General features: G+C 48.3%; 53 protein-coding genes and 2 tRNA genes (1 of these 55 running past the window's edge). 6 read left to right on the plus strand and 49 right to left on the minus strand.

The window, feature by feature from the left end:
* Positions 1-178: 178 nt before the first annotated feature.
* The 15 genes from C8J48_RS16635 to C8J48_RS16705 all read right to left on the minus strand — a co-directional run bounded on the left by C8J48_RS16635 (position 179) and on the right by C8J48_RS16705 (position 12,652).
* Positions 179-370: a hypothetical protein gene (locus tag C8J48_RS16635; RefSeq protein ID WP_107728390.1), complete on the minus strand. Its 192-nt coding sequence runs from the start codon at positions 368-370 to the stop codon at positions 179-181.
* A gap of 239 nt (positions 371-609) precedes the next feature.
* A complete protein-coding gene (locus C8J48_RS16640) occupies positions 610-1,296 on the minus strand; it encodes a hypothetical protein (RefSeq protein ID WP_107728391.1) in 687 nt (228 codons plus the stop codon).
* 11 nt (positions 1,297-1,307) lie between these two features.
* Positions 1,308-2,096, minus strand: coding sequence for a hypothetical protein (locus C8J48_RS16645; protein ID WP_107728392.1), 789 nt, complete (start codon positions 2,094-2,096; stop codon positions 1,308-1,310).
* A gap of 150 nt (positions 2,097-2,246) precedes the next feature.
* On the minus strand, positions 2,247-3,269 hold the full coding sequence (locus tag C8J48_RS16650; protein ID WP_107728393.1) for a hypothetical protein: 1,023 nt from the start codon (positions 3,267-3,269) through the stop codon (positions 2,247-2,249).
* A gap of 120 nt (positions 3,270-3,389) precedes the next feature.
* Positions 3,390-4,196 carry a peptidoglycan DD-metalloendopeptidase family protein gene (locus C8J48_RS16655; RefSeq protein WP_170105652.1) on the minus strand — a complete coding sequence of 269 codons (807 nt, stop codon included), beginning with the start codon at positions 4,194-4,196 and terminating at the stop codon, positions 3,390-3,392.
* Positions 4,197-4,206: 10 nt separating this feature from the next.
* Complete coding sequence (locus C8J48_RS16660; RefSeq protein WP_107728395.1) at positions 4,207-4,587, minus strand: TadE/TadG family type IV pilus assembly protein; 381 nt, start codon at positions 4,585-4,587, stop codon at positions 4,207-4,209.
* Between the two features lie 24 nt (positions 4,588-4,611).
* The gene (locus C8J48_RS16665) at positions 4,612-5,223 is read right to left on the minus strand and encodes a hypothetical protein (RefSeq protein WP_107728396.1); all 612 of its coding nucleotides are present in this window, start codon (positions 5,221-5,223) and stop codon (positions 4,612-4,614) included.
* Positions 5,204-6,529, minus strand: coding sequence for a VWA domain-containing protein (locus C8J48_RS16670; protein ID WP_170105654.1), 1,326 nt, complete (start codon positions 6,527-6,529; stop codon positions 5,204-5,206). The genes C8J48_RS16665 and C8J48_RS16670 overlap by 20 nt, the downstream gene beginning before the upstream one ends.
* Positions 6,530-6,603: 74 nt before the next feature.
* A complete protein-coding gene (locus C8J48_RS16675) occupies positions 6,604-6,837 on the minus strand; it encodes a hypothetical protein (RefSeq protein ID WP_146160524.1) in 234 nt (77 codons plus the stop codon).
* An 87-nt stretch (positions 6,838-6,924) separates the two neighbouring features.
* Positions 6,925-7,833 carry a type II secretion system F family protein gene (locus tag C8J48_RS16680; RefSeq protein WP_107728399.1) on the minus strand — a complete coding sequence of 303 codons (909 nt, stop codon included), beginning with the start codon at positions 7,831-7,833 and terminating at the stop codon, positions 6,925-6,927.
* Positions 7,834-7,845: 12 nt separating this feature from the next.
* Entirely contained in the window at positions 7,846-8,769 is a 924-nt protein-coding gene (locus C8J48_RS16685) for a type II secretion system F family protein (RefSeq protein ID WP_107728400.1), read from the minus strand.
* Positions 8,766-10,133: a TadA family conjugal transfer-associated ATPase gene (locus C8J48_RS16690; protein WP_107728401.1), complete on the minus strand. Its 1,368-nt coding sequence runs from the start codon at positions 10,131-10,133 to the stop codon at positions 8,766-8,768. Before C8J48_RS16690 ends, C8J48_RS16685 begins: the two co-directional genes overlap by 4 nt.
* An 11-nt stretch (positions 10,134-10,144) precedes the next feature.
* Positions 10,145-11,317, minus strand: a complete 1,173-nt coding sequence (locus C8J48_RS16695; protein ID WP_107728402.1) for a CpaE/TadZ family protein — start codon at positions 11,315-11,317, stop codon at positions 10,145-10,147.
* A gap of 25 nt (positions 11,318-11,342) precedes the next feature.
* Positions 11,343-12,140 (minus strand): CpaB family protein, encoded by a 798-nt coding sequence (locus tag C8J48_RS16700; protein WP_107728403.1) that lies wholly within the window; start codon positions 12,138-12,140, stop codon positions 11,343-11,345.
* 65 nt (positions 12,141-12,205) lie between these two features.
* Complete coding sequence (locus tag C8J48_RS16705; protein ID WP_170105656.1) at positions 12,206-12,652, minus strand: prepilin peptidase; 447 nt, start codon at positions 12,650-12,652, stop codon at positions 12,206-12,208.
* Positions 12,653-13,267: 615 nt separating this feature from the next.
* Between C8J48_RS16705 and C8J48_RS16710 the strand changes: the two genes are divergently transcribed.
* Positions 13,268-13,867 (plus strand): CPCC family cysteine-rich protein, encoded by a 600-nt coding sequence (locus tag C8J48_RS16710; protein WP_245891270.1) that lies wholly within the window; start codon positions 13,268-13,270, stop codon positions 13,865-13,867.
* A 44-nt stretch (positions 13,868-13,911) separates the two neighbouring features.
* On the opposite strand, the gene C8J48_RS16715 is transcribed toward C8J48_RS16710, so the two are convergent.
* The 4 genes from C8J48_RS16715 to lepB are packed head-to-tail and all read right to left on the minus strand — an operon-like array spanning position 13,912 to position 17,375.
* A complete protein-coding gene (locus C8J48_RS16715) occupies positions 13,912-14,793 on the minus strand; it encodes a hypothetical protein (protein WP_107728405.1) in 882 nt (293 codons plus the stop codon).
* Entirely contained in the window at positions 14,762-16,258 is a 1,497-nt protein-coding gene (locus C8J48_RS16720; protein ID WP_107728406.1) for a DUF4244 domain-containing protein, read from the minus strand. The genes C8J48_RS16715 and C8J48_RS16720 overlap by 32 nt, the downstream gene beginning before the upstream one ends.
* Positions 16,259-16,271: 13 nt before the next feature.
* Entirely contained in the window at positions 16,272-16,880 is a 609-nt protein-coding gene (locus C8J48_RS16725; RefSeq protein WP_107728407.1) for a Yip1 family protein, read from the minus strand.
* A gap of 12 nt (positions 16,881-16,892) precedes the next feature.
* Positions 16,893-17,375 carry a signal peptidase I gene (lepB, locus tag C8J48_RS16730; RefSeq protein WP_107728408.1) on the minus strand — a complete coding sequence of 161 codons (483 nt, stop codon included), beginning with the start codon at positions 17,373-17,375 and terminating at the stop codon, positions 16,893-16,895.
* Between the two features lie 618 nt (positions 17,376-17,993).
* On the opposite strand from lepB, the gene C8J48_RS16735 reads away from it, so the two are divergent.
* Positions 17,994-18,509, plus strand: coding sequence for a hypothetical protein (locus C8J48_RS16735; RefSeq protein WP_107728409.1), 516 nt, complete (start codon positions 17,994-17,996; stop codon positions 18,507-18,509).
* Positions 18,510-18,780: 271 nt separating this feature from the next.
* Here C8J48_RS16735 and ggt read toward each other — a convergent pair whose 3' ends face one another.
* Positions 18,781-20,535 (minus strand): gamma-glutamyltransferase, encoded by a 1,755-nt coding sequence (ggt, locus tag C8J48_RS16740; protein ID WP_107728410.1) that lies wholly within the window; start codon positions 20,533-20,535, stop codon positions 18,781-18,783.
* Positions 20,536-20,789: 254 nt separating this feature from the next.
* Here ggt and C8J48_RS16745 point away from each other — a divergent pair, with 254 nt between their 5' ends.
* The gene (locus C8J48_RS16745; RefSeq protein ID WP_107728411.1) at positions 20,790-21,725 is read left to right on the plus strand and encodes a glycerophosphodiester phosphodiesterase; all 936 of its coding nucleotides are present in this window, start codon (positions 20,790-20,792) and stop codon (positions 21,723-21,725) included.
* Positions 21,726-22,033: 308 nt separating this feature from the next.
* The gene (pepF, locus tag C8J48_RS16750) at positions 22,034-23,848 is read left to right on the plus strand and encodes an oligoendopeptidase F (protein ID WP_107728412.1); all 1,815 of its coding nucleotides are present in this window, start codon (positions 22,034-22,036) and stop codon (positions 23,846-23,848) included.
* A gap of 77 nt (positions 23,849-23,925) precedes the next feature.
* Here pepF and C8J48_RS16755 read toward each other — a convergent pair whose 3' ends face one another.
* From C8J48_RS16755 to C8J48_RS16800, 10 genes are all read right to left on the minus strand, one after another.
* The gene (locus C8J48_RS16755) at positions 23,926-24,192 is read right to left on the minus strand and encodes a hypothetical protein (protein WP_107728413.1); all 267 of its coding nucleotides are present in this window, start codon (positions 24,190-24,192) and stop codon (positions 23,926-23,928) included.
* 106 nt (positions 24,193-24,298) lie between these two features.
* Positions 24,299-25,810, minus strand: a complete 1,512-nt coding sequence (gene lysS / locus C8J48_RS16760; RefSeq protein WP_107728414.1) for a lysine--tRNA ligase — start codon at positions 25,808-25,810, stop codon at positions 24,299-24,301.
* Between the two features lie 220 nt (positions 25,811-26,030).
* Complete coding sequence (gene dusB / locus C8J48_RS16765) at positions 26,031-27,041, minus strand: tRNA dihydrouridine synthase DusB (RefSeq protein ID WP_107728415.1); 1,011 nt, start codon at positions 27,039-27,041, stop codon at positions 26,031-26,033.
* Positions 27,038-27,580: a 2-amino-4-hydroxy-6-hydroxymethyldihydropteridine diphosphokinase gene (folK, locus tag C8J48_RS16770; RefSeq protein WP_425430487.1), complete on the minus strand. Its 543-nt coding sequence runs from the start codon at positions 27,578-27,580 to the stop codon at positions 27,038-27,040. Before folK ends, dusB begins: the two co-directional genes overlap by 4 nt.
* Complete coding sequence (gene folB / locus C8J48_RS16775) at positions 27,577-27,939, minus strand: dihydroneopterin aldolase (RefSeq protein ID WP_107728416.1); 363 nt, start codon at positions 27,937-27,939, stop codon at positions 27,577-27,579. Before folB ends, folK begins: the two co-directional genes overlap by 4 nt.
* 12 nt (positions 27,940-27,951) lie before the next feature.
* Entirely contained in the window at positions 27,952-28,800 is an 849-nt protein-coding gene (gene folP, locus C8J48_RS16780) for a dihydropteroate synthase (RefSeq protein WP_170105658.1), read from the minus strand.
* A 15-nt stretch (positions 28,801-28,815) separates the two neighbouring features.
* The gene (locus C8J48_RS16785) at positions 28,816-29,415 is read right to left on the minus strand and encodes an anthranilate synthase component II (RefSeq protein WP_107728418.1); all 600 of its coding nucleotides are present in this window, start codon (positions 29,413-29,415) and stop codon (positions 28,816-28,818) included.
* 282 nt (positions 29,416-29,697) lie between these two features.
* Positions 29,698-30,624 carry a cysteine synthase A gene (gene cysK, locus C8J48_RS16790; protein ID WP_211316682.1) on the minus strand — a complete coding sequence of 309 codons (927 nt, stop codon included), beginning with the start codon at positions 30,622-30,624 and terminating at the stop codon, positions 29,698-29,700.
* Between the two features lie 284 nt (positions 30,625-30,908).
* Positions 30,909-31,796, minus strand: coding sequence for an Hsp33 family molecular chaperone HslO (gene hslO / locus C8J48_RS16795; RefSeq protein WP_107728419.1), 888 nt, complete (start codon positions 31,794-31,796; stop codon positions 30,909-30,911).
* Positions 31,797-32,014: 218 nt separating this feature from the next.
* Complete coding sequence (locus C8J48_RS16800) at positions 32,015-32,779, minus strand: type III pantothenate kinase (protein ID WP_107728420.1); 765 nt, start codon at positions 32,777-32,779, stop codon at positions 32,015-32,017.
* Positions 32,780-33,307: 528 nt separating this feature from the next.
* Between C8J48_RS16800 and C8J48_RS16805 the strand changes: the two genes are divergently transcribed.
* A complete protein-coding gene (locus C8J48_RS16805; RefSeq protein ID WP_245891271.1) occupies positions 33,308-34,939 on the plus strand; it encodes a M14 family metallopeptidase in 1,632 nt (543 codons plus the stop codon).
* Between the two features lie 258 nt (positions 34,940-35,197).
* Here C8J48_RS16805 and ftsH read toward each other — a convergent pair whose 3' ends face one another.
* The 8 genes from ftsH to C8J48_RS16850 form a co-directional block, all read right to left on the minus strand.
* A complete protein-coding gene (gene ftsH, locus C8J48_RS16810) occupies positions 35,198-37,198 on the minus strand; it encodes an ATP-dependent zinc metalloprotease FtsH (RefSeq protein ID WP_107728422.1) in 2,001 nt (666 codons plus the stop codon).
* A gap of 68 nt (positions 37,199-37,266) precedes the next feature.
* A complete protein-coding gene (gene hpt / locus C8J48_RS16815) occupies positions 37,267-37,806 on the minus strand; it encodes a hypoxanthine phosphoribosyltransferase (protein WP_107728423.1) in 540 nt (179 codons plus the stop codon).
* Between the two features lie 51 nt (positions 37,807-37,857).
* Positions 37,858-39,264: a tRNA lysidine(34) synthetase TilS gene (tilS, locus tag C8J48_RS16820; RefSeq protein ID WP_107728424.1), complete on the minus strand. Its 1,407-nt coding sequence runs from the start codon at positions 39,262-39,264 to the stop codon at positions 37,858-37,860.
* 679 nt (positions 39,265-39,943) lie between these two features.
* Positions 39,944-42,409 (minus strand): stage II sporulation protein E, encoded by a 2,466-nt coding sequence (spoIIE, locus tag C8J48_RS16825; RefSeq protein WP_107728425.1) that lies wholly within the window; start codon positions 42,407-42,409, stop codon positions 39,944-39,946.
* Between the two features lie 355 nt (positions 42,410-42,764).
* Positions 42,765-43,253, minus strand: coding sequence for a ribonuclease FAU-1 family protein (locus C8J48_RS16835; RefSeq protein ID WP_170105660.1), 489 nt, complete (start codon positions 43,251-43,253; stop codon positions 42,765-42,767).
* Positions 43,254-43,395: 142 nt separating this feature from the next.
* Positions 43,396-43,472, minus strand: a tRNA-Met gene (locus C8J48_RS16840).
* Between the two features lie 47 nt (positions 43,473-43,519).
* Positions 43,520-43,595 (minus strand) — tRNA-Met (locus C8J48_RS16845).
* Positions 43,596-43,656: 61 nt separating this feature from the next.
* Entirely contained in the window at positions 43,657-44,925 is a 1,269-nt protein-coding gene (locus tag C8J48_RS16850) for an exo-beta-N-acetylmuramidase NamZ family protein (RefSeq protein WP_211316684.1), read from the minus strand.
* Between the two features lie 160 nt (positions 44,926-45,085).
* On the opposite strand from C8J48_RS16850, the gene C8J48_RS16855 reads away from it, so the two are divergent.
* Positions 45,086-46,429 carry a TrkH family potassium uptake protein gene (locus C8J48_RS16855; protein WP_107728428.1) on the plus strand — a complete coding sequence of 448 codons (1,344 nt, stop codon included), beginning with the start codon at positions 45,086-45,088 and terminating at the stop codon, positions 46,427-46,429.
* 112 nt (positions 46,430-46,541) lie between these two features.
* On the opposite strand, the gene C8J48_RS16860 is transcribed toward C8J48_RS16855, so the two are convergent.
* The 11 genes from C8J48_RS16860 to C8J48_RS16910 all read right to left on the minus strand — a co-directional run.
* Positions 46,542-46,916: an FtsB family cell division protein gene (locus C8J48_RS16860; RefSeq protein WP_170105662.1), complete on the minus strand. Its 375-nt coding sequence runs from the start codon at positions 46,914-46,916 to the stop codon at positions 46,542-46,544.
* Positions 46,917-46,941: 25 nt separating this feature from the next.
* Positions 46,942-47,529 carry a spore cortex biosynthesis protein YabQ gene (yabQ, locus tag C8J48_RS16865; protein ID WP_107728430.1) on the minus strand — a complete coding sequence of 196 codons (588 nt, stop codon included), beginning with the start codon at positions 47,527-47,529 and terminating at the stop codon, positions 46,942-46,944.
* Positions 47,526-47,819 (minus strand): sporulation protein YabP, encoded by a 294-nt coding sequence (yabP, locus tag C8J48_RS16870; RefSeq protein WP_107728431.1) that lies wholly within the window; start codon positions 47,817-47,819, stop codon positions 47,526-47,528. Before yabP ends, yabQ begins: the two co-directional genes overlap by 4 nt.
* A 329-nt stretch (positions 47,820-48,148) precedes the next feature.
* Positions 48,149-48,424 (minus strand): RNA-binding S4 domain-containing protein, encoded by a 276-nt coding sequence (locus tag C8J48_RS16875; protein ID WP_107728432.1) that lies wholly within the window; start codon positions 48,422-48,424, stop codon positions 48,149-48,151.
* Between the two features lie 2 nt (positions 48,425-48,426).
* Positions 48,427-48,699, minus strand: coding sequence for an HU family DNA-binding protein (locus tag C8J48_RS16880; protein ID WP_107728433.1), 273 nt, complete (start codon positions 48,697-48,699; stop codon positions 48,427-48,429).
* 117 nt (positions 48,700-48,816) lie between these two features.
* Positions 48,817-50,283 (minus strand): bifunctional methyltransferase/pyrophosphohydrolase YabN, encoded by a 1,467-nt coding sequence (yabN, locus tag C8J48_RS16885; RefSeq protein ID WP_107728434.1) that lies wholly within the window; start codon positions 50,281-50,283, stop codon positions 48,817-48,819.
* A complete protein-coding gene (locus C8J48_RS16890; RefSeq protein WP_107728435.1) occupies positions 50,273-51,931 on the minus strand; it encodes a putative polysaccharide biosynthesis protein in 1,659 nt (552 codons plus the stop codon). The genes yabN and C8J48_RS16890 overlap by 11 nt, the downstream gene beginning before the upstream one ends.
* A 189-nt stretch (positions 51,932-52,120) precedes the next feature.
* A complete protein-coding gene (spoVT, locus tag C8J48_RS16895; RefSeq protein ID WP_107728482.1) occupies positions 52,121-52,663 on the minus strand; it encodes a stage V sporulation protein T in 543 nt (180 codons plus the stop codon).
* 163 nt (positions 52,664-52,826) lie between these two features.
* Positions 52,827-53,870, minus strand: coding sequence for a peptidylprolyl isomerase (locus C8J48_RS16900; protein ID WP_170105664.1), 1,044 nt, complete (start codon positions 53,868-53,870; stop codon positions 52,827-52,829).
* Complete coding sequence (gene mfd / locus C8J48_RS16905; RefSeq protein WP_107728483.1) at positions 53,857-57,399, minus strand: transcription-repair coupling factor; 3,543 nt, start codon at positions 57,397-57,399, stop codon at positions 53,857-53,859. Before mfd ends, C8J48_RS16900 begins: the two co-directional genes overlap by 14 nt.
* A 192-nt stretch (positions 57,400-57,591) precedes the next feature.
* A protein-coding gene (locus C8J48_RS16910) for an anti-sigma-F factor Fin (protein WP_425430488.1) crosses the window boundary here: on the minus strand, positions 57,592-57,671 show its end. The gene runs 148 nt beyond the window's last position; 80 of the gene's 228 nt are visible here — the last part of the coding sequence; its start codon lies off the right edge, out of view; it ends in the stop codon at positions 57,592-57,594.

The raw sequence follows: 57,671 nt of genomic DNA on the forward strand, positions 1-57,671 counted from the left end.
ATCCTTTTCCTGTTCTTTTAAGTAATCGATCGCTGCCCGAATACTTTCTTTTTCTCTTTTTTGCTTTTCTATAGTATCTCTCGTTAGCTATTTAGTGGAAATCGCCTAAAAAAGATGTCGGCGTTTATACGAGTCTAATGTAATCATTCTAGTTAGAAATGTCATATTCACAAATAACCTAATCAACATTCTTCTTTTTAAAAACCTTCTCATCCCGTTGTTCCCCTCTACTAAGGGAAATCCCACCGATAACGAGTGCCACAGGTATAAAGAAGTTAAAAAACGCTCCCTGCTTCAATGTCAATAATTCCACCACGGTATAGATTATTGCCATTCCAATCATCATAAAGCCTAGGTGTTTTCGGGTCATTAAAGATACCTCCTTTACATTATTCATATGCATTACCAGGCTTTGGATTGTTTACTGGCAGCTCTTTGCTATTGTTCCTGGTCTTATTCCAATTTTAGTATCAAGTAATGCCATAAATTTCCCTCCATAGTAAATCCCCTTTAAGTATACAGTCAGGAGTTCCTTTTTACTGTCTTCTCAAAGGGGATCATATCAATTTCTCATCAAATTGGAAATGCTTTTGCTTTTGGTTTATTACATCAAACTGCCGATTTCCCCTCGCCAATCCAATCAAGGTATTTTACAGTAAGAAAAAAGTACATAATTGGAAAGTAAAAGACACTAGCCAAAAAGTTAACACTTAATATTATAAAATAGCTTTCCGTTAATAAATTGGTTACAAACATACTAACCATAGAGATAAACCACTCCATCAAAGTAAACAGAAATATAGTGAGAAAAAGGCTTAAAAAATGAGATTTACCAAAAGCAAGGGCTTTCTTTATACTTTCTTTCCATGTTGCTTCTTCGATAACAAATACGAAGGGAAAGGCAAAGAATAGAACAGAGATTATAATCCCCGGAATCACTAAAAATACCATCCCTATCGATACAGCGATAACATATCCGATGCTCACCATATAGACAGGAAACATCAGTCGCATAAAAGCATCGTAAGCTGATCTCAATGATGTGTCTTTTTCCGTCAAAGTATTTTTAGCCAATTGGATAAAGGGTATCGAGACTACAGATATGGAAATTAAGACACAAATACCATTAATCCAATCTGCCATAAACAACACATCTGCCATACCGTAGTAGAAGTATAAGTAATTGGATAACACTATCAGCACAACTTGAACCGGCAGTAGAATGGTAAAACCAAGTATTACAATTTTAAGTAAGTGTTCTCTATATATAGAAAGAGATTCCCTCAATGTAGACATCGTTCCGCTCCTCACCTGGGGTTTCTTGTATTAGCCAATATTTCTTTAAACGCCTCTTCCCCCGATTCATTTCGAGTTACATCACTCTGAACATCTAAAACAGCATCCAACTCGTCCTTATCAAACAACATACTGCGGTGTTGTGTTTTAATCTTTTGTAAATCCCATCTTCCTTTCAGATCCCATAGGGGAATCTCCTTAGAGAGAAAATCAATTACTTTCTCCCTGGATTCCTTAGTTTTAAGAAACAGCAAATGTTGATTATTCTTAGCGTGAAAAAGTTGATTCCAAGCTTTATCTAATTCTTTTTCCATCGATTGATCTGCATAATTCCCAATTACTTTCTGCTGAATTCGCTTTGCTACTCGATTAGCCTCCTGGATCTCTCGATATTCCTTTAAAATCCCTGTGGGTACCTCCATAAACTCCTGAAAGGATTGTTTAACTTCATCTGACATCTTCACTTCGTACTTTTGATACATCTGTTCTAACAGCTTAGATTGCTTATGCCAAACCTCATCAACAGTATGAGCCCAACCCTGACCATGGGTAATAAAAAAACGTAGAATTGTATTCACACTGACAGCTAATCGGATAATGGTCTTAGCTTCGGAGACAGGAGGAACCGTACTGTCTTCTTTTATAGCTATATGTCCAACAATCTTTTTTTCTTTCCAATAAATCGCGTAATTATAGAATTGATTCTCATACTTTACTCTCCAATTAAAGATCTCCTCTTTTTCCCCGGGCTTCTTGTATTGCAATACTTGATCAACGACTTTTCTTGGTAGAATACTCATAACAATCCTCTTTTCTAGCGGGATCAAACAACCCTACTTTTTTAGGGAAGGAATGGACTCTTTAATCTAATCAGAATCCATTCCCACTGTTCCATCAACGATCTAAGAACAACATTTTCCGATGAGCACTAGCTCTGTGTGATGTCTCACTTAGGAAAACCAGCCCTTTACCGTATTCCAACCAGAGCTCACTCTTTCGCTTACCGTATTCCAACCAGAGCTCACTCTCTCGCTTACCGCATTCCAAGCACGTCCAATCTGTTCCCGATTAGCATAAATAGTGCTTACTCCCCATGCTAGACCACCAACGATAGCCATTCCCGCTGCAAGCGGTGGGCAAGCTGCTGCTACCAAAGGTGCACCGGCCATCAGAGCCCCGCCAAATCCTCCTGCTGCTCCGAAGATAGCATCTGTTCGCTCCTGACCTGATGTAGTAAAGGCTCTATAAGTATGATAGATTCCTTCTCCCGTACCGATCGCCACTCCAGCCCAAGCAGCAAACTTCCCTAACCCAGTCATCGGTTTGGGTATACTGTCAGACATTCGAGCTAAAGCAGCAAAATCCCCGGCAGCTTCTAGTCTTTGCGCTTGCTGAAGTGCCATTGCACCCCTAACATTGCTGACTACATCAATTGTATTATCTACACCTTGCCAGGTATCTAAAGCCGTCTTCCAACCGGAATTCGCAGGAACGGCTAGTCCAAGACCACCCCTTATGATATTGCCTGCAAAGTAGTTGTACCCCATATGCCTTCCAGTAAAGCTATTAAGATTAGTGTTAGAGGGGTCATCTAACATGACTCTCGCAGCATCGACTAACCTAACTTGTCCGACAACAACATTATTAAAGACATATTTGAGCGAGTTATAAAGTTGCTGACCATTTGTGGTACCATTATTATTCCCGTTACCCTGGTTGCCATTGTACTCATCTGGATCTTGATTTTGATCCGAATTATTATACTCATCAGGAGCCCGGTATTGCTCCGGTTCTTGATATTGCTCCGGTGCCTGATATTGCTTTGGTGCTTGATATCTTTCCGGTGCTTGATATCTCTCCGGTGCTTGATAATTATCAGCGTAGGTGATAGGAATTGTAAAAGGGAGGATATTAGAGATAAGATAAAAACTTAATAATACAATCGCTATTTTCTTTTTTATTGATCGACTCACTGGACACACTTCCTTTATTATGAATCCCCGAACTAGTGCGGTCAACATCGAATAGGAGTGACCAATTTTTTGGACCGCACTTGTACTCGGGTTCTAATAAAATGAAATCAATCCACTACTTTAAAAAATATACGGTTTTGGATCCTGAGGGACGTTATTTACCCTTATTTCAAAGTGCAAATGTGGCCCAGTTGACCACCCTGTATTGCCAATTCCTCCTATGCGCTGCCCTCTTGTTACCTGTTCTCCTTGGGTAACCCTAATGTATTGTGATTCCTGATGGGCATACCGGGAAACAATGCCTCCGCCGTGGTTGATATCAACGGTATATCCATATCCGTTCATCCAACCCGCGTAAGTAACTACCCCGTCACCTATAGCATATATCGGGGTGTCATACGGCCCTCCAAAGTCAAGTCCTGAATGAAGCTTATACCCTCCATTAACTGGATGCCATCGCATACCGTAATCAGATGTAATAATGGGATTTGCAACCGGCATACCAAATTCTCCGTCTCCCATAGGCGGCATTTCTAAACCGGCATAAACATTAACTGGCTTCACAACTGGAGCTTGTGCCTCTGATGTATACGTATAGGGAGTCGATTTCATAAACAGAATGGGGATTTCGGTTTCAGCTTTCGCAACCGCTTCATTGTTATCTATTTCTACAGTGAAGTTTTTCATTTGGTAATTGCCCCAATCACCAAATGATTCTTCGCCTTGTTCTTTTCCTTTTTCTGCATCACCGGTTGTAGCAGCAACCCTCACTGCATCTCGCAGGGCGGCCTGAGTATCCATAATCCCTTTTCCCAATACAACCGCTTGCCAGAGTACCATTGTCATTAATATAAACAGGGGTAATATGATTACAAACTCTACAGTAGATGCCCCTTTTTTACCTAAACGAAAAAGTCTCGGGATCATTTCATCCTCCTCATTCATTCATAACGGGAGCGATCACTTCAGTTTGATATGGAAAAATAGGCAAACCTTTCACAACCGGATGAATTCCTATTTCTGCTTTTGCTGTTGCTTTTTCGTCCTCTAGTTCAAGGTGGATGTCATTTAATGTATAGTACGCGGCACTCTTAAAACGATCCCTTGCAAGTTGTTCTACATCTGCTTTTGGTTCTCCCATGGCCAAGTCCCTTGATGCTCTACTCAACCAATCCTGGGTTTCTAAAATTGCTATCCCTGCTACAACAAATTGCCACACAAAAAGAGTCATAAAAAGAAAAAGCGTTAGGATAATGATGGACTCGACTGTTACACTTCCCTTACGTTTTGAAATGTGCCTTTTAAATATGGATTTCATCTCATTGGGCACCTCTTGATTTCGTTAATATCGAACTTCCTCAGCGGACGAATCTGGAATCCATTCAAAAAAACTTCTTTTTGGTCCAACACTACTCCCTTTCACTCGATCATAAGGAATAGCATCTTTGAATAATTGAGGCTCATAAGGTGTTTCTGCAATTACTTCTACCCGCCCCCCTTTTGAAAAGCGAACCACTCCAGACTGTCCTCCACCATTTTTTTCAGCATACTCCCGCGCAGTTGACTGTATTTGATTTTCATATTTTTTAATTACCCTTCTCATAAATGTTTCTCGCTTCGCTTCCGTTCCTAAAAGATAGTTGTATGGATCAATATAACCGGGATCTCCAGGTTGCAAATCCCCATTTCTCCTTGCTAAATTTGTCATTTGAGCTATGCGTTCCCTCTGTACCCATTCATCCATTTTTTTTGTGATAGCCAAACTTATGGCATCGGCGGAACTCATGGAATACGAATGGCCAATCCATGCTGTTGCCATAGAAGCTAGGAATGATAGAAATACCATAAATACCGGAAGAGATACCACCCAAATAACGGTGGCATTCCCTTCTTTATTAGTAAATCTTCGGTGAAAAAACCTCAAAGTTAACAGATCAGTTATCTTTGTTTTCATCTCTTTTTTCCTCTATTTCAGATTTTGCCTTTTCACGTTCTTCACGCAGCCTTTTTGAGATGTCTCTTTGGAATTTAAGCGCACGGCTTGTTAATTCTCTATCTCTCTTGTTAATCAAAGATCTTAAATTAATTAGGTCATCCACCTTTCCCATCTCATTAAGTGTTTCAACCCCCTGTAACAAATGTTTTTTCTCTACTTTCACCAACCCCCTTAAACCATTATCATATACCAATTCATTCATTCTTTGATAATTCTCAGCCCAAATCTTGTCTGCCTCCAATCGATTTTTGGTTCTCCAAACATCCCATTCCCGTTCAATCCTTTTTTGTTCCGCTTTTAAATAACTATCCAGATCACTACCGGAAAGGACATTTTTATAGGTCCCATTAGAGGCTTTGGCCATATCCATCAATTGCTTTTGTCCTTTATTGTCTACATTAAACCCTAAGATGTTGATTACGGTTTGTGCTCCAGCATCATTCAATTCACGAGCCGCTTTGACGGGATCACCGCCACAAGTTTCTTCACCGTCACTTACCACATACACGATGTTTCTCGTTTTTCCGTCGGTTTTTTCTACTGCTTTCGTTGTTTCATCAATCGCACTCGTCAATGGGGTCCATCCCGTCGGTGAAAATCGATCCAACGCCTGATTAAAGCGCGATTGCTTATATGCGCCCAATTCATATACTTCTTCATTACTCTCACAGGAAACCTGTTTATCTTTTTCTTGATTGCTGCCTTTATGACCGTATACTCTCAAGGATACGTTAGCATCTTCAGGCAATTCCTTCGTAAAATCCTGGATCGCTTTCTTGGCCAGATCCATCATAACTCCCTCCCGCACTTTTCCAGCCATACTGCCGCTCGCGTCCAGTAACACAAACACATTGATCTGCTCAAGTTCTGGAAGCTGGATCTCTCCATCTGGAGTTTCTACATGAGGTTGATTGGAAGGATCAAATGCTTGCAATTCTTGATATGTACTTTGGTAATCCTGTGCTAGGTAATAAATTAAATGATCGTAAATCTCCTCTTCTGAAAGCCCTTCGGGTATATTTTCCAGGACTTCTTTTAATTCGTCTTCATTAAGTTCCCCATTTTCCATTAACCGACCTGGGTTCTGCATAAAAATCTCATCCGGATCGGTGGCGGCAGTGGGGATTTTTTCCTCACTTCGTTCCCTTGCTTCTTCCTGCGGTTCTTTATTGCCGGCATCTTGATTGGATACCGGATTTGAGGGATCTTTGCTACATCCCACGACCAACAGAAACGTCAACAAGAGAATTATTGAACGTTTCATTATCATCAAAGCCTCCCTTTTATTGAGATGGCCGTCAATTGACGGCCACCCTTATCACTATCATCCATGACTTATTAGTCGTCATCGCCACCACCGGTAATTGCGTTTGTCACCCGTTCTTGTAATTCAGAGAAGATTGTATTATCATCATCCGAAAATACCGCCACCAACAAAGCGGCGAATAAAGCTCCAGCAGCCAAAATCCCGACATATTCCAGTGTGGGCGAACCTTTTTTACTTGCCAGGGGTTTTCTGAAATTTGGCATATACTCTTTTGCTTCTTCCAACATCATTTTCACTTTACTCAACATAAGTCCTCCTTAAATTAAATATCCTTTCCAGCTCCTACAAAACAACATTATTCACTAATTCCTACGCATCACCTCCTGAAATCATTAAAAAATTTCTTTTGCAACAAAGAAGGAATAGATAAAGGCAGACAAGATCAACATCACAATGGAAGGAGCAATAACAAACGCACTAACCAATGATATTTTAGGTGCTGCTTTCCCTGCAGCCTCTTTTGCTTTCTCTGCCCGCATACGCCGCATTTCCTCTGCTTGTAGAGCAAAAGTTTCAGCGATAGGGGTGCCGAGATTGTTAGCCTGAATCATACTCTGTATTAAAGCTTCCAATTCCGTTGATGTTGTACGCTTCATAAGGGAACGATAAGCCATCTCCCTTTGGACACCAAAGTTAATCTCTTGGTGCATACGTCCAAACTCATCGCTTAAGGGACCTTTATTAGTTGAAACATAATAAGCCAAAGCTTCATCTAATCCCATACCCGCCTTAAGCGTAATACTCATCATATCCATGAAATCGGGTAACTCCATCCTCATCTCTTCTTGCCTCTTCTTAGCCAAATACTTTATGAGAAGCATGGGAGACAAGTAACAAACAACAGGTAAAAACACCAGCAGAATAATTCCCATTGGAAACCCGATCAGGAACAAGAAAAAGCCCACGCCACCCCCAAAAATAGCTCCCAACATCTTGGCTCCATTAATACGGTCTGTGGTTAAACCATAAGGATTTCCCGCCAGAATAAGGTCTTGTGTTATTGTTTGAGAATCACTCATTACCTCTATTTTACTACCGCGTTCAGCCATGGCATCCATCCAACGATGGAGTATATCCAGTTTGTTGAATTCCTTTGCCATGACATTTCGAGGAGTAATACGTTTAGCCAGCTGTTTATCCACTTCTTGATGATCACGGCGGAAGAAAATATAATTCAAGCCTGCAAACAGGAGTAAAAACCAAATAATTACTGCTATAACAAACAAAGCAAAGGATTCCATGGCTATCCCTTCTTAAAATCGAATATCGGCAATTTTTTTGACGAGGAAAAACGCAAGTACCTGCATACCAACAAAGATCACCAAAACAATCAAACCATATATGGAAGTAAAAAAGTCAAAGAAACCTTCAATCATTTGGCTCATCATTATAACAATTAGAAGCGAAATCAACGGAAGTAGGTAGGCTGAATATCGCGCCTGCGAGATGGAAGCATCAATCGTTTTGTTAATAATTTTTCGCTCTTCCATTGTATTTGCCATTTCGCTTAAAACCGTAGCCAAATCTCCACCTGCTCGCCGCTGGATGATCAAAGCATTTACAAAGACTTGTATATCTTTACTGTAAACACGTTCAAGCATATCATTTAACGAGTGTTCCAAATCTCTACCCAATTTAGTTTCTCGAACAACAATCCCCACTTCATCCTTAATCGGTGACGGCAGTTCTTGGATTACCAGTTCCAAACCTTGAGAGATTGATAATCCAGCTCTTGCCGCACTGGATAATAGTCGACAAGTTTCGGACAGTTGATTGTTAATCCTATTAATATAAATCATTTTTCTGGAAGCTAAAAACATTTTGGATGCAATCGGAATTAACATTGTAGTTATAAACAACCCCACCCATAAGGGAGCTTCCAGCAAAAAGGAAAAAAGAAAGAGTAGAAATAAACCGACCGCGAACAATAATGCTCCATACTCTGAAGGACGGATATTTAAGCTCGCTCTCTTTAACTGGGGTTCCAACCGTTTAGCCCATTTCTGCTGATCCAATTTATCTGCTAATCGATCTGACCAGCGCTCTTCTTCAACAAGACTGGTTAGACCGCCCATAGTTTCGAATGTTTGTTTTTTTGCTAAACGGTAGTGTAAAATGTAAAACCAAACCATAAGAATGCAGAAAACTGACATTCCTCCTAGGATGGCGATGATCATGTCATAGCCCCCTGTGTTACTGGCTTAAATATTTGTGGATCTACGGGTACACCATATGCTTTAAGTCGATCGATACAGCCTGGGATTTTTCCGGTGGCAGTAAAATATCCTTCCACTTGTCCTTCTTCGTTAACATTAGTTTGAACAAAGCGAAAAATATCTTGTACCTTGATAGAGCCATCAGGTTGCTCAGAAATCTCCGTAATCTCTAGCATTTTTCTTTGCCCGTCCGGTAAACGGCCAATTTGAATAATTAAATCGACTGCCCCCACAATGTACTGACGAATAATTGTTGAGGGCAAGTCCATTCCTGACATCATCACCATCGCTTCCAGACGACTTAAGGCGTCAGAAGGGGAATTTGAGTGGATGGTAGTCAACGAACCTTCATGACCAGTATTCATTGCTTGCAACATGTCAAAAGCTTCTGATCCCCGTACCTCACCGACAATGATTCGATCAGGACGCATCCGTAATGCATTTCGAACCAATTGGCGAATGGTAACTTCACCTTTTCCCTCAACGTTCGCGGGGCGTGCTTCCATTCCCGCAACATGTCCATGAGGAATGCGAAGTTCAGCCATATCTTCAATGGTAACAATCCGTTCATTTTCAGGTATAAAACAAGCCAAGGCATTAAGTAGTGTCGTTTTTCCGCTACCTGTTCCCCCTGAAATAATAAGATTTAATTTTGCTTGAACCAGACTGTTTAGAAATTGAGCCATTTCAGGGGTTAAACTCCCAAATGAGACCAAATCATCTAAAGCGATTGGTTCTTTTCTAAACTTCCTGATAGAAATAAGTGTCCCTTTTAGACTAACTGGGGGAATCACCGCGTTTACACGAGAACCATCGGGTAGACGAGCATCTACCATTGGAGAACTGACATCAATTCGACGTCCGATAGGAGCTACAATTCGATCAACAACATGACGTAAGGCCTCTTCGTCCCGGAATTGAATATCGGTCTTATGCAATCGTCCTTTTTTTTCAAAGTACACTTCCTTTGGTCCGTTAACGACGATCTCTGTAATGTCTTCATCTTCCAACAGGGACTCCAACGGACCGTAACCCACTGATTCGTTGATAATACGTGAGATAAGCCGTTCACGACCGTGTTGGGTAATAACCACTTGCTCATCAGCCAGATACCGGCCAATCAAACGATCAAGAGTTATTCTTAGTTCAGAAGATTGCATTTGGGTTAACTTTTCTAAATCCGTTTCCCTAAGCAGACGTGCTTTAAAATGCTTGGCTAGGTTATCTAGTTGAGTATCATGCATCGAAGAAGCTTGGCGAGTAGAGTTTTCCCTCTCCAATGATTTTTGTTTGTTATTTTTTCGAGTTTGAGAAAACAGAGACATTCTAGTACCCCCTAAGCAGATTTCATAGAATCCATCGTTAACAGCCAACGGGCTAGCTTTTGAATGTCCCGACCAAATAAGGGTAAACCACGTTCATTACGGGATGTACGAATTAGTTTACCTTCGTTTAAGATTCGCTGAATACGCTTTGAATCTTCCCGTAAAGATGCGATAACTGGAAACGGGAAGTGCTTGGCAACATCTTTTTGTGACAGCTCGGTTTCACGGCTCATCCGATTCAAAATTATATTCAAACGGTTTGCTGGGTCAATGCCTAATTTAGAGAAAAGATCCAACACAGAATTAAGTACGGTCATTGATAACATATCAGGGACGAGCACGCATCCAATCTGATCTGCTTCTTCCAATACTGTATAACTGATAGGTGTCATTTCGGAAGGGAGATCCACCAAAATGTAATCATAATACAATCGTGCAGTACGCAACAAGCGTTCAACATGTTCTTCTGTAACTAGTTCCGCTACTTCCGCATTTACCGGGCTTACTAAAACCTCGATTTGTGATTTCGGTTCAACCACCGTTACACTACGTATATGGTTATCGTTTAATTCTTGTAATACGGGATCAAGATCATAGATATTCCTCTCATTTGTTAATTGTAGGATTGTCTCGACCCCTCCGTATTGGAGATTTAAGTCGACTAGTAGCACACTGGAATTGGAATCCAAGCCAATGGTTTGGGCTAAAGTAGATGTGACAAGGCTTTTTCCTTGGCCTCCTTTGCCACTATAAAACGCCATCACCTTTCCTTTTGCCCAATTTGAAGTAAAATCATCTTTATCCTCTTGACTTTTTTCAAAGGCTTGTACAGCTCGACCTAATACATCTTCTAAAGCTTGGATTTCATCTGGTAAGAACAAAATATCAAATGCTCCCGCTCGATTTAAATCCCTGGTGCGCAATGGATCTTTTTGCTCAGTTAAATAAACAATCAATGCACCTGAAACTTCCTTAGATATATAAGGTATCAGCTGAATACTATTAGCATTTTTTTGTTCATGTAATACTACAATATCCGGTTTCAGTCGGCTGATTTCCTTTCTAACTTCAACCGGTTTCAGGGAGTGAATTTCTGAGAATATAGTCGCTACTCTTGAACTTATATCCTCCGTTTGGTGTTTGTCCTCGCTCACAATAAGGAGTTTATGATGAGTTGTTGTCACAGTTTTACCTCCCGAATAGATCGTATTACATTCCAGTATCCTGATTATCTTCCGTTCCTGGGCCGTTTGGATCAATTATTGCATCAACCTCATCAGATTGTTCCGTTTGTTGACTACCATCCTCAGTAGATGGAGGGGGACTTTGTTGTTCACCGTTATCTTGGTTTTCATTGGAAGGTTGCCGCTTTTTATTAGATTCTTCGGTAGGTGCCTTCAAAACACGAATTGCAGCAGCAAAATTTTCTTCATGAATCAGTTTTTCAGCATCAGAGAGTGGCATCTCCAACCCGATACCTTTCCCGTCCCCTGTCATAGCGACCACTGGAACATCTGTCATAAAAATACTGGTATTAACTTTCCCATCATTTCTATTAGATACTACAATGTCTACTCGATCGTTTACTTCTAGTGACCCATCAAATTTAACACGATCTGATTGAGCCAATGTTACCATTCGATTATTATTTTCTGTCAAAGATGACTGTGATTTTAATAGATTATTAGTAAGTAAATCTCCCTTTTTCATTGGTGCGATAGCAACCAGACGATCAATCGAGTAGGGGTAATCTCCCAATTGAATCTGATTTAGATCTGTTACCGCCGACTCTTGTACGTATTTAGCGGGGACATTTACCGCTGTAAAATCTTCTGGGGTTAAAAGTTCTCTTGATGATATCTCTTTTGCTGCTACATACACTGTTAGGTGATTGCCCAACTGGGAGTCCACCGCACTTACCTTTTGCATAAACAAAAATCCAGCCACAGCAGCCAACGCCAACGCCAATATAAGAAAAATAATTGCTCGTCGTTTTGCATCTTGCATGCTTGGACACCCGCTTATTAAGAGAATTTTTGTTGTTCATATTCACCAGTTCAAAAAACCAAAGCTCAGATCCAAAATTGGCTGTATATCAAAACTGTTCCCGCAAGTATAAAAGGGGCAAATGGAAATTCACTATGTCTACCAATTTTTGACCACCGGAAAAATTTCAATGCTAACATAAAAATAGCCGCTAATACATGAGATAATAAGAAAATCCAAAAAAACGCTTCCCATCCTACCGCAAACCCAATCATGGCAAATAGCTTTACATCTCCACCACCTATTGAACGTTCATTAGTTAAGGCAGCAATTATTGTTAATATAATTAATACAATGACACCCGTTAGCAAGTAGTTCCACCATGGTTCAGGATGGTGAAAAAAGCGAATTATGATAGCAGATACCAGTCCAATAAGTATAAAGCGATCATAAATAAGTCGTTCCCGAAGATCCGAGATAGTGGCAGCAATTAATAGACCAATCAAAATCCAATAGAGTAAGTGTTCAGCCACATAAATTCATCCTTTGAAAGGTCACAATTCTGGAAACCATTTCTTATTCAACTGTCATTATATTCCCAACCAGCTGGAAAAGACAAGGGGTAAAAAGAATTTATAACCAATGAACTACTATTTAAAAATAGATTTTTTGCATTCGACTTTCATTTTAGATAAATTGCTTTTGATTAGAACGGGAAAATAAGTTTTATTGATTTTTCCTACCTGATAAGATTTGACTTGAATCAAAAAAATCATGAAAAAGAGCATTATAACTTAAAATAAGCGCTATTGGAGAGATTAACAAATAAATTGTTTCCTTTCTCTCAAACACTCGTAAGCAGTGATCTCTTCTATTAATTATCGTAAAACAAATCAAAATCCAAAGATAACTCCTTTTATGAGTAAATGTTTAGCTTTATTTAGAGAAGATGATATGTAAAGAAACTATAAACGGAAAAAGAAATAGATTGGTCACCCTTGGGTATACCTCCTTTTTTGTATTGATAAAACAACCCCTGCATGATTTAAAGGAAATAAAGCTTCCTTTATATACAAAGGAATTTACAGGGTTTATCCACAAAATAAAAGGAAAATAGTCATAGGGCATTGATTGTCAGGATTTTTAATATGAAAGTAAAGCAGCTAATAATTTTGAACAGAAATGACGCAATCACCAAACTCTCAAAATACAAACTCCATAAACTATCACGAGAAAAACGGATATCCCTTTTATTAAACTGGTGGTGCTTCGATGATTATGATCCTAAATTTGAACTGTTACCTGAATCACTAAAACAAGAGATTCTCAGTTCTGACGAACCGATGAGAGATGTAATGGATGAGCGCTACAATCCTCTTTTAATAGAAGCGCTAAAGCATACCTTTGTCGGTGTAAAAAATGAATACCTCTCCAACCAAATCACACAGATACAAAGAAATGACATTACTGTTGATGGTGAAGAGGAAAAATTGATGGCCTGTCCATGCTTTGAATACGAAAATTTATCAGAGCGTGATCAATACGAAATTTGCCCGGTGTGTTTTTGGGAAGATGACGGAAATGACGACACTACACGCTATAGTCCTCCCAATCATTTAACACTTGCGGAAGCTAGAGAGAATTTCAAAAAAGTTAGAGCGGAAACAAAAGAGCCATTAAGATTTATCGAGCCCGATGCAAAGAGCCGCTACTATAAAACCCCCAAGAGTAATAAGCGATCGGATTGACTCTCTCCCTTTACTGTCGACATCTCCCCTTCTTCCACAGCAAATTACCCCCCATCAACCAACATCCGCTTCCGGCGAATATCCAAGATATCCTCCAGATACGAACCGGTCCGCCTCATCAAACAAGTAATGATCAAATCCCCAGGGAAGAGTGGATCCGGATGGTCATAAAACGCATCTAGGATATGAAATCCTGCAAAAGGGTGTTCTTCTTCTGCACAGTAGAACCATTGACCGCCCAGCTCTTTCCGAAAGGTTTCCCCTAGATAGACTTGAATCGGCTCCATCCATTTATAATCTTCCTTGGTAGATTCCGCATCGGGATAGCGGTTGAGCATCCATTGTTCCAAAACGGACAGGGATTGGGGAGAAAAATCTAATTGTTGGGCGATTTCCGCCGGGATGGATGAGAAGAACCATTGCAACTCCCGATCCCGCTTGGCGAGAAATGATTGCAGTTCCGGATGGTTTGGATCATAGTTCAATCCTTCCTGCTCCTCCTTTCGGTTGACGGTTTCCAATTTACGATTGATCATGTTGTGCAGGAAGTTTCCCCGGTTTCTAGAAACCGCAGTCGTGACGAGACGAAGAGGGCAGACCGCGGCAGGATACACATGGGGAATGAGATAAAACATGTGATCTTCCCGCGTCTCCAATCCCCAAAAACCGTTTAATCCTTTACGGAGAACTTCCCCGGTATAGCGGGCGAGTTGATCTTTTTGGTCTGCATTCATCTCTTGATGGGTGTTAAAATTAGCAAGCATCCATTTTTCCAATGCCAACAGAGACTCTACACTAAAATCTAAGCGTGTTCCAACTTCAGCGGGCAATTGGACTCGCAGCATTTGCAGTTGGTTATCCATCTCCGATAACCAAAACCGGAATCCCCTTTCCTCACCTTCCTGGTCGATTTCTGTTGGAGTCATTTGATCCACCACCTTCTGAATTATTTTCATCGTTATTCTCATTTGCATCTGTGATTACATTTCCGTCTTTGTCTTTTCTTTCACCGGTTTTGGGATCGTAGGTTTCGCCATCACCGATCACAACCCATTGGATACCGTTTCGATCGAGGTTTTCTTTTAGCGGAGCACTCAGCTCTGCATTTTCAAACACCCAGACGATTTCCCAACCCTCCTCAGATTGGAGTCTCGCATCTCTCTCGATCTCCCAGCGGATTTCCTCATCATTGTAAAATGTAGTAGAGGAACCATCTCGTCTGGTGCTCGTTTTATGTTCAATCGCTCTGGATCCCTCAATGTCTGCAATATCAAACCTTCTCGTATATTCTTCCCCGCCAATCTCAACCGTAACACTCTTTTCCCGTTCCCCCCAACCCAGTCGGCCGGCATATTCATTCATTTTCTCATTGGAGATTCTGGCCCTGTTGATATTATTTTCATAAGTTGCTTCCCATTGTTCTCTGCTTTGTGGGTTCTCTCCCTCCCTTTCCTTCCTCTCTAAATACTCCTGCCAACGCGCTTCCCTATGTTCCGGGGAGCCAGGAGAGTGCGAGTTATCCCTTTGTGTCCTGTTGGGGCAGGAGCCGGAATTTGTATTCGCACAAGCCAAACCAACAAATCGATCGACGATATCCGAGTCCGCCAACTTTGTCAATTTTAATGCTTTCGTCGGCAAGGGGAGGGCTGTTAGCAAGCGAAAATTGCGGTTGGGTACGCGTAATTCTTCGCCGGTATTGGGGTCTTCACCTGTCCACCAGGCAACCACATCATTCCAACCGATCACTTCTTTGCCCAGCCCCCACAAGTTTCCGGCCGGATCCTCACTAAATTCGTTCCACTGATCCTTGAGATAATCGACTTTGCGTTGACCGAATGCAAGTGGATCATCCCGAAAATCATTCCATTGCTGTACAACGTCGATACTGGTTAGATTATCGAAGGATTCTTTCAGGTCTTCATATCCAATCACTTCTTTTATATATCCTTCAGGGTCCTGGAAGGCATCACGGATATCTTGTTTTACATCTTCTTTGAGCAAACAGTTTGCGACACCACCGAGGCAAATCAGTGAATCATTGACAAAATCGGGAAACAAACTTAACGGATCTTGCGGAGAGGACGCGGGGGTGGCAGGCGTGTTAGAGGATTCATTTGCTTGAGTGGTCTGTTGATTTGCTGGAGCATTGACGGGTTCATTTGTGGGTTCATTTACCGATTCCGCAGGCTCAAAACCACCACCACCCGCTTCACCGTTGATGGCGTTTTTAATGGCGGTAGAGATCGTATTTTTCGTTTCATCGCTGGAAAGAACCCCAACGAGCAGCGTCCCTAATAACAAGCCGGCAACGAGTATGATTACATACTCGACGGTTGATGCCCCGCGTTTATTGGTTAACAAGGAATGAAACGAGCATAAATGTTTTTTCATTCCGATGCCCCCTTCACCCGTAAATCAATCCACTGATTATAAACAAAAGCAGGACAAAGGCGAGCGGAACGGAGATCACCGAGGCAAAACCCTTCCAAGCGGAAAATGCGTGCACTTCCCCGATGGCATGGGACAAAATGACGACCTGCCATACCATGACAACCAGATCCAATAAACTGATAAAAAGAAAGAGTATCGTCAATACAAAGCTGCTTGCCATCACAGGTGTATCTGAGGTAAACATCTCTCTACCATAGATCAGCAACAACGGAAGCCAAAGAGTCCCTTTCACTACAATGGGAATCAGAGACCAGGAAACCGCTTTCAAGGTTTCATGGAAATCCCCTACCCCGCCAAACAGACGAGCCATACCATAAAAGATTCCGCCCCCGATAAACCATCCGACCAATCCGGCAATCGGTCCGATCACGATCGCACCGAGCAAGAGCAGTATGATCGGGCTGAAATCCCCCCAACTGCGGTTGGATAGATAATCCAACATCGTAACGATCCCACTCAACAAAACCAGAATGAGTGGCCATTTCATCGGTTGGTCAAGCACTTCGCGAATCGTATCACTCGGTCGAAGCCAAATTGAAACCCAAGGATTATCCCGGTTCATGCTGGTTGCCCCCTACCTCTCTGGATTTAACATTCTCCCGCGAATATCCATAATCGACACTGTTCCTAACTGCCGACTGTCCAGGCTTTGTTCGCGATTATCCCCCAATACAAACACTTCCCCTTGTGGAACCGTAACCGGGCCGAAGTCTGTCGTTGTGGCATCAGATGCCAGGTAAGGTTCATCCAACGGTTTTCCATTCACCAGCACCCGGCTCTCTTTTATTTGGATGCGTTCATCAGCCAGAGCAACCACCCTTTTCACATGATTGAAGTCGTCTTCTTGGTTGTAAAAGATAACAATATCCCCTCGCCGCGGTTCCATCGGTCCCCTTTCCACCCAATACGCTTGCCCATCCTGCAGGGCAGGGCTCATACTGTCCCCTTCAATCGTGAATAATTGGTAAAAGCGAAAAAAAAGCAACACGATCAACAGGATCGAAACGAATAGAAGAGAAGAAATGTAAAGTGCTTTTCTTCTGTTTTGAATCAGCAAATGCCACCTCTCCTTTTCTCGGAATTAAAATAGTGGTACTATGCCCCCTATTCTGACTACAAAATCTCCAATGATTTATGTATGACCCATTCATTTAATCCAAACATCACTTAAGGGAAACTTTTTCCACAGAAATATTATAAACGATGGCGATGAATCCTGCACCAACTCAGTATAAATATAGAAACAATCATTTGTGCAGGGAATATCCAACCTTGAAACAAAAAAGTTCGCTATCTTATGGAGAAAAGCGGATAATATCTTGCAAGTATTGAGCTAGTGGATTTAGTCGTACTTCTGTTTAGAAGAGGGGGTAATTCCCCACTTTAGCAGCATTAAGTTCAATAAAGAGTAACACCGGTACCTTTTTATGAATTGAGGTATCAGTGTTGCCTTTTGCGTACTAAACCGAACGCAGATAAGTCCTAGTAAGGAAAGCAATAGTTCCAACGCTTGCGGGAGCGAATTCAACCTTATACCGATTAACTGCTTTTCAAGTTTGCCAGAATCGTTTCTTTATATCGTTTACCTCCTTCACTTCCCACTCCTCCAGGTATCGATTCTCGTATAAATACACCCAACCAAACAATCCTTTCTCATCACCCTAGGGGGATTACAATGGAATTCCATATGGAGCTTAAGCTGAAAAAGCCCATTCATACAGTAAAAAGAACAACCATTAGAAAACTATACGATGAAAAACTGGATGATGGACGATCAGTCATATTTGATATCTGCGAAATCTTTCATGAGACAGATGAAATCGACTTTATCGCTTATGGATTTGGGTCTAATGATTGGTGTGTTGATTGCAGGTATGATCTTCCGGGCGTTATTGAGGAACTGCCAGATATCTTGGGTAAGCTTGATGCTGGAGACTATGATTTTGTTTTAGACTTTTATGAGCAAGGAACCGAACGTGAAATTCAATTTGTGGATTGGGGCGATCATGTCGTTCTTATTTGTAAGAGTCGAACGAATTGGAAACCTGTACCTGATCGAATAAAGATGGAGAAAGATCGTGTCGACCATATCTTTCGCAACTTATATCGCCGCTTTTACGAATATGGTGAAGGGTTGTGCCCGGACTTGATCGCTCAACCGTTACGAGAATGGTTTAGGAAATGTAAATAAGAAATCTTCATCAATGAAGTAGATAACAGCAATCGTTGGACATAGCCCGGCGACCCTATTTGCTTCAACTTTTCTTCAGCCGAATCGCCTGCTTCAAGAGCGTTAGCCCATTAGTTGCAACAGCGGCAAAGACGTAAGAAGTCCGATACCCGCTGCACCGGGGACCGGACTTAAACTAAGAACTAACCCTAGAAACACGGACCCGGTGACACGGATTCGTGCCTTTTAATTGTATATGCTTGCTTTCATTTTATACGAGTATTCCGCCCCTTCACTTCCCACCAATCCCAATCGCCGTGCCTTCCCTGCTGGAGTCGGCTGCACCGTAGTAGCGGCCGGTTTTGGGCTCGATCCAGATTGCGTTGACGTTGCCGATCTCCTGTGGAGCGGCGTCAAAACGGTGGCCTCGGGCTTCCAAGTCCGCGCGGACCGCGGCGGGGATGCCCACTTCCCAGCGGATGTTGGGATAGGCATTGGTGTAGATGCGCGGCTCCTCGATTGCTTCTTTTAGATCCATGTCGTATACCAATACATTTAATATCGTCTGAGCGACAGAGGCGATGATGGTGGCGCCGCCTGGAGAACCGAGGGCCATCACTGGTTTGCCGTCCTTAAAGACTAAGGTCGGGGTCATGGAGCTCATGGGGCGCTTTCCCGGTTGCACTTCATTGGGACCGCCGGGACGGGCGTCAAAATCGGTGAGCTCATTGTTTAGCATGATGCCGGTCCCTTCTGCCATAATGCCGGTGCCAAAAAGCTGCTCAATCGTAGTAGTGTAGGAGACGACATTGCCCCAGCGATCCGCCACGGTAAAATGGGTGGTTTCGCCGATGGGACGATCATCGGATTGCACTGATGGTTCTCCTGCGAAAGAACTCTGTTGGAATTGCCATGGGTTGCCCGGTTTGACTTCAGGATTAGCCCGCTCCAGCTCGATCTGGGTTGCCCGCTCCGACAGATAGTCGGGGTTGAGCATCCCTTGTTGCGGTACATCCACAAACTCTGGATCCCCAATATAGGCACCGCGATCCGCATAGGCGAGACGACTAGCTTCAGCGAAAAGATGATATTTTTCCGGAGAGCGAACATCGTATTGGCCGATATCCCGCTGTTCCAGCTTATTGAGGATCTGTAGAACCGTAATCCCGCCGGAGCTGGGTGGGGGCATGGTCACAATCTCGTAACCCTGAAAGCGGCCGCGCACCGGCTCATCGATCGTCAGGCGGTAGTCGGCTAAATCTTCTGCTGTCATAGTTCCGCCGTACTCCTGTACGGTAGCGGTGATCGCTTCACCGACTTCACCCTGATAAAAAGCGTGTGCGCCGTTTGTTTGGATGGTGCGGAAGGTTTGGGCTAAATCTTTTTGCACCAGTTTATCCCCGGCTTGTAGCGGCTCTCCCCCAGGAAGGAAGACATCCTTGGCCTCAGAGCGGGAGAGCTTCTCCTGGTGATCCTGAATCGCCCGCGCTAGGACACCGTTGACGCGCACCCCTTTTTCCGCCATCGTGATCGAAGGTTGAATCAGCTCAGCCAGCGGCTGGGTGCCCCATTTTTGCAATGCTGTCTCCAACCCCATCAGAGTGCCGGGCACACCGATAGCATTGCCGTGAGTGGATCGCTCCGCAAAAGGAATAATTCTGCCGTTCTCATCCAAAAACATATCCGGCGTCGCCCCTGCCGGTGCCCGTTCGCGACTGTCGACGATGGTCACCTGATCTGTCTTTTTCTCGTAAACCATCATAAAACCACCCCCACCGATGCCAGACATCATCGGCTCCGACACCTGCAGGGCAAATTGGATGGCCACGGCGGCATCGACGGCATTGCCGCCTTTGCGCAATACATCGGCTCCCACTTTAGACGCTTCTGCTGTCGCTGTCACCACCATTCCATCGCGACCGACATCCACCTGCTTGTCACCGGGATGAGGGGGTTTTCCTGCAGCGGCGACTCCGGGCAGCGCAAGCGCAAAAAGCAACGATAAGACCGACACCCACAAAATGATGCGCTGTTGAAACGGACCCATATGATCGCTCCTTTTTTGGTGGTTTATTTGGCGGTTACACAATTGGACACCCCTTCGGGATTTGTCCAATATTACCCTACCCTCCCATCTTGGGTTTATCAGCGTGCTTTTATCAACATCTCTCTTTTAATATTTCCACTATTTTGTTTCGACAGCGATGGCTGCCATCCTTTTTCTACATCCTTTTGCCACATAAACAAAACCTTCCCGTGCATCCTAAGCGAGATGTGATCGATGTACCGGGAGGAAAAGGGATGATGACGACGAATGGGAAACCGCTGATTTCATGGGGAATCAAAGCGATAACCTGGGTGGCGGCAGGGTTGCTGGCCGCGCAAACAGGATGGGGACATTTTGGAGTTGCAGATGCTCGTGCCATTTATCCCTCCCCCGCCGCCTCGGTGGAAAACATCGCCCATCGGGGTGCCTCGGGGCATGCACCAGAGTCGACGCTGTCCGCCTTTCGCCTTGCCGTCCGCATGGGGGCGGATCGGGTTGAATTGGATGTGCAGCAGTCACGAGACGGGGAGCTGATGACGATCCATGACAGCACTCTTGATCGCACCACCGATGGCCACGGCAAGGTGCGGGAACACGATCGTGCCCAGCTGAAACGGTTGGATGCCGGTGCATGGTTTAAAAATAAACATCCTCAACACCGCATTGATTATCAGGATGCCCGTATCCCCACCTTGGATGAAGTGTTGCATTCACTGGGAACAGAGGGCCGCTATTGTATTGAGATCAAAGAAGGGCTACCGACAAACACAGCGGATCAGGTGTTGGCAACATTGTCTCGTCACCAATTGCTTCAAACCCAATCACCAGAGCAGGTGATCATCCAATCCTTTGATCCCGCCGTTCTCAAACAAATCCATCAAAAACACCCCGAACTCACCCTCATCCAGCTGATCCACTATCGTCAGGCGGGGTCCCTCTCCCGCGGAGGGTTGCAACGCATCGCCACCTATGCGGACGGAATCGGCTTTCACCATCGCCGCATGGAGCGGGAGGATATTCGTCGCGCCCATCGCGAAGGGTTGCGTATCCACGCCTACACGGTCAACCAAAAAAAGAAAATGCGCCGACTACTGGACTGGGACGTAGATGCCATCTGTACCGATTTCCCCGATCGGTTGCGGGAGGTAAAGCGGGAACAACTTATGGATAAGCCCATTTCGGAGAGATGAGTCGTTCCCCTTAGTGGTCATCGCTTCCATCATGATGGATTTCCTTCTGTGCGACTCGAGCCACGCATAGCGTGACCCAGGAACGAAGTGACCAAGGAGAGACTTGTGCTCTGGAGTGCAAAGCGAGACCCAGGTGACCGAGGCGAGACTTGTGCTTTGGAGTCATGAAGCGAAGGCGGAAGTCCACTCCCGAACGCCCGAACAACCTTTGTTGATGGGCACTAGTTTATCACGGTGATTCCCTCCTTAGTTCTGATCTTGTATAATTGATTAGAAAGACGAAATATTTCATTTGGGGAGGGGACTTCGTGGAAAAAACAGTTGAAAAAAGATGGACACGGGCCGAAGTGCCGACAGAACTTACCTGGAAACTGGAGGATCTATTTCCCTCGCGCGAGGACTGGGAAGCGGAATTGACGGCGATTGAGCAGGGCATCGCTGAAATCACAGTCTTTAAAGGGAAGCTGCATAAAGGAGCAAAAACGCTGCTCGCTTGCTTAGAGGCACGGGAAAAGGTTTGGATCCGCTTTATACAGGCCGCAACTTATTCTCATCTCAAAAAAACAGGAGACCTGACAGACCCGGTCAATCAAGCCGATTCCTCCCGGGTGGCAACGTTACAAGCTAAGATGAACGCCGAGCTGTCCTTTATTCAATCCGAAATTTTGGCACTCCCCGAAGCGGACATTCACTCCTATCTATCAGCGGAAAAAGGGTTGGAGCCTTTTCGGAAAATGCTGACCGAGATCTTGGAATTGAAGCCACACCAGCTTTTGCCGCAAACAGAGGAAGCCTTGGCTGCATTGGGGGAAGTACACGACGCTCCCTATAAAATTTACAATATGGCGAAGCTGGCCGATATGCAGTTTGATCCGATCACCGATCAGGAGGGCAACTCACTTTCAAACTCTTTTGCCCTATTTGAAGGCCGATATGAGTTTTTCCCCGATACCGACATTCGCAGAAAAGCGTATGATTCGTTTGTATCGACGCTGCAACAATACAAAAACACCTTTGCCGCCACCTATGAAACGGAAGTGAAGCGACAGGTCACGCTGTCCCGCCTGCGCAAGTATGAATCGGTCACCCATATGTTGCTGCAACCGCAGCAGGTAACCTTAGAAATGTATCACAACCAGCTGGACGTCATTAAAAATGAGCTGGCCCCTCATATGCGTAAATATGCGGATCTAAAGAAAAAGGTGCTCGGACTGGAACAGATGCGTTTCTGCGATTTAAAAGTTCCGCTGGACCAGGATTTTAGCCCTAAAACCTCATTTGCAGACGCGAGTGAAATCATCCTTGAAGCTTTAAAGGTGATGGGGCCGGAATATTCACAAATCATGGAAACGGCGCTATCGGAGCGATGGGTGGATCAAGCGGATAATATCGGCAAATCAACCGGCGCATTCTGTTCCAGCCCCTACGGCAGCCATCCCTATATCTTGATCACTTGGACGGATACGATGCGGGACGCCTTTACTCTGGCGCATGAATTGGGCCATGCCGGACATTTTTATCTGGCCAATCACCATCAACGCGTCATGAATGTGCGACCGTCGCTCTATTTTGTAGAAGCTCCCTCTACCATGAACGAAATGCTGCTAGCTCAACACCTTTTTGCGAAAACGAATGATCCTAAGATGAAGCGCTGGGTAATCAATCAGCTGATGGGCACCTACTACCATAATTTTGTCACCCATCTGCTGGAGGGTGAATATCAACGCCGGGTGTATCAATTGGCTGAGCAAGGGGCTGCCTTGACCGCAGTCACTCTCAGTGAACAGAAGCGGAACGTGTTGACCGAGTTTTGGGGTGAACATACCGAAATCGATGAAGGAGCAAGCTTAACCTGGATGCGCCAGCCTCATTACTACATGGGCTTATATCCCTATACCTACTCCGCTGGGTTAACCGTCTCCACCCTGGTATCGCAAAAGATTAAACAAGAGGGGCAGCCGGCTGTGGACAAATGGCTGCAAGCTCTAAAAGCAGGCGGCACCATGAAACCGCAAGAGCTGCTAAATCATGTCGGTGTCGATATGTCCACCGACGAGCCGATTCGGCAGGCAGTGGCCTATGTCGGCACATTGGTGGATGAGCTGGAAGCGTTATATAAATAAAAAGTTAACCCGTGGGGTTTGCGATCCCCCACGGGTTGTTTTTATATCAGATATCATTTGGAAAAAATAAGTCCCTGTCACATCATTTTTCTTCTACGAATCTCTTCAGTATCGCTTTCCTCTTTATAACCGACAATGCGGGAGTATGTAATAATGCCCCCACAAAGCGTTGTAACCAACACATAATATAAAAAACGAGGAGACCATAGAATCCCTAAGATTACACCGGCCAAGGAGATGGACAGGAACACGCGTCGCACCCGCCGACTCGCCCTTCCCTCCAACCCCAGGTAACCGATCAATCCACCGGTCATGAAGAAGGCGAGTATCCCATCGACGATCACCCGCATTCCCCCCTCAACCCCGCTGATTTTTCTATCGCTGTCGAAAAAATCCCCCCGCAACTGTTGCGAGGGGCGTTTTTTCGATCGATATCATCGATGCCATTTTTCACCCTTGATCCCGCATTACCGGAAACAACAGGACATCGCGGATGGAGGGGCTATCGGTAAACAACATCACCAAACGGTCTATGCCCACTCCGAGACCGCCAGTAGGAGGCATCCCATATTCCAGCGCTTCCAGAAAGTCTTCATCCATGGGATGCGCTTCATCGTTCCCTTGGGCCTTCTCTTTTACCTGAGCTTCAAACCGCTCCCGTTGGTCGATGGGATCATTCAGTTCAGTAAAGGCATTGGCATGCTCCCGACCGACGATAAACAGCTCAAAGCGGTCCGTAAAGCGGGGATCGTCGCTGTTCTTTTTGGCCAACGGCGAAATCGCCACTGGGTGGCCATAGACAAAAGTAGGCTGAATCAGTTGTTCTTCCACCTTTTGCTCAAAAAATTCGTTGACCACATGGCCGAAGGTCATCGTCTCTTTCACATCAACACCATGTTCCTTGGCGAGGGCGCGGGCTTCTTCATCTCGCATCTCCCGCCAAAAATCAACCCCGGTCGCTTCCTTCACCAGATCCACCATATGCTTGCGCGCCCAGGGTTGTCCCAGTTCTACCACATGGTCGCCGTAAGCGAGGGTAGTGGTGCCTTTTACTTCCTGGGCGGCATGGGTGATCATACGCTCCGTCAAATCCATGACGTCCTCAAAATCGGCGTAAGCTTCATACAGCTCCATCATGGTAAACTCCGGATTATGGCGAGTGGAGATCCCTTCATTGCGATAGACGCGGCCGATCTCGTATACCTTTTCAATCCCGCCCACAATCAGCCGCTTCAGATGAAGCTCAATCGCAATCCGCATATACAGCTCCCGATCAAGCGCATTGTGGTGGGTAATAAAAGGACGGGCGGTTGCACCGCCAGGGATGGTGTGAAGCGTCGGCGTCTCCACCTCCAGATACCCCTGCTCGTCCAGCCAACGGCGCATGGTGCTGATAATGCGACTGCGGGTGACAAAGGTGTCCTTTACATCGGGATTCATAATCAGGTCCAGATACCGTTTGCGGTACCGCAGCTCCACATCTTTGAGGCCGTGGAACTTCTCCGGCAACGGGCGCAGCGATTTGGACAGAAAGGTAAGACCTTCCACCTTTACGCTGGTTTCGCCGCGGTTGGTTTTAAACACCTTGCCCGCTACTCCAAACCAGTCACCCAGATCGGCGGTGGTAAAGGTTTCGTATTGTTCTTCTCCCACCTGATCCTTGCGGACATAGATCTGAATGCGGCCACTCTGGTCCTGCAGGTGAGCAAAGGAAGCTTTCCCCTGTTTTCGCTTCGCCACGAGCCGTCCTGCAATAACCACGGGTTGATTTTTTTGTTCAATCTCCTCTTTGGAAAAAGCGTCAAAAGCCTCCAAGATCGCACGAGCCGTATGGGTGCGCGTATATTTTTGTCCAAAGGGATCGATCCCCCGCTCACGCAGGGTGTCCATTTTTTCTCGCCGGATTCGCAACAGCTCGTGTTGTTCTTCCGATTGCGCTTCTATGCGCGCTTCATCACTCATGATCCACGATCACTCCGTTCCACGGTCTTGCTTGTCTATTCGTGCCCCGTTGCAAAAAGTTGTTCTTGATACGATTTAGCGCATGGGCACTTGTACCAATTCTCAGCAACAAATGCCCTTCGCTCACAAAAATCCCCTCTGTAACTATAAATTGCTCGTATCATCAACAAGGCTAGTCTCTGAAAGAAACAGGGCTAGTCTCTGATCGTCATATTTACAATCAAGCCGGCATATCCCGCTCCTGTTTTTGCTGACGGGTCTCCCACTCATCCACAAATCCCAGCAATACCGCCGCCATGCCGTCACGGGTAACCTGGCGGTTGACTTCATCTTTCACCTTGGCCGCCCCGCGCATGCCGCGCAGATACCAGGTGGCATGTTTGCGCATCTCGCGGACGGCTACCTCTTCCCCGCGCAAACGGATCAACCGGTCCATATGCAAAAGGGCGATCTCGATCTTTTCCCGTGGAGCCGGTTCCGGCAACAGTTCGCCGTTGGTCAGGTAATGGATGGTTCGGTACAACATCCACGGGTTGCCCAATGCCGCCCGTCCAATCATCACCCCGTCACAGCCGGTGGTGGCCAACATCCGCTCAGCGTCCTCCGGGCTAGTGACATCGCCGTTGCCGATCACCGGGATACCGACGGCTTCCTTCACCTGGCGGATAATGTCCCAATCCGCTTTGCCGGTATACATCTGTACACGGGTGCGTCCATGGACGGCGACGGCCTGACCACCAGCGCGCTCCACCGCCTGCGCATTTTGCACCGCATAGATATGCTCGTCATCCCACCCGATCCGCATCTTCACCGTCACCGGTTTGCTGACGGCAGCCACGACAGCGGAAACGATCTCCTCGATTTTATCAGGATCGAGCAACAGGCGTGCCCCCGCCTCACATTTGGTCACTTTGGGTACGGGGCAACCCATGTTGATATCGATAATGTCGGCGTTGGTCTGCTGATCGACGATCTTGGCCGCTTCCACCAAAGTTTCCTTATCCCCGCCGACGATTTGTAGGCTTAACGGTTTTTCCCGCTCATCCACCAACAGCATCTGCTGAGTGCGCCGGTTGCCGCTCAAGATAGCGCGGTCGCTCACCATCTCGGCACAGACCAAGCCACAGCCAAATTCTTTGGCAATCAGGCGGAAAGCGGGATTACACACCCCGGCCATCGGAGCTAGTACCACATTGTTGTTCGTTTCCACCGGACCGATTTTTAGTTTCATGTTTTTTTCACCCCTCCTTTTTTCGCAATCGCAAGATCCGGCCCCCATTGGTGGGGATGGAGCCGAACTCCTTCCTTATCGCCCAACACTTGCAGCCACTCTCCTACCGTCCTGCCTGTCGGCGGAATCACAACATCCAGGGCGATCTCCGCCAGCGGGATCAGCACAAACGCTCGCTCCGTCATGCGCGGATGGGGAACGGTCAACTGGGGTTCACTAATTACTTCATGATCCAGCAACAATAAGTCCAAATCGATCGTGCGCGGACCCCAGCGGATCGTTCGTACACGATGGAGCTTTCGCTCCACCTGCAACATCGCCTCCAACAATTCCCGCGGGGAGAGGGATGTTCTCACCTCGGCACATACATTGAGAAAATCGGGCTGCTCCAACAGGCCGACGGGAGCCGTTTCATAGATACCGGAAACCTGTGCCACTTCCATTTGCTCATGCCGATCGAGATGGATCAACGCTTCTTTTAAATTGGTCTTCCGTTGGCCCAAGTTGGTACCTAAGCCGATATACGCCCGCCGAATCATGAACGTCCCCGGCGGATATCGACGCCAACGGCGCGGTAATGCCCCGGAATGGGTGGATCCGGTTTGGTCACCTTTACCCGCACTTCCTGCAATAGTGGAAAATCGGACAGTAACCGGGCAGCTACCCGCTCCGCCACCGTTTCTACCAAAGTATGCGTTTGATCCTCCACTTCCGTTTTTACCGCTTGATATACCTCAGCATAGTTGATGGTTTTCTCCAAATCATCAGTGGCCGCAGCGGGAGCCAGATCCAGTTTCAGCTCCAGGTCGACGAGGAAGCGTTGCCCCAGCTTGTTTTCCTCGGCAAATGCGCCATGATATGCGTAAAAAGCGATGCTTTCAAAAAAGATGGTATCCAAGGAAACGCCTCCTTAAACCCGTGCCCGCACCATGGCATCGGTCATCCGGGCCACCCGTACCATGGCGCGAACATCGTGGACACGGACAATGCCACAACCCTTGGCGATGCCCAAGGTAACCGTCGCTCCCGTCCCCTCCACTCGCTCGTCCACAGGCAGGTCGAGAGCGATCCCCACCATCGATTTGCGACTGGTACCTAACAACACCGGATAGCCGAGGTCAACGATTGACTCCAGCTGCGCCATCACTTGCAAATTTTCTTCATAACTTTTGGCAAATCCAATGCCGGGGTCCAAAATGATGCGCTCCGCTTTTACACCAGCGGCCTGGGCGATGGCTACACTCTCCAGCAGATCGCGTCGAATGTCGGCGATCAGGTCGGTGTAGACGGGATGTTCCCGATTGTGCATCAAAATCACTGGCACATCTAGCTCCGCCGCCACTTGTGCCATATCGGGATCTTTTTTAAAGCCCCACACATCATTGATCATGTGCGCCCCCGCCTGAATCGCCTGCCAGGCCACTTCCGCCTTATAGGTATCAATCGAGAGCGGGCGATCGATCGTTGGTGCCAGCGCCTCGATGATGGGAATCACCCGCGACAACTCCTCCTCCTGGGAGACTAGTGTCGCTTGTGGACGGGTGGATTCACCACCCACATCAATGATATCCGCCCCCGCAGCCACCATTTCCCGGGCATGGGCCAGCGCCTGCTCGATCCGGTCATAGCGGCCGCCATCGGAAAAGGAATCAGGAGTGACATTTAAAATCCCCATCACCAGCGTACGCTCATGTAGTGGTAACGAATACGGCCCCACCTGTAGCGGCTTGTGGCCAATTTCAGTTGTGTGCAGTGTCATCATACAAAAGCTCCTTCAGATCGATGTTGAAACGATGGGTGCATGGGGACGATAGCTCTCCAAAAAGCGAGCCAGCATCGGCTTTCCCTCTTCCGTCAGGATCGATTCCGGATGAAACTGCACCCCTTCCAGCGGCAACTGGCGGTGACGCAGAGCCATAATCTCTCCCTCGTCCGTTTCAGCGCTGATTTCCAAGCAATCGGGAAAATGGTTGCGATCCACAATCAGCGAGTGATAGCGATTCACTGTCAACGGGGAGGGCAATCCCCGAAACAAGGTGCGGGAATCATGGTGTACCGGGGATGTTTTGCCATGCATCAAGCGTGGTGCTCGCACAATTCTGCCGCCAAAGGCTTGGGCGATCGTCTGGTGTCCCAAGCAGACGCCCAGGATGGGAATGGAACCTGCAAACCGCTGCACGACGGCCAGACTGATTCCCGCCTCATCAGGATTGCCCGGTCCAGGGGAAATCAGAAGTGCTTCGGGCTGTCTCTGCGCAATCTCCTCTAGGGTGATGCGGTCGTTGCGAAACACTTCTACCGTTTCCCCCAGTTCGCCTAAATACTGTACCAGGTTATAGGTAAAACTATCATAGTTATCGATTACCAATATCATGCTGATCTCGTCTCCTCTCTTCTCCGCTCGGCTTACCTGCTCCATCATTGGACTACTTGCCCTTGGACAAGTTCCGGTGAAGTTCTCCCATCAGTTTACAACAATTTTGCTGAAGAAGAAAGATTAGAGGATCAGGGAGTCCGCAGTCAATCAATTCAAGGGTGAGGCAAACAGAAAAACCAGCTCCCACGTTCGAGGAGCTGGTTTTTCTGTTTATGGAGAGGTACAAAAACGGAGATCGGAGCATCAATCCCACGATCGCATTATCAATTGCTGCCACGCTTACTCTTCAAAGTTAAACAGGGCAGTGGTGAGATAACGCTCACCGTTGCTGGGGATGACTGCAACGACGCGTTTACCCGCTCCTAGACGGCGAGCCACTTGAATCGCGGCGGATACAGCGGCACCGGAGGATATCCCGCCAAGAATACCCTCTTCTTTGGCTAAACGGCGAGACCATTCAAAAGCTTCCTCGTTGTCGACGGTGATAATTTCATCATAAATTTCCGTATCCAAAATAGCAGGAGCAAAACCGGCACCGATTCCCTGGATTTTGTGGGGGCCGGGTTTCCCACCAGAAAGTACCGGGGAGGCGGAAGGTTCAACCGCAACAATACGAGTATCCGGGTTGTGATCCTTCAGCACCCGGCCTGCACCAGTGATGGTTCCACCTGTGCCGATCCCGGAGATAAGGGCATCGATCTGGCCGTCCAACTGTTCCAGCAACTCCGGCCCGGTGGTCTCACGGTGAATTTTGACGTTGGCTTCGTTCTTAAATTGTTGCGGCATAAAGTAATCGGGGTTTTCCTTGGCGATCTCTTCCGCTTTGGCGATCGCCCCTTTCATCCCTTCCGCACCGGGAGTGAGAACCAGCTCTGCCCCATAAGCGCGTAACAGGTTGCGCCTCTCCAGGCTCATTGTGTCCGGCATCACCAACAAGGCGCGGTAACCCTTGGCTGCAGCCACCATAGCAAGTCCGATTCCGGTGTTACCACTGGTCGGCTCCACAATCGTCGAACCAGGCTTTAAGATTCCCTTTTCTTCCGCATCTTCAATCATGCTGAGCGCAATCCGGTCTTTTACACTGCTACCGGGATTAAAAAACTCCAATTTTAAATAGACATCCGCATCACTCTTGCCCACAATCCGGTTCAGCTTTACAACTGGGGTTTGCCCGATCAGTTGCAAAATATTATCAGCCACACGCATGATCAATGAGCTCCTTTCAAGACTAACCGTTTTAGTAGGGTTTTCTGGTTTTTATCCTACCAATCCACTCGGTTTTTGTCAATTCAAATTTTTCATTAGGGGAAGGCGTTTTTGCTTTTAAAAATAAAAAACCGCAGCATGATCAAAAGGACGTTATCTACTAACATCCTTTTGATTCGACCGCGGATTGCTTTTCGAAAGCGTTAGCCTCTCATGATCAAGTGGGCCTGGGTCCCGCTTTCCGTCTCCCTTTCATCGGTAATTGGTCAATAGCTTCGAAAGCATTATCCCTTCGCTTCTTCCAACAATGTTTCCAGCTCTTCTTTGGAAATATGGTAAGTCTCGTTACAAAAATGGCAGATCACTTCCGCCTTCCCTTGTTCGTGGATAATATTGGTGATTTCATCCGGTCCCAAGCTGATCAAGGTGTTGTAAATCCGCTCTTTGGAGCATTCACACTGAAAGGAGAGGGGTAGACGCGCATTGACGGTCATATCGTCTCCCAAGATGCGGGACAATAAATCTTCAGGAGACGCCCCCTTCTCCAACAACTTGGTCACTGGTGGCATATGGGCGATTTGCTCCTCCAGCCGGCTAATAATAGCCTCCTCGGTTTCAGGCATCAACTGGATGATAAATCCGCCGGAAACCAGAATGGACGCATCCCGCTCCACCAACACACCCACTCCCACTGCAGACGGGATTTGTTCTGATGATGTCAGGTAGTAGGTAAAATCCTCCCCCAACTCTCCGGAGATAAGACGGACACTACCACGGTAGGGTTCTTTTAAGCCTAAGTCCTTTACCACGTTGAGAGTACCAGCGCCGACGGCTTTTGCTACATCCAGCTTCCCCTTGGCATTGAGCGGCAGATCGACGGCGGGATTGGAGACATATCCCCGCACATGACCATGGGAATCGGCATCCACCACCACCTGGCCAATTGGACCGTCCCCTTGCACTTGGATCGTCAGCCGATCGGAATCATTTTTTAGCATCATGCCCATCATCGCCCCAAACGTCGCCGTACGACCCAGAGCCGCACTTACTACCGGCCATGTGTGATGCCTCCGCTGCATCTCCCCTACCAGTTGCGTTGTGACTGCAGCGAATCCACGCACCTGTCCGTTCATCGCCGTCACCCTGACGGCGTAATCATGCGATTTTGTCATCAACATTTTCCTCCATTTCAACCCTGTTTGCCTCTCGCTTCTTTTTCAGAATCGGTTGATTATCCGAATGATGGAAAGGAGTTTTTGAATCTGCGTGCTCTTGTTGTTTGCAAAGAAGAAGGGAATTGTCCACTTCAGCCGTCAAGTGCGGAAGCAGACAAAACTCGCTGTTGCTCAAACAGTTGCAGTGTGAGACTTGGGAACGGAGTGATCTATTCTCATTGATTCCGCTCATAGATCAATTTGAGACCGGCCAAGGTTAACAAGGGATCTAATTGATCAATCGTGCTTGTTTCCCCACTGATCAGCTCCGCCAATCCCCCTGTCGCCACCACTGTCGGCGGTTGTGAGAGCTCCCGTTTCATGCGGGAGACAATGCCGTCAACGACGCCGACATATCCGTAGAAGACACCGGCCTGCACCGCTTTCACGGTGTTACGGCCAACTACGCTCCCAGGGTTGATGATCTCCACCCGCGTCAATTGGGAGGCGCGTTGGTACAAAGCTTCCGTTGACACATGAATCCCTGGGGTGATCGCTCCTCCAATATAGTGACCCCGTTCATCGATAAAACAGAAGGTGGTTGCAGTTCCGAAATCAACCACAATCACCGGTGTTCCATATCGATTGATGGCGGCCACGGCGTTGGCGATTCGATCCGCTCCCACTTCGCGCGGTGATTCGTATTTGATATTGAGCCCCGTTTTCACCCCTGGCCCAACGATCAGGGGTGTGATTCGGAAATATTTCTGCACCAGCATTTTTAGCACCCGTGTCAAAGGAGGCACAACGGAGCATATCGCTACCCCGTTTACCTCTTCCAACTTCACCCCTACATGCTGGAACAAATTTTTTAACGTCATCCCATATTCATCTTCCGTAAAATGGCGGTTTGTGTGGATACGCCAGTGGTCGATCATTTTCTCTCCTTGATACAACCCCAGCACGATATGGGTATTACCGACATCCATCACCAATAGCATGGGCATCCACCTGCTTTTTAAAAAAAGTCCACTCCCATCATAGCAATCACGTCAAAGGATTACAATTTTTTTCCTGAACAAAATAGAAAAGACGGCTAACCGTTGGGGTGTTAATCCGAGCTGATACCCCACTAATGTTGAACCGACTTCTCACTTGAATATAAACAAACGATCACAAGTGACGCAACCTGCTTATTTTTAACATTTTTAATAACAGAAAGAACAACAAAAAATCCCCATCACCAATAGAGCAGTTGGGATATAAGCAATATTTGTTTCACCCATTATGGTGAGTGAACGATCATACTCCATTCTAAAAATTAGATATGATGTTGCCTGTGAATCAGTATTTATCTCCCTTCTTTTGACACATGTTATATAACATGTGCTCATTTTCCGCATCAAATAAGCCATTGTTTTATCTCAGATCAATCAACGTGGTACCGACTGTTTGTAAAGTTTTGTCTTTGCCAACACTTGTCCGAATTATATATAATTTTTATACACCACTGAAAGGGGCGTTTGAGATTGACGCGGAAACTATCTTGGTTATCGTTTTTGTCGTTGGCTATATCCTTTCTGCTGGCGGCTCAACCGGTAAACGCAGCGACGACACCCTATTATGGCAAGGATTACGCTCAGCCGGAGAAGGTGTTAGCACAGTACCCAGATACGGATATCACCTTTGATACGCCCGCCTTTACAAGTGAGGGAGATGCCTTTACCAGCCAGGAAGAGATGATTTCGTTCCTGCATCAAGTGGATCGCTCCTCCGATCGGGTGGAAATGAAAATCATCGGTCAATCGATGGAGGGACGCGATATTCCTGCTCTCTTTTTCAGTACGGAAAAGAATAAGGATGCAAAATCCTTCAAAAAGAAGCCTACTGTTTGGTTGGATGCACAAATCCACGGAAATGAACCGGCTGCCGGTGAGTCCGCTCTGGTAATGGCACAAAAGCTGACCGGAGACTGGGGAGACGCGCTTTTGCGTGACATCAACGTTATTATCGTGCCCCGTCTCAACCCTGACGGATCATATGCCTTTACCCGCCAGCTGGCCAATCGCTTGGACGGAAACCGGGACCATATGAAATTTGATTCGCCGGAAGTTCGTGCCATTCACAACTTGTACAACCAGTATATGCCGGAAGTAGTGATCGACGCCCATGAATATGGACTGGGCGCCAGTGAATTCGCCGATCTTGGAGAAGAAGGTGCACTGAAATATCACGATGTTCTGCTCTTATCCGGCAAAAACCTAAACATACCCGAAAGCATCCGCACTCTTTCCGATGATCGCTTTGTCGAAACGGCTCATCAAGCATTGGATGAGCAAGGCTTTTCCAGCGACGCCTACTATACCACCAGCCGTAATGGTGAAGAGATTCAAATCTGGGAAGGCGGAAGCGATCCCCGAATCGGGCGCAATGCATTCGGTCTAAAGCCTGCCATCTCCTTTTTGGTGGAAACTCGGGGGATCGGCATCGGTCGGGAAAATTTCCAACGGCGCGTAGCCGCCCAAGTGGCAACCCATACTTCCCTCATGGAGACGACAGCCGCTCATGCCGCTGAAGTGCAAAAAGTTGTGGCAGATGCACGCAACGGTATCGTCAAAAAGGGAAAACACGCCTCAAAAGATGATACAGTCGTGGTACAGAGCAAGCCTACCGAAGTAAGTGGTAAGACGCTAACCTTTATGGATATCGCCACCGCTCAACCGTTTGATGTTCCAGTGCGTTATTTTAGTTCCAGCAATGAACAAGCCACATTGGAACGCGTTCGGCCTACCGCCTATATCCTGGATCCCGGACAGGAAGAAGCGGTGAAACGGTTGCAACATGCGGGAGTACGGGTGGAAACACTGCGAAAACCGACCCGAGTCGAAGTGGAAAGTTATACTGTCACATCGAAAAAAACAGCGGAAAATTCCTATGAAGGCTATCGACTCCACACCGTGCAAACAGAAGTGGCAGCAAAGACCAAAACCTTCCCCGCCGGCAGTACCATTATCTATATGGACCAAGTCACTGCCAACGTAGCCGCTTTGGCGATGGAACCTGAATCCGTCGACAGTTATGTCACCTTTGGCTTTTTGCCCGCGGAAGAAGGGGATGTCCTTCCTGTTCATCGCTATCTGCAGAGCGGTAAGCTGAAGTGAACCGTAACGGTTGATCCCAGTATGTGATGTGAAAGGATATCAAGTGATTGGCCGTTCCATTTTTGGCTGTAATCGCCTTATCCTTTTGCTGGCAGGCGGTTTAATCCGAATGTTGCCCAAAGGGAGTTATCTCAAGTTTGTCATAGCAGGATTAATCATTTGTCTGTTGCTCATCAATGAAATACTGTCACATAACAAAGCCCCCCTTAAGCTTTCGCTTGAAGGGGGGCTTTCGCTATGATGAGAAGAAAACGATGATCAAGAAGAGGGTTTATCTTTATCGTCTTTGTTTTCCTGTTCATCGTGAGAGGAGTCCGTCGTTTCCGGCTCTGCTGTATCGGTTGTATCATCCGCCTTGTCGGCGTCAGCAGAGGTGTCGGGTTCGCTCTTTTCCTCGTCCTTACCCTGGATGTTAACCGACACTTTCGGTTCCACCGGTTTGTCCAGCTTGCCGTTTTCCAGCAGTTGTCGGATTTCATCGGCATCCAGTGTTTCTTTTACCAGCAAAGTGTCAGCAAGTAGCTCCATTTTATCCCGTTTTTCTTCCAGTAGCTTTTTGGCACGGGCATAGGATTCATTGATCAGCTCTTGCATCTCCTGGTCGATCTCGTATGCAATCGCATCGCTGTAGTTTTGCTCATGTCCGATATCCCGTCCCAGGAATACTTGACCTTGACTGCGGCCAAACTGCATCGGTGCCAGACGTTTGCTCATCCCGTATTCGGTGATCATGCTACGCACAATCGCGGTAGCCTTCTCAAAGTCGTTGTGAGCACCGGTGCTGATTTCGCCAAAAGCGACTTCTTCCGCGGCACGACCACCCAACAATCCGGTCACTCGATCCAACAACTCGTTTTTGGTCATCAGGAAGCGGTCTTCCTTGGGCAGCATCACCACATAACCGCCCGCCTGTCCCCGAGGAACGACGGTTACTTTGTGTACGGTGTCGGCATGCTCCAGATAGTAGCCGACAATGGTATGACCCGCCTCATGAAAGGCGACCGTCTTTTTCTCTTTTTGACTGATGACGCGGCTTTTCTTCTCCGGTCCGGCAATCACGCGGTCAATCGCTTCTTCCACTTCTTCCATCGTGATTTTTTTCAGGTCGCGACGGGCCGCCAACAATGCCGCCTCGTTTAAGAGATTTTCCAAGTCCGCACCGGTAAAGCCGGTGGTACGCTGGGCGATCACATCCAACTTGACGTCTTCAGCCAAAGGTTTGTTGCGAGCGTGTACTTTCAGCACCGCTTCCCGCCCTTTAACATCAGGTCGGTTTACCGTGATCTGGCGGTCGAAACGACCCGGACGCAACAGCGCCGGATCCAGAATGTCGGGACGGTTGGTGGCGGCGATCATGATAATTCCATCATTTACACCAAAGCCGTCCATCTCCACCAACAGCTGATTCAAGGTTTGTTCCCGCTCATCGTGGCCGCCGCCGAGACCGGCGCCACGCTGCCGTCCCACTGCATCGATCTCATCGATAAAGATGATACAGGGTTTGTTCTTTTTCGCCTGCTCAAACAGGTCCCGCACACGGGACGCACCCACCCCGACAAACATCTCCACAAAGTCGGAGCCACTGATGCTGAAAAAGGGAACACCGGCTTCCCCGGCAACCGCCCGGGCCAACAACGTTTTACCTGTTCCCGGCGGTCCAAACAGGAGCACCCCTTTGGGAATACGAGCGCCCACAGTGGAAAATTTGCGGTGGTCTTTGAGGAAATCGACCACTTCCACCAATTCGGCTTTCTCCTCATCGGCACCGGCCACATCGTCAAAGGTAACTTTCTTTTTCTCCTCGTTGTACATCTTCGCCTTGCTCTTGCCGAAGTTCATAACGCGGTTGCCGCCGCCTTGGGCTTGACTGAACAAGTAGAAGAAAAGCAAGAGAATGATGAGGAAAGGAATAAAAGTAGTAAACAGCGTCAACCAAAGAGAGTCCCCTTTGGCTTTCTCATATTTCACGTCGATCCCAGCATCTTTTAAATCCTTAACAACCGTGCTTCCTTGACCATAAGGCCCATAGGTGGTAAAGGTTTTGTCCTGGTTATTGTATTTGCCCTCGATGTAGTAAGCACGGCCTTCTTCTCGAATCGTTGTTACATTCTTGATCTCACCATCGGCTAATTTTTTCTGAAATTGGGTATAGCTTAGTTGTTCTGTTTCCGCCATGGGGTTGAGAATTAAGCTTAAAGCCCCAAGGGATATGAGGATGAGAATTATATATAATCCGGCGTTCCGGAAAATACCTTTCATTATTGACCTCCTCTCAAATTGCCACTTCTTTCATTTTACCACAGCGATTCTAATGGTCACAAGAAAACTCAATCCGAGTAGACTTCTTCTTTTAACACACCAACATAGGAAAGATTGCGGTATTTTTCGGCATAGTCCAATCCATACCCGACCACAAACGCATCCGGTACCTCAAAGCCGCAATAATCCGGTTTTAATCCAGTGGTACGACGAGAGGGCTTATCCAACAGTGTAACCACTTTGACAGAAGCGGCGTTGCGACCGCGCAACAACTCCAACAAGTAGCTGAGGGTGAGGCCGCTGTCGATTATGTCCTCCATCACCAGGACGTGCCGGTTTTCCACCGATGCATCCAGATCTTTTACAATCCGCACCACCCCGGAAGATTGGGTGGAGTCGCCATAGCTGGAAACAGCCATAAAGTCAACCTCAAGATGCGTATCGATGGCACGGACCAGATCGGACATGAACGGAAATGCCCCCTTTAGAACACAGATGCAAAGGGGGTTTAAATCCCGGTAATCTTGGGTCAACTGTTGTCCCAGTTCCCGCACTTTCTGCTGAATCACTTCCTGGGACAACAGGACTTCACGGATGTCTTCGTGCATGGAAACCTCCTGCTAAACATGGCATATGTATCTAATCGACCGAAGGATCTGTCAGTGCGCCCCCTTATCCGGAGTCCAGCGTAAAACGAGCGTTTTTCGGGTATCGGCATCGCACAGCGCAATGTCTGACCGCGCCACGCCCGGGATCCAAATAATATCGTTCCCCGCTGTGACCAAAGGGATTCCATCCCGTTCTTGTTGTGGGATTTTGGCATCGATAAACAGATCCTTCACTTTTTTGGAACCGCCTAACCCCAACGGACGCATTCGGTCTCCCGGTAGGCGTGCTCGAACCGCAAGAGCCGGCGGCAGGCGCTCCCAATCAAAAACAGCCGCCTCTAAGCCTCTCCCTGTTGCGGAGGGAACACCCGCAACAAACTGGGCACAAATTCTGCCCTCACCCCATGCCATTTCTCCCGGCAGTTGCAACGAGACGGAAGAAGGCACAGCTCTTGCTTTTGCCTCTTCGGCGGAAGAAAAAAAACGGAGGAGGTGGTATTGACGCTGAACCCATCCACCTCCAGGCAATGGGGTTTGCGCGGACGGGTTATCACCGGTGGTCAGCGTCCGAACGCGCTCCACCGCTTGCCAATCGACCTCGTTTGCTGATTTTTTCACAAGACAATTTAATATTAGTTTAATCACCCTGCGTTGTAAAGCAACTTCCAGTCGGTTAAACCGGTCAATATCCAGTGTGATTCCCTTTTCGTGTACCCTTGTACAAACATTGTGAAACGCCTCTTTCGTCAAACGTTCCCAAACCTGCTCTTCGTCGGTTGCCAACTCGCTCAATTGCAACAACGCCTCATCAAAACGGGGGTTAAAGGAGGACAACAGCGGAACCAGTTCATGTCGAACGCGATTGCGGGTATAAACGGGGTCTTCGTTGCTGGTGTCATGGCGAAAAGGAATGCGATGGGTAGCGCAATAAGCTCGAATGTCGGCGCGGGAGAGATGCAGCCAGGGACGGATCATCCACATGCCGCGCCAACGGCGGCGGCGAGGGATACCGGTCAACCCTTGTGTGCCGGTTCCTCTCAATAGTCGCATCAACAGCGTTTCCACCTGATCATCGGCATGATGAGCCACTGCCACATGCGTCGCATCCACCGACTGTGCCACACGGTAAAAAGCATCATAGCGCAGTTCTCTTGCAACAGCTTGTTTGTTTCCACCGTGTTTACGCATATAACCCATGACATCCACCCGTTCCACATAACAGGGAATGCTCTGTTGCCGACACCATGATTGCACATGGTCGGCATCTTCCGCACTCTCCTCCCCCCGCAAACCATGATCCACATGAACCGCGGTCACGTTCCATTCTTTCTCCGCTGCCGCTGACCATAATCGATGCAACAGCGCCATCGAATCGGGACCGCCAGATACACCGACAATCACTCCTGCACCCTGTGGAAGCAACTGCTCTTCCCACGAGGTTAACCGTTCTTCCAGCATACGCCTCCCTCCCCGCCCGTATAGAAACAACCCGGGGACCCTCCCCGGGTAATATTCCCACCGCCCGCTTACCCATCCTATGGCCAAAGGCCAATCCGAGTCCCGCAAGGGGCATCCTATGGCCGATAGGCCAATCCGAGTCCCGCAAGGGGCATCCTATGGCCGATAGGCCAATCCAAGTCCTGTAAAGGGCATCCTATGGCCGATAGGCCAATCCAAGTCCCGCAAGGGGCATCCTATGGCCAAAGGCCAATCCGAGTCCTGTAAAGGGCATCCTATGGCCGATAGGCCAATCCAAGTCCCGCAAGGGGCATCCTATGGCCAAAGGCCAATCCAAGTCCCGATTTCCGTCTTCACGCCTCTTTCACTTGCAAGGATGTAGGGTTGTCCGCTCCGCCTCCTCCGTCCCCAACCAACGGCCAAAAGGAAAAACATGTGTGGCCGTTAAACGGTTGGATCCTTCTGAGGCTTCGCTGGGCAGTCGGTCAAAGGGCGCTACACCGGAAATCGATCCCCTCTTCTCATGGTTTGTCAGAGGCCTTTATTGGCCGATAGGCCAATCATTGTCCCATGAGGGACCCGGGGCTGACATTTTCTGACCGCTACCATGGCTGCAGTTTCGTACTTAATGGACATTTTAAAGGTTTTCCCCCGTCGAATCAATTTCCGTACTCTTCCGTCACAATCCCGCCACATGCTGCCGGTTGATGGGGGCGATGCCGGGAATGCGAATGGTCGACCACTCCGGCACATGACGCTCTACTTTGGCCACAACCACAGTCATATCATCGTCGATCTCCCCACCATGGTGACGGATCACTTTTTCCAGCAGGCAATCGGCGAACCCTTGCGGATCTTTGGTGTCAATCTCCCCGATCAATCGCTTCATGCACGCCTCTTTATTGGCCGCATGGCGGGGTGCATCGTAGATGCCATCGGTTACCATCACCAACAGATCCCCCGTTTCCAGTTGATAATCCACCGGTTCCACCTCAATATCCCGCAATATTCCCAGGGGTGGATTGCCAGCTGAAACCATATGCACATCGTTCCCCCGTTTCACAAAGCCAGGAGTGGAACCAATCTTTAAAAAGCGAGAACGGGCACTGTTTAAATCAACCATGGCCAGATCGATAGTGGCAAACATCTCATCGGTGGAACGAAGGCTCAAAATGGAATTGATCGTCTCCACCGCCTTCTCTTCCTTCATCCCAGACTGTAGCAAACGGCGCAACAACTGCAACGCTGCACTTGATTCTTCCTGGGCGCGGTTGCCATTGCCCATACCGTCGCTGACAGCGACTGCATATTTACCAGTGCCAACATTCATATAGCAATAGCTGTCACCGGAGAGCCAATTCCCCCCTTTGGCTGCTCCAGCTACCCCCGTCTTCACCTGGAATCGCTGTGCCGAGCCCAGTGTGATGACGGCACCAGCTGATCGACCTTGCACCACTTTGCGCTGAACGGTGATTGGCTCACCCAGGATCTCCGTCAATAGTGGTGCCACCAATTTGCGACATTCATCCAGACCGTCTTCATGCGGCATACTTACCTCAATTTCCACTTTTCCTTCCTCAAGGTTAAAAATCTCCACCCGTTGTATGGACAACCCCAACTCCTCCAACGCTTGGTGAATCTGCTCCTCCTGCGCCGCCATCACTTGCGTCTCATGCCGAATCTCCTCTGCAAATTCCGCCATCACTTCGGAGACGCCCTCCAGTTGCTCCGACACCAGCCGCCGCGTCTCTTTCATGCGGTTGCGCCACACAAGATCCCGTTCATAGGAGTCGTAACCCTCCTGTATGTGGGAGAGCACTTTTTCCCCCTTAATGCAATGATCCGACCAGGAGCGGGGTACTTTGATCGATTGATCCGTTCCCTTTAACTCCACCAGTGCCATTAAATCCGTTATCCCGCGATAAGTGGAAACAAAGTTCTTCTCCCAGCACTGCCGATAAAGATGGCAGGATTGGCATGATTTTTCCATTACACCGTTAATAAATTGATTCATATGGCCTTCATCACTCTCATGGGAACGCGCTGCTTCATCCCGAAAACTGCGGGCCATCTCTGAAAACAACTCAGTAAACTGTTCCACTTTGGCGGCCGTTACATCCCGCAGCCGCCGTACATATTCCTGTTGCGCCGTTTCATTTTCCGCCGTACCAGGCACCAGCCGTGCAATCGCACGGGTAATCGTTGGTGGGGTGATTAAAAACAGCAGCACCGCCAACACTGTTTCCTGCAGAGAAGTCCACACCTGTGCCGTCCCACTGCCGTAGAGGGAGAGGATCGAGGTTCCCAACAAAAACCCGACGGCGACTCCCCAGCGCTTCCCTTCCCGAAACAAACCCGCCAATAATCCGGCAAAGGCTAGCAAGGAGATTTGGATGATGGCCGCCGTATCCGCAAGGGTGAGAATCATCCCCGTGACGACCCCCACCGATGCTCCCAACATCCCACCGCCTACTAATGCTAAGATCAAGATCAGATAACGAGAAACGACATGGACCACCGACAGATCCCCGATGCTCCACCCGAGGGTGCCCGTCACAACCGAGCCCACCAGAATCACCAGACAGATAATCTCCTCATGGCGTAAGGACGCCTTCTGCCGTCGCTGCGTGAAAAAAGGGAGCGACTGCACAAAGATAAACGTCAACAGAAAGCTTAACAGTACGTCCACCCCGGCCATCAATCCAGCATAAGAAGTCCATCCCGCCAATTGAAGTTGAAACAGGTGGGCCCCGACGCCGGTAAGCAACACGGTAAAAGGGGCGTAGTTGATTTGTCCCTTCCCCACCCATTGAAATCCTTTATGAATTAACAACAACCAGATCAGACTCCCCGCAATCCAAGCCGCCTGTGTCGCTCCCAGTGTAGCTGCCCCTGCCACCAACGCCGCCATCGCCAGGGGCCATTGCCGCCGACACAGATGGAGAACCACACCCAGATAAGCGATCGCAAAAGGTGAAACCGTATCCATGATCATCGCTCGTCCCAATAAAAAACCCATCACCGCGATCGGGACACTCCCCTGCCCCAGTATACGTGACCACCGTGTTACCATGGACTGTCCGGAAAAGAGAGAAGCAAAAGGACGAATCATAGCCGAATTGAACAATGCCCATTGTCTTTGCATCTTGCAATCACCCCTTCAAGGTATGCTTGTCCGTCATGTGGGGTCCATTATAGCGGGGGATTGCCTGATAAGTTTGTCATAATGGCTGGATGATACAAAAAAACTTCCGACAAAAAAACAACACTTCAAAAAAATCGATGCTCATATAGGAAAAAAGCGATTTTGTAGGAGTAACCATTACGAACGTATCATCGTATCGCGATGTCGGATCCAACCTGTGCAAGAGCGTAAACCGATGTCGATGGAGCTCAAAACGAGCGATCATTCGACAAAAGAAGGGAAAACTTCCGATGAAATTTCTTTTTTTATACACAAAAACCACCGCAATGTCGGTGGTTGGCGAATTCGGTGTGGATTATCGGCGCTGTTGCGAGGAATCCGTCAGTGGGAACATGCGGGCCTCCTGTAGGATCTTAGGAATAAAGGAGCGGTTAGTCTGTAGCTGAATCATCTTATCCAAGGTTTTTAAGGAATGGACTTGTTGCCGTCGCTTCAGCTGTCCCTTTTCGATGGCTTCGGCAAACTCATCCACATCGATTAAATGATAGCGGCCATCAGGATAGACGATCATATCCAAGAGGAGATCCACCATCACATAGCGCAAGCGTCCCACCTGCCGCATCTCCATCACGTCACAGTAATAATAGAGGAATTCCCCGGACTTTTGGAACACCTTGGAGATGGTATATCCCTTTTTAACGAAATAATAGGTGAGAAAGATCCGTTTCCCGTCGGGGTTGGGATACTGGGTGGCAAACAGATGGCGGCCGTGCCAGTCTCGGACCTTTTCCGTATAGGTCTTGTTGATCGTCGTAAATTTTATTTTTTTGATGGTTACATCCACACCGTACCACTCCCACTCCGACAAAGGCACGCCCTGTCCCTGGGTTGTACATCATTAGGATTCCCCAAGGATGATCCTTTTAGATAAAAGAAAAAAGGCGATCCTATTCCCATATTTCAGGGTCTGAACCTCGCCTTCCCTTTGGTAGCGGTGGAGGGTCTCGAACCCCCAACCTCACGGGTATGAACCGTACGCTCTAACCAGTTGAGCTACACCGCCACATCCATGGGGGAGGAATTCATCTCCTCCCCCAATCATATCTGATTTGGTTGCGGGGGCAGGACTTGAACCTGCGACCTTCGGGTTATGAGCCCGACGAGCTGCCAACTGCTCCACCCCGCGTCAGCCACGAAACCTATTATACACATTTACACGTGGCTGTGTCAAGGATATTTTTTTATCCTCATGGCGAGTAGAGAAGATACTGTTGACGAAGCTTTTTAAACTGATTTAATTCCGCTTCCCACTGCTCCACAATTTTTCGTGCAAAAGTCCCACGGTCGATTTCGGTGCGCACCCGCTCCGATCCGGTCAATTTATCGATCCAGTAAGAGGAATCGGCATCTTGACGCCACTGGAACTCCTTTGGATAGAGACGCTTTGTTTCCTGCATAATCGTCAATCCCGTCAGAATGGGGTCAAATGTTTTTGGATCTTCGATATGCAGCTGTACACCGCCGACATTTTCTCCTTGGTATTTGGAGAAAGTAGGATTAAAATACGCTTCCCGAAAAGAGACGCCTGGCAAATTTTGTTGATTGAGGGCTTCTGTCAGTTCCCATCCTTTAATATAAGGAGCTCCCACTAATTCAAAGGGTCGAGTGGTTCCCCTTCCCTCTGACAAGTTGGTTCCTTCAATCATCCCCGTTCCCGGGTAGACTAAGGCCGTCTCCAGTGTTGGCATATTGGGAGAAGGAAGGACCCAAGGAAGGCCGGTATCTTGATAGTGGCTGCCCCGTTTCCAACCTTTCATTTGGATCACCTGTAGATCCACCGATTGCGCTCCTGATTGTGGCAGAAATTCCTCATTGAACAGATAAGCTAGCTCGCCGACGGTCATGCCGTGCCGTTGTGGGATTGGAAACAGACCGACAAAGGAACGATAAGCGGGATCCAGCACCGGTCCTTCCACTTTATCCCCGCCGATGGGATTGGGCCGATCCAAGACGATAAAAGGTTTGTCCGCTAAAGCAGCCGCCTCCATCGCATACGCCATCGTATAGATATAGGTATAAAAGCGGCTCCCTACATCCTGAATATCAAAGATGAGCACATCTACTTCTGCAAATAGCGCCACCATCTCTTGCGGCTGCTTGCCGTATAGATTGACAAAGGGAAGGCCGGTTCGCGGATCTTCATAGGAACCAGGAACATCCCCGGCCTGCTCCGTACCGCGCACCCCATGTTCCGGGCCATATACGTGGGTGACCTGGATTCCTTTCTCCAACATCGCATCCAAAGCGTGATCATATCCGGTCGTCATCGCCGTCGGATTGGCGATCAGGCCTACCCGCTTCCCTTTATATCGATCCGGATTTTCCAACAGGATTTCAAGACCGGTTTTCACGCTTCCTTTTCCTTTCTTCTGCTCCTGTTTTCCGTCTGCACTGTGGGTTCCGATCAAGCTGAAGATTAATACAAAGGCCAACACCATGCCCAACCAGCGTTTCACGCGGAGCCCTCCTCTGTCGCCGTGGCGGAAACGGATTCAATCGATAGGAATCCTTTTGCAAACATTTTCTCTGTTGCCGACAAAAACCCTTTTTTGATTTTGCAAACCCTGTTCCCTAGTTTACAATAGGTGGGTGACCATATTAAGGGAGCTTGTGGGAATGAAGCTGTCAATTCTGAAACTTACACCCGTTCAATTGCTTGTCCTTATTTACTTTTCCGCTATTCTCCTCTCCAGTATCCTGTTGTTCTTGCCGGCGGCCCACCGCCCCGGAGTGGAGGTCTCCTATCTGGATGCGCTGTTCACCGCTGCCACCGCCATCACCGTGACGGGGTTGACGGTAGTAAATACCGCTGAAACCTACAGCACCACCGGCCATGTTATGTTGATGGTGATGCTTCAATTTGGCGGAATCGGTTTTATGACTCTGGGTACTTTTTTATGGATGGCGACGGGACAACGCATCGGAATTATGCGCCGGCGTATGATTATGTTGGACCAAAACCAGCTGGATCTGGCCGGATTGGTGCGCCTGATGCGCGATATTTTGTTGATATCCCTGTTAATTGAAGCCGTCGGTGCTCTGTTGTTAGGCTTATATTTTTATTTTGTGCTCGATTATGGCAGCGATGCGTTTTTATATGGGTTGTTTAGCTCTTTATCCGCCTTTACCAACGGTGGGCTCGATATCTTTGGCAATTCGTTGGAAGACTTTTCACAGGACTATTTTGTTCAAGTGGTACACATGTTATTGATTCTAGGGGGAGTCATTGGATTCCCTGTGTTGGTGGAAGTAAAAGAGTGGTTTGCCAGCCCTAATCGAAAGCAATTCCGCTTTTCTCTGTTTACCAAACTGACGGTAACCACGCATTTTGCTTTAATCGCCATCAGCGTCATCGTATTTACCGCCCTGGAATCCCAGCGCTTTTACTCCACCATGCCGTGGCATGAAGCCTTCTTTTATTCATTGTTTAACGCCATCACTGCTCGCAGCGGCGGTTTGGCCACCATGGATTTAAATGAATACTCACTTCCGTCTCAGCTCTTTCTCTCCTTTATGATGTTTATCGGAGCCAGCCCCTCCAGTGTAGGCGGCGGCATCCGCACGACCACCCTGGCGGTGGTGCTGCTGGCGATTTTCTGCTATGCCCGCGGTCAAAACCATATCCGCCTGTTTGGGCGGGAATTGATGGAGGAGGATGTGCGCAAGGCTTCCGTCGTCTTTGCCACCGGTGCGATCATCGTCGCTGTTGCCGTGTTGGTGGTAATGGTGGAACAACCGCAGCACAGCATGATTAAAGTGGTGTTTGAAGTTTGTTCCGCCTTTGGCACCACCGGCCTCTCTCTCGGATTGTCGCCGGAATTATCGGCAGCGGGTAAACTAACCATAATCGCCATTATGTTTATGGGGCGGATCGGCATTTTGCTGTTGTTGTTCCTTATCCGCAAGGAGCGCCCTCCGGCTTCCTTCCATTATCCGCGGGAACGGGTAATTATCGGGTAAGGAGTTTTACCATTAAGAAACCGCCACACCCTCCCATTCGCGAGAGTGTGGCGGTTTCATTAACGACAAAGTAGGCCCGTGGCCCGATTTAGTGTCCATTTATCTGTTAGTCTCAGTTTCCATGCAAATCTAAATCTACCACTTCTTCTCCCGGCAAAGCATAACCCAGCTTGCGGGCCAATTCCAGCAGATACTCCTCATTTTGCAGTCGCCGTACATCTTCCTGTAATCCCCTCTGCTCCGCCTGTAAAGCTTGTACCTCTTCTCTACTCTGCGCCAACGCCGTTTTCCGTTCATGAACCTCCATGGATTGGCCAATCAGCTCCGATCCGCTCCAAAAGAAAAACGCTAACATCGCGATGAGCCATATCCAACGGCGCCGGCGCACATGGCGGGGCAAAGGTTTTCTGACGACCGCTTTTTGACCCTCATTGGATGACCGGGAAGAACGGAAAGACACGACATTGCCGCGATTTCGATCAACCATCGTCATCATCCTTTTTTATTTCTATTTACTCCCCACGGTTCCGTTGACCGGAAAGCCAACGGCGGAGCCACTCCTTCCACCGCTGCAAGCGTCGGGTGATCGGTCTCGCCCCCTGGGCCAACCGCTCCCGGAGGGGTTGCAGCCATCGAAACAGCGGGGAGAGAAGCCACAGAGGGAAACGAAAAAAGAGAGCTCGCAGTAATCGGAACAATCCGACTCCCACCCGATAAAGCAGCATGGACAAGGCAGCCAAGGGCAGCCACAAACTGACATATAAGATCCGCAGGATTACGCGACACAACGTTTCCGTCCAGCTGAGCAACACACGGAGCAAACGGATTGTAAAGTTGCTAAACCAGGAATAGTAAAGGAACCACCCGGCTGCAATCGCAATCAGTACTGTAAAACGAAGCTCCCCCCAGTTGCTCCAAAGCAACAGACCAAACACCATACTCGCGGCCACTGCCCAATACAGGAGATCGACCAGGGAAACCACCCAGCCCCACATATGGAAACGAGCTTTTAACACCCGGTACAAATCCAACATCAAGCCCATCATCAAACCGGAGCCCATCATCAAACCCATGGTCACCCATTGGGTATATAGTGTCACCGGAATAACCTACCCAGAAAGCTCTTTGTTTTCTCGCCTCGAGCCGAGCCGTCGTCCAAATAGCTCATTTCATAGAGCTCCCCTTGGATGGCTACACGCCCTTCTTCCAGATTGAGATTCTTGATGTGCAGGTTATTTCCCCGGATACCCAGATAGCCGCATTCGGTGTGTAACAAAAATTCTTCGCTGTCAAAGCTCTCTACGCTCACCACTCCGGTCACTTCCAACGTATTGCGCCCTACCATCATCACTTGGTGATTGGTTCGCCCTTGAATCGTTTCCTCCATCATGGACATGTACCCCCTTTCGGTACATGATATGACGGCGGACAAGGTTTAGAACCGCGGGCTTAAACCCTGGAAATGGTGAGCTTTCGCCTTTGAAATGAGCGCTTCTCATCACATTGAGCCGACATGTCGTCCTCTCGGGAAGCCAGTTAGCTGGTGATCCGTCGAGCGACTTTGTATCCATGGAAACTTTGATTTGAACAGGTTTACAGGTGTGACTTTCATCACAATCTCAACCGCCTATCGCCATTAAGGGCAACGATTGCCCTAGTAAGCAACTATATCTCAGGCAATTCCTGTCGGCATAGAGGTTGAGAAACGCCGCTCGTTAGTTACCCGTTGCCCTCGGCCCTCTCCCGCGGAATCGTTTCCAGCAGTTCGTACAGCTCTCCCGCTTCCGCTTTGCGGGTCGTCTCCCGCAGAGAAGTAACCCGTACCCGCAGGGATTGGTTGCCGAAGCGGATTAGCAACTCATCGCCCACCGCCACGTTTGTACCCGCCTTCGCGGTGTGTCCATTGACCTCAACCCGGCCCTGATCGCAAACCTCTTTGGCCAGTGTGCGCCTTTTCACCAGACGGGAAACCTTTAAAAACTTATCCAGACGCATGCTTACTTCACTGCTCCCTTTAAGCGGCTTCCTGCTTTAAAAGCGGGAATGGTAGATGCGGGAATGGTGATGGTGTCACCGGTTTGTGGGTTGCGACCGTTACGCTGGGAACGTTTGCGCGTTTCAAAAGTGCCGAAACCGATCAATTGTACTTTGTTGCCAGAGCCAAGAGCATCCGTCACTTCATCCATAAATCCATTTAACACGGATTCCACATCTTTTTTGGTCATGCCACTTTTTTCGGAAATGCGCGTAATCAATTCATGTTTGTTCATAAGAATGAACAACCTCCTTTTGGTCGTGTGCGATATACCATTCTGGGAAAAACGGAAAAATCCTCCCTCTTCCACCAAACGATTCCGTGTTGGAGGAGGGATTTTTGGGTGCAACGATTACTGGGCCTCCTCCATTTTGGCCTGTTCCCACCAGGCGTCCAGCTCTTCCAATGTGCAGAAATCCAGCGGCCGTCCTGCCTGTCGGGCTGCTTCTTCCACCCGGCGGAAGCGGCGTTCAAACTTACGGCAAGCGGCAAGCAGCGCCTGTTCCGGGTCCCGCTCCACAAACCGAGCCATCGCCACCACAGTGAATAGGAGATCACCCAATTCCTCCTCCTGATGAACAGGATTCTCCGCTGCCTCCAATTCCTGCAGTTCCTCCGCCACTTTTGCACGAACACCAGCGATATCGGGCCAATCAAATCCCACTTTGGCCGCTTTTTTTTGCAATTGATGCGCCCGAGCCAAAGCGGGAAAAGTAGAGGGAATACCGGCCAAGATGGAATCCGCCTGTAGCTTACCCGCACGTTCCTCCTGTTTGATCTCTTCCCATTTTTGTTTGACATCAGTCGCATTTTTCGCTGTGGCATCACCAAAAACATGGGGATGGCGGCGGATCATTTTCTCCGCTAGATTGGCAATCACATCTCCGATATCAAATGTACCCTCTTCACGTGCAATCTGAGAGTGAAGAAGCACCTGTAACAGCACATCACCCAACTCATCCGCCATCGCTTCCGGATCACTCTCAGCCACTGCTTCCAGAAATTCATACGATTCTTCCAACAGATAAGGACGTAAACTCTCATGGGTCTGTTTGCGATCCCAGGGACAACCATCTGGAGCACGCAGGCGGGCGATAATCTCCTCCAGGTGGGAAAAACGGCGTAGACGGGCATCTTGCGCCACCACCGGTGGCACGTAAACCGTCGTTAAATTGCCGAAGCGATCCGCGCGATCCAGTTCCCACAAGGGCATCCTCTCCACCTGTTCCATACCGGGTACGCCAGCGGCGGAAACTACCTGAACGGGATGATCATCGGGGAGAACTTCCATCAAGGTAAGCTTCACCTCGGATGCAACCCCACGATCGTATACTTGGGCAATCAACAGATGCTGATTCGGTTCAATTTTCTTTGCATCCAGAGCAGTCCCATCCAGCAATTGAAATCCTTCCAGAGGATCCAGCGCTAACACGGTAAAAGCAGGGTCCAAAAAGCTACCTCCACCTTTGATCTCAACGGTCACCCCTACTCGTTCCCCCTGCTCCAACAGTTGACGTACCGTGGATTCCGCCACCAGTGGATGACCGGGAACGGCATATACTACCTCAGCCCCGCCTGCCGCTTCCGTCAACAATGTGTCGACGATGCGACGATATACCGCGGAAAAATCCGACTCTTCCTCATACACATCATCGAAGGTGTCCGCCTTCATCCCTTCGCCTTGCAACCAGGCGACGCCGGGATGTTCTTTTGTTCTGAGCCAGATGCGTCGATCCGAGGTAAGCAAGCGAAATGTGCCTAAAGGCAGGTTCTCCACATCTCCCGCTCCTAAACCAACGACCGTGATCTTACCCGGCATTGCGACTCCTCCCTTTTCTGTTCCAACCATATTGATCCAACAATCCTACCAGTTTAGGGCCGATTTTCGGAATCCGCTCCAGTTCCTGTCGTTCCATCGCCCCCAACATCAACACCGCCGCCCCATATACAAGAGCACCAGCGGCCACACCGCTCAAGGAGACAGCGGTCATAGCGAGTCGGGTGGATTCCCATCCTACCGTTAAAACCGTGATCCCTTTCATCGTTCCCACGGTGGCGATCACCATCAGAGTGGTGGCAACAAATATGGCTAAGCCTGTCCGACGCAGGTAAAAAACCTGCCCTAAGCGCCCTCGCAGCGCAATCAGATTAAGAGTCGCAGCCACCGCATATCCCGTTACAGTGGCAATGGCGGCACCACGAATATCCCACAGTGGTATCAGGAGCAGATTGAGCCCTAGCTTCACCCCTACTCCGATCAGGAGATTGCGTGCCGGTAACCGTACTTGCCCCACCCCTTGCAAAATGCCGGAAGAGGTCATACCCAAAGTGGAAAAGAGAGCAGTAAACGCTAATATAACCAACGCTGCGGTACCGGCATCATCCTTATACAACATCACATTGGTGGGCCCCGCCACTACCGCCAGCCCCACCGCTGCTGGCAATCCCATCAACAGTGTCAGCCGCATCGCCAGTGTGGATCGATCCCGCACCTTTCGCTCATCCCCTCGGATCAGCGCTTCCGCTACAGCCGGAACGATGGAAAGGGAGAGAGCAGTGGCGAAAAAGGAGGCAAACTGGATCAGCGGCTGTCCCCGATCATATACCCCTTTGCCATCGATCGCTTCAGCCGTGGTAAACCCGGCCTGCTCCAACAGATTGGCCACGGTAAAGGAATCGACCAAGGATAAGAGCGGTAACACCAATGCACCGACGGAGATTGGAATGGAGAGTACCATTAAACTTTTAAAAATGGACCATGGCGACTCCGCTTCCTTCGGTGGCGCCGCTACCGGCTTCTCCGCCGCCAACTGCTTTTCAATGCGCCGATTGCGCCCCCAGTAAAATAAAAGCACCACCAGACCGGCAACCGCACCGGTGAAAGCGCCAAATACCGCACCCGCTCCGGCATAGACGACACCGGCCCCTGTCGACGTCAACCACCAGGCCAACAGCAAGATGGTAGCCACCCGTACACTCTGTTCCGCAACCTGAGAAGAGGCGGTGGGAGTCATATTTTGGTGACCCTGAAAATATCCCCTGATCACCGACATTAACGGCACCACCAATAAAGCGAAGGAGACCGCCCGAATCGGCAATGTCAGCATTTCTCGACTACCCATCCAAGTAGCGATAATGGGAGCCGTCAAAAACAACAGCAGAAAAAAGAGACAGCCTGTTACACTCAACAGAGTGGCCGTCACCCGAAATATGCGTTTGGCCCCTACGGTGTCACCCTGGGCCAGCCGTTCCGACACCAACTTAGAAATGGCGATAGGAAATCCCGCCGTCGCCAGAATCAACAGTGTACTGTAAAGGGGATACACTTGTTGATAAACAAACATCCCCTCGTTTCCAGTGATATTCTGATACGGGATGCGATAAACCGCCCCCAGCAGCTTTGTGAAAAAAGCGGCCAGTCCCAAAATGGCGGCTCCTTTTATAAATGACTGTTTCCCCGCTGTCATCAAACTCTCCTTTCAATAAAAACCCACTTTAGTATACACTGCCGCCGCCATCCTCACCAACAGAAAAAGCAGGCCTTGGCCTGCCCAAACGCTGAGAAAGTGGGCCTGATGCCCGATCTCCGTCTCTGCACCTCTTTCCCTTTTGTCGATGAAAAGAAGTCCCGCGCCGCCGCCTTCCCACTCCGCCGATCATTGTTCCATCTGCTTTCCTAAAAAGGAGGCAGCCGTATTCGCCACTTTCACCTCTACGTCTCCCATCTTTGTCCCCTCTTTCTTGGAAAGGAGAATAACCGCTCCAATCGGATCTCCACCGGCATTGATGGGCGCGATAATGAAGGACTCGTAGGCTTCCGACAAGTCTCGAATCAGTTCCGTATGCGTGGGATTCGCCTCCAGATGGGGCTTGCGCTGATCCATACAGGTTTCCACAATCGATCCGACGGGTTTGTCCAGATATTCCTTTTTGGACGCTCCGGCAACAGCGATCACTGTATCCCGATCACAAATTAAGGTTACATGGTACAAGCTCTCATAAAGGGATTCCGCATACTCCTTGGCAAAATCGCTCAATTCCCCGATCGGCGAATATTTTTTTAGAATCACTTCCCCGTCTCGATCTACAAAAATCTCCAACGGATCCCCTTCTCGGATGCGGAGCGTCCGGCGAATCTCCTTGGGGATGACGACCCGCCCCAGATCGTCGATGCGACGAACAATGCCCGTAGCTTTCATGAATATTGATGCCTCGCTTTCATGGATAATGGGTTTCGGATCAGGCCGAAATCCTTGACTCGCATCGTTACGGCCATAGTATTCATCCACTTCCAGCGATTTATACGACGTGCCAATTTCCGCAAAAAAAGGCAGAGCATTGGATGCTCTGCCTGTCAAACGATCACTCTTTATCCTTTTTCTGCTCATCATCGTTTTCGGTATCCTGTTTCAGTCCAGGAATATCCACTTTGCTAAGCTTCACTTCCTCGTCGATAAAGGTCTGGAAGCCTTCCTGCACCTTATTTCGTTTAATATCCTCTTTTACATCGTCATAAGCCTGTTTTTCCCGCTTGTTGACGCGGATGACATGATACCCGTAATCCGTTTTTACGGGATCGCCAATCTCTTTTAAGGGCTGTTCCATGGCAGCTTCGGAAAACTCAGGAACCCATTGATCTGGTGTACCTTCATATTTTCCGGCACTCTCTTTTGAGCCAGGATCATCGGAGTATTTTTTGGCGATATCCGACCATTTGCCGCCGTCTTCCAGTTTTTTCTTTACATCTTCAGCCCGTTTTTTCGCTTCCTTATCCGAGCGTTTCTTACCGTCCTCCCCTTCCTGGGTGGAGATGAGGACATGATTCAGCTCAATGGTGTAATAAGCATCAGACTCTTCATATTCCTTCTTTAAATCTTTTTCCTTCACTTGGCCTTCCAGGTATGCGGTAACTTTATTGTTCTGGATCAGGAAATTACGCAGATCTTTTTTTGTAATCCCGCTCTCTTTTAGAATGGTATCCGGATCTTGTTTTTCCTGTCCTTCCTGGGCCGGTTGTTCTTTTACCGACTCTTCAAATTGCTTGATGACCTCGTCCGCTTCTTCTTCATACTTCTTTTCGTCTTTTACCTGCTTGGCGATCTCCATCTCCGCAATTTGTTGCTTGACCAGTTCCCCTTTGGCTTCGGGGCTCTCGGTCATCATCGCCAATTGGGGTTGGAAAAACACCATCAGGTTGATATATCGGTTTAACTCCCCTTCTGTCACTTTGCCGCCCTCATACTCCGCCACTACCTTCTTGCTGTCCGTGGGAAGCGGCTCAGCTTGTCCCATCGGATTTTCCGTATCTTCCGCTTTATCCTCGTCAGAGCCACAGCCTACGAGGAAGAGGGAGAGCGCCAACAGCACGCTCAATGACGTCAGGAGTCTTTTTTTAAGTCGCTGCATTTCGGAATGCTCCTTTCGTTTTGGGAACCGTTTCATATTGTATCAAAAATTGTTCCACCATTTCCAGGCCCTCCGCCGCCGGCAGACCCTTCAGTCGGAAAATAACACCGATCCGCTGCCCGGAAGAGAGGCGCACGCGGCCTGGGAATTGTTGTGCCAGGCGGAAGAGCTGCTGCCCATCCACTACCTCATTTTGATCTGGGTGAAGTTTGGTGTGAATTTCCAGTCCTTCTTGTTTAATTTCTTCAATATGGTACTGAATGGCGTAGGCACGCAAGCGAGCAACCCGCAACAAATTCACCACCGGTTGAGGGAGGTCGCCGAAGCGGTCTTCCATCTCTTCTTCCAAATCCCGCGCCTCTTCCAAACGGCGCACCGCCCGGATTTTTTTATAGATCTCGATCTTCTGTTTTTCATCGCCGATGTATTCCGACGGCAGATAAGCATCGGTGTTTAACTCGATCTCTGGATCAAACACTTTTTCCTCTTCCACTTTGCCTTGCTGCTCGTTAATCGCCTCTTTTAACATCTGGGTGTACAGCTCAAAGCCGACAGAGGCAATATGACCGTGCTGTTCCGCCCCCAGCAGATTGCCGGCGCCGCGAATGGCCAAATCACGCATCGCAATTTTAAAGCCTGAGCCTAACTCGGTAAATTCTTTAATTGCCTGTAGGCGTTTTTCCGCCGTTTCCGACAACACCTTATCCCGCTGATAGGTGAAGTAGGCATAAGCAATCCGATTGGAGCGGCCCACCCGTCCCCGCAATTGATACAACTGAGACAAGCCCATGCGATCGGCATCATAGATGATCAAGGTGTTAACATTGGGGATATCCACCCCGGTTTCAATAATGGTGGTACTGACCAACACATCGTACTCGCCATCCAAAAAGTCAAGCATCACTCGTTCCAACTCGGTTTCCACCATCTGCCCATGGGCGACGGCGATACGGGCGTCCGGTACCAACATCCGGATCTGATCCGCCATTTGGTCGATGTTGTGCACTTGGTTGTAGAGAAAATAAACTTGTCCGTTACGGGCCAGCTCCCGTTCAATCGCTTCCCGCACCAATGCCGCAGAATACTCCAACACATAGGTTTGTACAGGAAAACGGTTTTCCGGCGGTGTCTCGATCACCGACAAATCCCGTACCCCCATCATCGACATATGCAGAGTGCGGGGAATGGGAGTAGCCGTCAGCGTCAGCACATCGATATCGGCTTTTAGCTGCTTTACTTTCTCCTTATGCTTCACCCCAAAACGTTGCTCTTCATCGACAATCAACAGACCCAAATCTTTGTACTGTACATCTTTGGACAAGAGACGATGGGTTCCGATCACAATATCGACGGTCCCCTCGTTGATTCCCTTAATCGTTTCCTTCTGTTCCTTACGGGAACGGAAACGGGACAGCACCCGGATCTCTACCGGAAAACCGGCAAATCGCTCGCGGAAGGTTTCATAGTGCTGTTGTGCCAAGATGGTGGTAGGAACCAGTACCGCTACTTGCTTCCCGTCCATGGTCGCCTTAAAAGCGGCCCGAATCGCTACTTCCGTTTTTCCGTACCCGACGTCCCCACACAAGAGTCGGTCCATGGGTTGTACGCTTTCCATGTCCCGTTTGATCTCTTCGATAGAACGAAGCTGATCCCCTGTCTCTTCATAGGGGAAAAGAGCATCAAATTCCCGTTGATAACCGGTATCTTCAGCAAAGGAATAACCTTTTGCCGCTTGCCGTTTGGCATAGAGCTGAATCAGATCGGAAGCGATATCTTCCACTGAGGAGCGAACTTTGTTTTTGACTTTGCTCCATTCGCTTCCACCCAGACTATACACCTTGGGGCTCTTCTCTTCGCTTCCCAGGTATTTTTGCACTTGGTTGATCTGCTCGATGGGGACATACAGTTTGTCGTTGCCTGCATATTGCACTAGCAGATAATCTTTGTGCAGACCACCCACATCCAGCGTTTCAATCCCATAGTACCGTCCAATCCCGTGATTGACGTGAACCACATAGTCGCCGGGTTTCAGTTCCTGATAATCCTTAATTTTTTCGGCGTGGTCCAGTTTAACCGCGCGGCGGGCACGCCGTTGCTTCTGGGTGAAAACTTCCCCTTCCGTCACAACCGCAATCCGGGATGCTCCCAGTTCAAACCCGCCTGACAGCGCTCCCACTTGAATGATGGGTCGGCTCGGCTGTAGTGTGTTATCGGGCAGATCCCGTGTCACTTCCATCCCATAATCGGCTAACACGCGTTCCAACCGTTCCGCCCGCTCTTGAGTGGAAGCGGTAAACAGCACCCGGTACTTCCCTTTGGTCCAACGCTCCCATTCCGTTTTGAGCACATGCATCTGCCCATGGAATTGCTGCATACTACGGGAGATAAACTGGACAATGTTTTGCGGTTGAATCCCACCGAACTGACGCATAAACAAAGAAAGGTGAATCCGTTGGTGTTGTCCGCGATTAAACCAGTCGTCATGGCTGACGGACAATGTCAGCGCCGGTAGGTATTCCCCCTGCTGCAACAGCGCCGTCTGCCATTCTCCTTCTTCTCGCTCCATCTGCTTTGCCGTTTCCTGAATGCGATTGGGCTCATCCCATACCCATACGACATCTTGGGGTAAATAATCGACCAAGGTTTCATAAGAGGGATACACTTGGCTGATATATTTATACATCCCGGTAAAGCGTTGGCCGGTTTTGAGCTGTTCCACTTCCCAGCCGATCTTCTCCACCAATTTACTGCGGGTATCCGGATCTTTCACTTGGGTGAGGCGTTCCTCCAATAAGTGGGCAACCCGATCCCCGGCTTGGTATAGTGCTTCCGCTGACGCAAACATCTCCTGCGCTGGAGGAATCGTATACCGCTCCAGTTTATCTTTGGAACGCTGGTCCGCCACCGAGAATAAACGGATAGAATCGACTTCATCATCGAAAAATTCGACCCGAATCGGACTGGTTTCCGTTACCGGAAACAGGTCCAAAATTCCGCCGCGCAGGCTGAGTTCCCCCGCTTTTTCCACCATATCTACCCGTTCGTAACCCACTTGCAGCAGATGTTCCACCAATTCCTCCACCGGATGTTCCTCTCCGACGGTTAGCGTGCGGTGGGCGGCGGCAACGGTTTCTCGAGGTGGAAACAGCTTCCTCGCACCGGCGAAAGGCACGACAAATACCCCGCGAAAGCCGCGGGCTAAGCGGGACAACACCTCAATGCGTTCCCCTAGTGTTTCATGACCGTTTAACGTAATCTCCGTCGCTACCAACTCATTGGCCGGGTATAAAAGCACCTGTTCTTTTGGCAGCAGCTCCTGTAAATCTTCAACCGCTTTTTGCGCCTGATTGAGGTTGTGTGTCACAACCAGGATGGGGCGATTGATCTCTTTAAACAGAGCAGCGACATACATCATGCGTGCCGAACCCGTCAGTCCGGCCACCAGCTGCTCTTTTAACCCTTGATCCAGGGAAGCGACAGTGGACTGGAAGTCATCATCATTTTGAAACAATCGCACCAGAGTTTCCAAGTCCATCCTTCCTCCTCTCCACGAGGGTGTGCTTGGATCTCTTCTAAAATCCATACAAAAATAAGCCTCAGCTGGTATAGCCAAGGCTGTGAATTCACATCCCGGCAATCGCACCTGTCCGGCCACATCCGTAACAAATAGAAAGGAGGCCGAAATCCGCACCACGAAAAAAAGCCCTTGTCAGTCACAATATTATTGGAAGGGACGGGACAAGAGTAACAGATCCGGGTTTCGCTCTAACATTTCCTGGCAAGACTCACACACCACTTTCA

The organism is Desmospora activa DSM 45169, assembly GCF_003046315.1.
Classification (GTDB): Bacteria; Bacillota; Bacilli; order Thermoactinomycetales; family DSM-45169; genus Desmospora; species Desmospora activa.

What these genes read in the sequence shown, in the direction of transcription:
- C8J48_RS16725 (WP_107728407.1), bottom strand. Translation starts at nt 16,880, where the DNA reads ATGAACCGGGATAATCCTTGGGTTTCAATTTGGCTTCGACCGAGTGAT.
- C8J48_RS16670 (WP_170105654.1), bottom strand. Translation starts at nt 6,529, where the DNA reads ATGAAACGTTCAATAATTCTCTTGTTGACGTTTCTGTTGGTCGTGGGA.
- C8J48_RS16900 (WP_170105664.1), bottom strand. Translation starts at nt 53,870, where the DNA reads ATGCAGCGACTTAAAAAAAGACTCCTGACGTCATTGAGCGTGCTGTTG.
- hslO (WP_107728419.1), bottom strand. Translation starts at nt 31,796, where the DNA reads ATGACAAAATCGCATGATTACGCCGTCAGGGTGACGGCGATGAACGGA.
- C8J48_RS16800 (WP_107728420.1), bottom strand. Translation starts at nt 32,779, where the DNA reads ATGCTATTGGTGATGGATGTCGGTAATACCCATATCGTGCTGGGGTTG.
- C8J48_RS16720 (WP_107728406.1), bottom strand. Translation starts at nt 16,258, where the DNA reads ATGAAAAAACATTTATGCTCGTTTCATTCCTTGTTAACCAATAAACGC.
- C8J48_RS16710 (WP_245891270.1), top strand. Translation starts at nt 13,268, where the DNA reads ATGAAAGTAAAGCAGCTAATAATTTTGAACAGAAATGACGCAATCACC.
- C8J48_RS16890 (WP_107728435.1), bottom strand. Translation starts at nt 51,931, where the DNA reads ATGACAGCGGGGAAACAGTCATTTATAAAAGGAGCCGCCATTTTGGGA.
- C8J48_RS16680 (WP_107728399.1), bottom strand. Translation starts at nt 7,833, where the DNA reads ATGGAATCCTTTGCTTTGTTTGTTATAGCAGTAATTATTTGGTTTTTA.
- C8J48_RS16685 (WP_107728400.1), bottom strand. Translation starts at nt 8,769, where the DNA reads ATGATCATCGCCATCCTAGGAGGAATGTCAGTTTTCTGCATTCTTATG.
- C8J48_RS16875 (WP_107728432.1), bottom strand. Translation starts at nt 48,424, where the DNA reads ATGCGTCTGGATAAGTTTTTAAAGGTTTCCCGTCTGGTGAAAAGGCGC.
- C8J48_RS16655 (WP_170105652.1), bottom strand. Translation starts at nt 4,196, where the DNA reads ATGATCCCGAGACTTTTTCGTTTAGGTAAAAAAGGGGCATCTACTGTA.
- C8J48_RS16785 (WP_107728418.1), bottom strand. Translation starts at nt 29,415, where the DNA reads ATGATATTGGTAATCGATAACTATGATAGTTTTACCTATAACCTGGTA.
- yabN (WP_107728434.1), bottom strand. Translation starts at nt 50,283, where the DNA reads ATGCCGGGTAAGATCACGGTCGTTGGTTTAGGAGCGGGAGATGTGGAG.
- ftsH (WP_107728422.1), bottom strand. Translation starts at nt 37,198, where the DNA reads ATGAAAGGTATTTTCCGGAACGCCGGATTATATATAATTCTCATCCTC.
- C8J48_RS16735 (WP_107728409.1), top strand. Translation starts at nt 17,994, where the DNA reads ATGGAATTCCATATGGAGCTTAAGCTGAAAAAGCCCATTCATACAGTA.
- hpt (WP_107728423.1), bottom strand. Translation starts at nt 37,806, where the DNA reads ATGCACGAAGACATCCGTGAAGTCCTGTTGTCCCAGGAAGTGATTCAG.
- folP (WP_170105658.1), bottom strand. Translation starts at nt 28,800, where the DNA reads ATGACACTGCACACAACTGAAATTGGCCACAAGCCGCTACAGGTGGGG.
- C8J48_RS16860 (WP_170105662.1), bottom strand. Translation starts at nt 46,916, where the DNA reads ATGGTTGATCGAAATCGCGGCAATGTCGTGTCTTTCCGTTCTTCCCGG.
- spoVT (WP_107728482.1), bottom strand. Translation starts at nt 52,663, where the DNA reads ATGAAAGCTACGGGCATTGTTCGTCGCATCGACGATCTGGGGCGGGTC.
- yabP (WP_107728431.1), bottom strand. Translation starts at nt 47,819, where the DNA reads ATGATGGAGGAAACGATTCAAGGGCGAACCAATCACCAAGTGATGATG.
- C8J48_RS16855 (WP_107728428.1), top strand. Translation starts at nt 45,086, where the DNA reads ATGAAGCTGTCAATTCTGAAACTTACACCCGTTCAATTGCTTGTCCTT.
- lysS (WP_107728414.1), bottom strand. Translation starts at nt 25,810, where the DNA reads ATGAGTGATGAAGCGCGCATAGAAGCGCAATCGGAAGAACAACACGAG.
- folK (WP_425430487.1), bottom strand. Translation starts at nt 27,580, where the DNA reads ATGATTCGGCGGGCGTATATCGGCTTAGGTACCAACTTGGGCCAACGG.
- C8J48_RS16660 (WP_107728395.1), bottom strand. Translation starts at nt 4,587, where the DNA reads ATGAAATCCATATTTAAAAGGCACATTTCAAAACGTAAGGGAAGTGTA.
- dusB (WP_107728415.1), bottom strand. Translation starts at nt 27,041, where the DNA reads ATGAAACTAAAAATCGGTCCGGTGGAAACGAACAACAATGTGGTACTA.
- tilS (WP_107728424.1), bottom strand. Translation starts at nt 39,264, where the DNA reads ATGCTGGAAGAACGGTTAACCTCGTGGGAAGAGCAGTTGCTTCCACAG.
- C8J48_RS16635 (WP_107728390.1), bottom strand. Translation starts at nt 370, where the DNA reads ATGACCCGAAAACACCTAGGCTTTATGATGATTGGAATGGCAATAATC.
- C8J48_RS16700 (WP_107728403.1), bottom strand. Translation starts at nt 12,140, where the DNA reads ATGCAAGATGCAAAACGACGAGCAATTATTTTTCTTATATTGGCGTTG.
- C8J48_RS16690 (WP_107728401.1), bottom strand. Translation starts at nt 10,133, where the DNA reads ATGTCTCTGTTTTCTCAAACTCGAAAAAATAACAAACAAAAATCATTG.
- ggt (WP_107728410.1), bottom strand. Translation starts at nt 20,535, where the DNA reads ATGGGTCCGTTTCAACAGCGCATCATTTTGTGGGTGTCGGTCTTATCG.
- spoIIE (WP_107728425.1), bottom strand. Translation starts at nt 42,409, where the DNA reads ATGCAAAGACAATGGGCATTGTTCAATTCGGCTATGATTCGTCCTTTT.
- C8J48_RS16645 (WP_107728392.1), bottom strand. Translation starts at nt 2,096, where the DNA reads ATGAGTATTCTACCAAGAAAAGTCGTTGATCAAGTATTGCAATACAAG.
- C8J48_RS16745 (WP_107728411.1), top strand. Translation starts at nt 20,790, where the DNA reads ATGATGACGACGAATGGGAAACCGCTGATTTCATGGGGAATCAAAGCG.
- cysK (WP_211316682.1), bottom strand. Translation starts at nt 30,624, where the DNA reads ATGCGTGTGGCTGATAATATTTTGCAACTGATCGGGCAAACCCCAGTT.
- C8J48_RS16880 (WP_107728433.1), bottom strand. Translation starts at nt 48,699, where the DNA reads ATGAACAAACATGAATTGATTACGCGCATTTCCGAAAAAAGTGGCATG.
- C8J48_RS16640 (WP_107728391.1), bottom strand. Translation starts at nt 1,296, where the DNA reads ATGTCTACATTGAGGGAATCTCTTTCTATATATAGAGAACACTTACTT.
- C8J48_RS16715 (WP_107728405.1), bottom strand. Translation starts at nt 14,793, where the DNA reads ATGACTCCAACAGAAATCGACCAGGAAGGTGAGGAAAGGGGATTCCGG.
- C8J48_RS16665 (WP_107728396.1), bottom strand. Translation starts at nt 5,223, where the DNA reads ATGAAAACAAAGATAACTGATCTGTTAACTTTGAGGTTTTTTCACCGA.